This is a genomic window from Flavobacterium sp. LK-23 (genome assembly GCF_058135255.1).
Map to the genome: position 1 here is coordinate 173015 of NZ_JBYUVT010000006.1, position 57671 is coordinate 230685.

Here is a 57671-nt window from a genome sequence, read left to right on the forward strand (position 1 = left end):
GACTTTTTACAGCCGGGAATCAATCAAGTTGCAGCAGGCTATGTAATTTATGGAACTTCTACAATGCTGGTTTATACGACTGGACATGGGGTGAATGGTTTTACACTAAATCCTGCGATAGGTACATTTTACCTTTCGCACCCAAACATGAAATTTCCAGAAAATGGAAATATTTATTCGGTAAACGAGGGGAATTATGTTCATTTTCCGCAGGGTGTAAAAAATTACATTAAATATTGCCAGCGTGAAGAAGAAGACAGGCCGTACACTTCAAGATACATCGGAAGTTTGGTAGCCGATTTTCACCGAAATATGATTAAAGGTGGAGTTTATATTTATCCAACAAGTTCAAAAGCTCCAAAAGGAAAATTACGTTTATTGTACGAATGTAATCCGATGGCGTTTTTAGCAGAACAGGCAGGAGGAAAAGCAACAGATGGTTTTGGAAGAATTCTAGAAATCCAGCCAACTGAACTGCACCAAAGAGTTCCTTTTTTCTGCGGAAGCTATAATATGGTAGAAAAAGCAGAGGAATTTATGGCGGCTGAGTGAGTGATCAGTTTTTAGTTTTCAGTCACAGTCGCAGTTTTCAGTCTGGACTATAAATAGCAAACCCGACAGGTTTTTTAAAACCTGTCGGGTTTTTGTTTTTTAATTTTCATTATCAGTCAAGTTTCAGCATAAAAACTGAACACTGAATTTTATTTATGCATGTGCTGCATTTCATAGATAAAAGTATCTGCATCCACTTTTTTGTCAACCAATGACAATGCTTTTGCAATAATGTAATCTACGTTGCTTGGTGTGAATCCTAGCGCAACACTTATTTTTTTCAATAATACTTCTTGTTTATCTTCAAGATGATGATCAACATGAACCATTCTTGTTAAATCATATAAACGCTCTAAACGTTGAACATATGAATAAGGTGGATTGATAGGATATTTTAATGGATCGCTAAGAATTTCTTCGTATTCCGATTCTGTAATTTCTAAACGAGAAGCAAGTTTGTCCAAAAAGGCTTTTTCCTCTGGATATACAACTCCATCTGCTAATGCTACACGTACGATAGCAGAAAAGTGTCCTTTGTTTCTTTGCTTGAATTCGCTATCAAATAATTCTGAAAATGACATAATTATTAAGTTTTTATATCACAAATATAAATTTTATTTTACATTAACGATTTTAAATTTCTCATAAAATTTAACTTATTTTTATTGCAGGAATTGGAAACTTGAATCTTTAATTTTGAAAATTAATCGTAAGTTTACAACCCCTAATTATTTAATTACAATATACCTATGTCACAATTTTGGATTTATTTTCAAATAGGATTAAAACACGTTTTAGATATCAATGCTTACGATCACGTTCTTTTTTTAATCGCCTTAACCGTTCCGTATCTTTTTAAAGACTGGAAAAAGATTTTTCTTCTGGTTTCTATTTTTACAATTGGTCATACTTTGGCTCTAGTGCTTTCTGTTTACGGTATCATTGCCATAAAAGTAGATGTTGTAGAATTCTTGATTCCGATTACAATTCTCGTAACCGCTCTTTATCATTTGTTTACGGCCGGAAAGACCTCAAAAAATGATGGCGTAAATTTGGTATTTTTCATAACTTTATTCTTTGGAATTATTCACGGACTAGGTTTTTCTAATTATTTCAAAACAATTTTAGGCGGTTCTGCAACCTCAAAATTGTTACCTTTGGGAGAGTTTGCCTTAGGGATAGAAGCTGCTCAATTAGTAGTGGTTTTTGTTGTTCTGGTAATTTCATATATAGTGCAGACGGTTTTTCGTTTTTCAAAACGCGACTGGGCGCTTGTAATGTCGGCTTTCATTATTGGAGTTGTAATTCCGATGATTATTGAAAGTCCAATTTGGAACAGATAAATTAAATGGAAGTAAAAAAGCTGAATAAATACGATAAAGCATATCTGCGAATTGCAAAAGAGTGGAGCCTGCTTTCTTACTGTAAACGTAAACAAGTTGGTGCAATTATCGTAAAAGACAGAATGATCATTTCTGATGGCTACAACGGAACGCCGTCTGGATTTGAAAATTGTTGTGAAGACGAAGACGGATTAACACGCTGGGATGTTTTACACGCCGAAGCAAATGCAATCCTGAAAGTAGCCAGATCAACGCAGTCTTGCGAAGGCGCAACATTGTATATTACGCTTTCGCCTTGCAAAGAATGCAGCAAATTAATACATCAATCTGGAATAAAAAGAGTGGTGTATAAAGATGGATATCGTGATGATTCTGGAATTCAATTTTTAATAAAAGCAGGCATAGAAGTAGAGCATATTCCTGTTTTAGAAGAGTAATGAAATTTAACTCAAAATATTTACCCATAGTAATAGGAGCTACTTTTGCTCTTGGAACAATTGCCGGAAGCGTCATGAATGCTCCCGCAAGCGACCAGCTTTTGGCTAAAAATTACTCAAAAACGAAACTTAACAAACTTATTGATTTTATTAATACAGAATATGTTGATAGCGTCAATACCGATTCGATTGTAAATCTTACGGTCGATAATATTCTTTCTAAATTAGATCCGCATTCGGTTTATATTCCGCCAAGCGAACAAGCTGAGGTTGCCGAAAGCATGAAAGGAGATTTTGTCGGAATCGGAATCAATTTTTATATGTATAAAGATTCGGTTGCGATTATAAAACCAGTTGAAAACGGGCCTTCAGCAAAAGCGGGAATAAAATCTGGCGATCGTATTTTATTTGCTGGAAAAACAAAATTATACGGTAGAAAACTGCCTTCGGATAGTTTGTTTTCTAAACTAAAAGGTCTTCAGGGTTCAGAAATAGAATTGACAGTTTTTAGGAAATCTGAACAAAAGAAACTTAAATTTAAAGTTAAACGCGATATTATTCCAATTAAAAGCGTTGATGCTTCTTTACTGTTAGGAAATAATGTTGGTTATATCAAAATTAACCGTTTTGCGGAAACTACTTTTAACGAATTCAAAACAGGTTTAACGAGATTAAAACAAAAAGGAATCCAGTCGCTTGTAATTGATCTTCGTGATAATGGCGGTGGTTATATGGAAGAAGCAATTGCTATTGCCGATGAATTTTTAAAAGATAAACAGCTGATCGTTTTCACAAAAAGCAAAAATGGCTCTACAGAGAAAACATACGCTACAAAAGCAGGAAGTTTTGAAACTGGAAAGGTTTATGTTCTAATTAATGAGAATAGTGCTTCTGCGAGCGAAATTTTAGCAGGTTCTATTCAAGATAATGATCGCGGTACTATCGTTGGTCGCCGTTCTTTCGGAAAAGGGTTAGTTCAAAGGGAAATGGATTTTAATGACGGATCAGCCGTGAGATTGACCGTAGCGCGTTATTATACGCCAACAGGAAGATCAATTCAGAAACCATATAAAAAAGGAAACGAAGAATATTTTAAAGAATCTGAATCTAGAATTGCTACTGGAGAATTTTATGCAAAAGACAGCATAAAAGTGGCAGATTCTTTAAAATTCAAAACTCCAAAGGGTAAAATAGTTTACGGTGGTGGCGGAATTGTTCCAGATGTTTTTGTGCCCTTAGAAGCAGAGCATGGGAATGAAAATGTTGCTTATTTGCTACAAACAGGAATTGTGGGGCATTTTGTTTTTGAAGAATTAGATAAAAATAGAAATGCTTTTGCAGGGGATAGTTTTGCTGAATTTTTAGCTAAAATGAAAAGCTCAGACCTATATTTCAAAAAATTCAAGAATTATATCTTGATGACGGGTCTGGATTTAAAAATGGATAAAACAAAAGCACTTGTCAATCGTTATATTACGGCTGAATTTGCCCGACAGCTTTATGGAGAATTGTACTATTATGATGTAATCTTAAAAGAAGACGCCATGATAAAAACAATTCTGACTCCGAAGAAATAACTTCAATCTTTATATCATGAAAATAGAAACCGTTGTTAATGCAGAAATCGAACTTCTAACTGCCATTAAAAAATCGGATGTTTTGGCTTTGGATACCATCCTTCATGATGATTTATTATTCAATATGCCAGACGGACAAACCATCACTAAAGATTTTGATTTGCAGACATACCGTTCTGGGAAGATTAAAATTGATTCTTTGGAGGGTTCTGATCAAATCGTTAATATAATTGGCGATTCGGCGGTAGTTACTGTTACAGTCGCTTTAAATGGAACTTACGATAACACTCCGATCAATGGCGTTTTCAAATACATAAGAGTTTGGAAGAAAATAGGGAAAAATCTAAAAGTTATTGCAGGAAGTTGCGTTCAGCTGGCATAAAGTTTGAAGCTGGAGAAATATTAACTTAAAACATAATTAGGCAATCTGAGTATAAATAAGAGCTTAATTTGCGGTAAAATTAAATTATATGAAAAATCTAAAAAGAATAAGTTTATTAGTGATTTTAATGACTTTTGTAATCTCATGTAAAACAATGAAAAACGATCCCAATACTGCAGTTTCTGGAAAAGTAGATTCTATTGAGGCAGGAAAAGACGGGTACACAGCGAAAATTACTACAGACGCCAAAGAAGTTTATTTTGCAACAATTAGTATCGTAAACGTTGGCGGTCCGCAAAACTACAAACAATTAAAAATTGGAGATGTTGTGTCTGTAAAAGGAGAAAAATGGAAAAGCGAAGACGAAAACCATATTAAAGTAACCCAAATCGTTTCGGTTAAATAAAACTAGAAAAAAATTAACCATATAAGTGATATAAGTTCGTTTAGTCTATACGCAAGATATAATATGAACTTATATCACTTATATGGTTTAATAATTTTATCGAATACTATCGTGTGCGTGAGTTTGCACGCCATTATTCCATAAAGTAAGAATATCTGTTGCTACTGCAGCGCCGCTTCCGGCAGCAATTGCCAATTGACTTCTCCAGCCCGCTAAAGTTCCGATTACATAAATGCCGTCAGCAACTTTATGGTCTTCATTTTTAAGCTGAATACGCTGTTTTTCTGGTAGTGCTTTTTTATGTGGTTCAATGTATTGCATTAAACCTTCAATGTCGAAAGTATTGGCAGAACCAATTCCGACTACGATATTTTTTGTTTGGTATGAATTCTTGTTGGTTACAACAGTAAATTCAGGATAACTGCCCTCAATTTTCATTACTTTTTCATTTGGAATCTGAGTAATGTGTGGGTAAGTTGTAGCTAGATCCTGTGTGCTTTCAGTTAAAAGTTCAGAACCTAATTTTCCTGGTGTAATTCCGTAAGCGTTATAAAATATTGCTTCTTGTAAAGAAGAATTTTTCTGGTGGGTAAAAATTCCGATTTTTTTATCAGTAACAAAAGTTTTGTTTTTTGCGGACCCTAAGACAAGAGCACATGACATTCCAGATACTCCTCCTCCGATAATTAAAACATCAAACATATTATCTGTTGTCATTCATTTTTTCTTCAATTCTTTTTGAAATTCTAAAAATCAAAAGAATCAAAACAGCGCAAAATGAAGCGGCGATTCCAATAAAAGCTACCATACTATCTCCTTGAAAAGGGTTCTGAAAGTCTAATAGCGTAATATTAAAAACAATTAAAGCTAGTGCCAAAAGCACTAAGATTGAAGTGAAAATTTTCATAAGGTTGTTTTGTTTTTGCCTAAAATAATAAAGTAGAACTTTAATGGGGAAAATGTCTTAAAGTTGTATTTTAGAAATTTTACGGGGTAAATTTATAAAAATAAAATTTAGACAAACAAACCTTTAACATTAGCAGCGAATAATTTAACAGCAATCGCCAAAAGTATTACTCCAAATGTCTTGCGAACTACTCCAAGTCCGTTTTCTCCCAATAGATTTTCGATTTTTTTAGAAGATTTCAAAACGATGTAAACTAAGATAATATTTAGAACAATCGCGATGATGATATTAATGGTATGAAATTGAGATCGAAGCGATAATAAAGTTGTCATTGTTCCTGCTCCAGCAATTAGCGGGAAAGCCAAAGGAACGATAGAGGCAGATCCTGGTTCTTCGTCACGGTAGATTCTGATTCCTAAAATCATTTCTAGCGCCAAAAAGAATAAAACGAAAGATCCTGCAACGGCAAATGAGTGAACGTCAATGCCAATTAAGTTTAGTAAACCTTCTCCAACAAAAAGAAAAACAATCATAATAGCTCCTGCAACAATAGAAGCTTTTTCAGATTCGATGTGTCCGACTTTAGCTCTTAAATTCACAATAATCGGAATTGAACCAACAATATCAATTACGGCAAAAAGCACCATACTAACGGTAATGATTTCTTTAAAATCGATTTCTAACATATCGCTTTGATTTTTAGGGTTTAAAAAACTGCTGCAAAAGTAGTTAATAAAGTTAGGTGTTTTTTCGTTACTATGTATTTTTGTTATAAAAACATGTTTTACAGGTTAAAAAAGTGATATTTGTAACAATTGTGATTTTTGCCACAGAGTATCGCAAAGATTTTCCGCAAAGATTCACGAAGTAATATTTCAAATAGTATATAAAGAAAGAAAATCTTTGTGAATCTTTGCGAGAAACCTTTGCGAATCTTTGCGGTACATTTTTTATGTGCTTTCTTTGACTATCTTTGCACTTTATAAATAACAGTATTTTATATCATGTTTCAGTTAGGTAAAACTATTATTTCAGAAGACATTCTGGAAAAAGAATTTGTGTGCAACTTGTCTGCTTGTAAAGGAGCTTGTTGTGTTGATGGAGATGCGGGCGCGCCTTTAAATGAGGCTGAAACTAAAATCTTAGAAGAAATTTATCCAAAAGTAAAGCCTTTTTTGAGAAAAGAAGGAATCGAAGCAATCGAAGCTCAGGGTACCTGGGTAAAAGGAACCGATGGAGATCTCGAAACTCCGCTTATCGATAATAAAGATTGTGCTTACGTAATTTTTGACGGAAAAACGGCTCTTTGCGGAATCGAGCAAGCTTATAATCAAGGACTCGTTGATTGGAAAAAACCAGTTTCTTGTCATTTATATCCAATTCGTGTGAAAGACTTCACGGAATTTGCGGCTGTAAATTATGATAAATGGGATATTTGCGATGATGCTTGTTCATTAGGTGCAGCATTGGAAGTTCCAGTTTACAAATTTGTTAAAGAAGCACTGATAAGACGCTTTGGTGAAGATTGGTATTTAGAGCTTGAAAAAGTAGCCGAAGAACTTAAAAATTCGTAAAAATCTACTGTCGAAATTATAGTCTTTTTGACTACATCTTTTGACTCAAAAAAATAAAGTTTTGACTCAAAAAAAACTTTTTAAAACTATTTAAAATTTCTTGCTTTTTATTCTAAAAAGTCTATATTTTACGGGGCTTTTGAAGTATAAAATAGCTTTTAAATCATTCATTTGCAGTAAATTAATTATTGTCTGAAAAGTTTTTCAAATTTTAGGCTTTGTTAAAAACTACGTCCGATTGTGAATAAGTTTGGCTTTTATTTTTGCCGTTAATTGACAATCTTTGTAGTGCACTGAATGTGTAAAAATTCAATAAAAAAATTAACAGAATCTGTCATGTCACAAATCGAACCAATATTACAAGAAAATAAAAATCGTTTCGTTATTTTTCCGATTAAACATCATGATATTTGGGAGTGGTATAAAAAGATGGAAGCAAGTTTTTGGACTGCAGAAGAAATCGATTTGCACCAAGATTTGACAGACTGGAATAACAAATTGAATGACGACGAAAGATATTTCATTAAACATATCTTAGCATTCTTTGCTGCTTCTGATGGAATCGTAAACGAAAATTTGGCTGAGAACTTTGTAAACGAAGTTCAATATGCTGAAGCGAAGTTTTTCTATGGTTTCCAAATTATGATGGAAAACATTCATAGTGAAACGTATTCTTTATTGATTGACACTTATGTGAAAGACGAAGCAGAAAAAGCAGAATTATTTAATGCTTTGGAAGTATTCCCAGCAATTGGTAAAAAAGCAGAATGGGCTTTAAAATGGATCGAGTCAGATTCATTTGCAGAAAGACTTATTGCTTTTGCTGCTGTTGAAGGAATCTTTTTCTCAGGAGCCTTCTGTTCTATTTATTGGTTGAAAAAACGTGGTTTAATGCCAGGTTTAACTTTCTCTAATGAGTTGATTTCTCGTGACGAAGGCGTACATTGTGATTTTGCAGTTCACCTGCACAATCATCACTTAGTAAACAAAGTGCCAAAAGAAAGAATTAAAGAAATTATTGTCGATGCCTTAGATATCGAAAGACAGTTTGTTACAGAATCTCTTCCGGTAAGTTTAATTGGTATGAATGCTGGTTTAATGACACAGTATTTAGAGTTTGTTGCCGATAGACTTTTGGTTGAATTAGGATGCGAGCGTGTTTACGGATCAGCGAATCCATTTGATTTCATGGACATGATTTCTCTTCAAGGAAAAACTAATTTCTTTGAAAAACGTGTTGCAGAGTATCAAAAGTCAGGTGTTATGAACAATGACAGTGATGCTCAAAAAATTTCATTCGATGCAGATTTTTAGACAACAAAAAATACTTTTAGCGTCTATCCTTCTAGAGATGCTAAAAAAAAGATTACAGGAATATTTTAAAGGTTGAATCTCTTTCCCCAAGTCGCAGATTCAATAGCAATTTTTGACGCATTTAAATTCGAAATTCGAATTTGAAATGAGTAACTATTGAGAATTTGGTAATTCTCCAAAATTAATTTAAAAACACGCAATGTTTAAGTACTGGAGCTCGTTCTCTAGGTACTTTCATTTTTTCAATAACTAAAAAGGTAAGCTTATGTATGTAGTAAAAAGAGATGGCCACAGAGAGCCCGTAATGTTTGATAAGATTACAGAAAGAATCAAAAAATTGTGTTACGGCTTAAATGAGCTTGTAGATCCAGTTAAGGTAGCGATGAGAGTTATCGAAGGATTGTATGATGGGGTTTCGACTTCTGAGTTGGATAATCTTGCAGCAGAAACGGCAGCTTCTATGACAATTGCGCATCCAGATTATGCTCAATTGGCAGCTCGTATAGCTATTTCTAATCTACATTCAAATACTAAAAAATCTTTCTCTGAAACGATGAAAGATATGTACAACTATGTGAATCCAAGAAATGGACAAGACGCTCCATTAATTGCTGACGATGTGTACAAAGTAATTCAAGAAAATGCTGCTTTTTTAGATTCTCATATCATTTACACAAGAGATTTTAATTACGATTACTTTGGTTTTAAAACTTTAGAGCGTTCTTATTTGCTAAAAATAAACGGAAAAATCGTGGAGCGTCCGCAGCACATGTTAATGCGTGTTTCTGTTGGTATTCACTTAGACGATTTAAAATCGGTTATTGAAACGTACGATTTAATGTCGAAAAAGTTCTTTACGCATGCAACGCCAACGTTGTTTAATGCAGGAACTCCAAAACCTCAAATGTCTTCTTGTTTCCTTTTGGCAATGCAGGATGATAGTATTGATGGTATTTACGATACATTAAAACAAACAGCAAAAATCTCACAATCTGCGGGAGGAATTGGTTTGTCTATTCATAACGTTCGTGCAACCGGATCTTACATTCGCGGTACAAACGGAACTTCAAACGGAATTGTTCCGATGTTGAGAGTTTTCAACGATACTGCTCGTTATGTAGATCAAGGTGGTGGAAAACGTAAAGGAAGTTTTGCGATTTATATCGAAACTTGGCATGCTGATATTTTCGATTTCTTGGATTTGAAGAAAAATACAGGAAAAGAAGAAATGCGTGCAAGAGATTTATTCTTCGCGATGTGGACTTCAGATTTATTCATGAAACGTGTTCAAGAAGATTCAACTTGGACTTTAATGTGTCCTAACGAATGTCCAGGATTGTATGATGTTTACGGAGATGAATTCGAAGCATTATATACCGACTACGAATTTAGAGGAAAAGGAAGAAAAACAATCCGTGCTCGTGAGTTATGGGAGAAAATCCTAGAATCTCAAATCGAGACTGGAACACCTTATATGTTGTACAAAGATGCAGCAAACCGTAAATCGAACCACAAGAATTTAGGAACTATCCGTTCTTCTAACTTGTGTACAGAGATTATGGAGTTTACATCTAAAGACGAAATCGCAGTTTGTAACTTAGCTTCTATCTCATTACCAATGTTCATCGAAAATGGACAATTTGATCACCAAGCACTTTACAATGTTACAAAACGTGTAACTCGTAACTTGAACAAAGTAATCGACAGAAACTATTACCCAGTTCAAGAAGCTGAAAACTCTAACATGCGTCACCGCCCTGTTGGTCTAGGTGTTCAAGGGTTAGCAGATGCTTTCATTATGTTACGTATGCCGTTTACAAGTGATGAAGCTAAAAAATTAAACCAAGAGATTTTCGAAACTTTATACTTCGCTGCTGTAACTGCTTCTATGGAAATGGCAAAAGAAGAAGGACCATATTCAACTTTTGAAGGTTCTCCAATGTCACAAGGAGAATTCCAATACAATATGTGGGGAATGAAAGATGAAGAATTATCAGGCCGTTGGGACTGGGCTTCATTAAGAAAAGAAGTGGTTGAACACGGAGTTCGTAACTCATTGTTAGTGGCGCCAATGCCAACTGCATCAACTTCACAAATTCTAGGAAACAACGAAGCTTTTGAACCTTACACATCAAACATTTACACACGTCGTGTATTGTCTGGAGAGTTCATCGTGGTTAACAAACATTTACTAGAAGATTTGGTAAAACTTGGTTTGTGGAACGAAGATTTGAAACAAGAAATTATGCGTCATAACGGATCTGTTCAAAACATTGATAGAATTCCGCAAGACTTAAAAGATCTTTATAAAACAGTTTGGGAAATGTCGATGAAAGATATTATCGATATGTCACGCCAAAGAGGATATTTTATTGACCAGTCTCAATCTTTGAACTTGTTCATGCAGGATGCAAACTATTCTAAATTGACGTCAATGCACTTCTACGCTTGGCAGTCAGGTTTAAAAACAGGAATGTATTACTTAAGAACAAAAGCGGCTGTAGATGCGATTAAATTCACATTAAACAACGATAAAAAAGAAGAAACGGCTCCATCTTTAGTTGCAGAAACGGAAGCAATCAGTGTTGAGGATTATAAAGCAATGCTTTTAAAAGCACAAGCAGCAGATCCTGAGGATTGTGAAATGTGTGGGTCTTAATGATTTTAGATTTTTAAAATATGAAAAGCAGTTATTGTAATGATAGCTGCTTTTTTTCAATACTTATTTTTTATTGTATTTAGTTAAAAGTAATTTCATAATGTTAAAGATGCTAAATTTGATTATTAAATTTATTGGTATAATATTAATGTTTAATTTAAATAATATTTGGAGATGACGAGTAAGGTGCAAAAAATTATTGTTGATAATATTCCTGTTTCAGTATACACAAAAGAGAATGAGGATTATATATGTCTTACAGATATGGTAAGTGCAAAAGAAGGTGATGCAAGAGCAGCTGATGTTATAAAAAATTGGCTTCGGAGTGTTTCTACTATAGAATATTTGGGGACATGGGAAACACTTTATAATCCTAATTTTAAAGTGGTCGAATATGACCACTTTAGAAGAAATGCAGGTGTGCCTTCTTTTACCTTGAGCGTAAATGGTTGGGTTGAAGCGACTAATGCAATAGGGATATTTTCAAAAGCTGGAAAAAATGGAGGAACATATGCGCATAGAGATATTGCCATGGAATTTGGATCCGCTATAAGTCCTATTTTTAAAATTTATCTTTATAAAGAATATCAGAGATTAAAAGAAGTTGAAAGTAATCAATATAATTTAGAATGGGATGTTAGACGTTTGATGACAAAAGTTAATTATGTACTGCATACTGATGCTGTACAGAAGCATATAATCCCAAACAGTATTTTGCCAATTGAGAAACAGGGCATAGAATATGCAAATGAAGCTGATTTGTTAAACTTAGCTCTATATGGCTATACAGCTAAACAGTGGAAAGAAGCTAATCCTGAATATTCGAAAGAAGGTAAGAACATGAGAGATTTTTCAAGTATAAATGATTTATTAGTTATGTCAAATTTAGAATCTCTTAGTTCGCAACTTATAAAACTAGGAACTCCTAAAAAAACAAGATTCGAGTTTTTGAGAAAAATGGCGCTGGAACAACAAGCTCAATTTGCAAAAGTTGATATGGTTAAATCGATTAAAAAATCAAATCCAATGACATATATTGATGCTGAAAATTTTACTCCAGATGAAATTGAAATGGAATCAAAAAAGGATATTTTGCAAGCTAGTAAAAATAATTTGTTAGAGTTTAATAAAAGGAAGAAGATAAATAACAGTAATTATACGGAAGGTGATGAAGTTTAAAATTTGATTGTTAGAAGACTATCAACAAAAAGCAACTATCAAAAATGGTTGCTTTTTGTTGATAATATCTCTAGAAATTCCCCGTTCTAATTATTACCAAAGACTTTTTCAAAACTTAGCACCTCAGAATCTTAGCGACTTAGCACCTTTTAAAATTAAAACTTTAAAAGAAACTCAAGTCTTATTGTAATAATTTCTGAACAATGAAAAAAAGCAGTCTTTGGTCCTTACGATTAGGTTTTTCAGGAAAACAAACTTCAAAAATTGAAAAACTCGGCTTAGAAAAATTTCTAAAGCAATCTTATAATTCAAAATTTGATACAACACTTCCAGATTTTCTGCAAGATCAGCCTAAAACCACTTTAGAGCTTAAAGAAGTTCGGGAAATAATCAAAATTTCAGGCCCCGAAACAAAAAAAGAAATTCAGAAAAAAGAAAATCAAGCCACTGCCGAATTCAAAAAATGGTGGATTGCGAAAATGCGTAATGACGAATTCCCGCTTCGCGAAAACATGGTTTGTTTCTGGCACAATCACTTTGTTTCGACTTCTCAAAAAGTAAAAATCAATTACTGGATTTATCAGCATAATATGATTTTGCGCGAAAATGCCTTTAGTAATTTTAAAGAATTAACCAAACAGGTTCTGAAATCAAATGCCATGGTTCGTTATCTCGACAATGGCGATAATAAAAAAGGAAAAGTAAACGAAAACCTAAGCCGTGAGTTATTGGAACTATTCACAATCGGAATTGGAAATTATACTGAAAATGATATTAAAAACGGTGCAAAAGCTTTGGCAGGTTTAAATGTCGGAGATGAAGGCGCGGTTTATAGAAAAAATATAGAAGATAACAGCGATAAAATCTATTTCGGAAAAACCGGAAATTGGAAAGCAGATGATTTAGTAGATATTATTTTTGAACAGAAAAACATTCCGTATTTGATAACACGTAAAATCCTGAAATGGTTTATTTATGATAATCCGCCCGAAGATTTGGTAGTTTATTATGGCGATTATTTTCGAAAGCAAAAGTTTGAAATAGAACCTTTATTGACTAAAATCTTTACCGAAGAATTTAAAAAGGAGAATTCAGGAAATAAAATCAAAAATCCGCTGGTTTATATTTTACAGCTTTGCGGCGAATTGCAAATTCAGAATGTGAATGATGCCTCGATTATGGCTTTTATAAAACAGCAGGGAATGGATTTGTACAATCAGGTAAATGTAAAAGGCTGGGATGGCGGGAATTCTTGGCTGACTTCGCAGATTTATCTTCAAAGAAATAATACAGCCGATTTATTATGCAGTGGAAAAAGCCTAAACCGAAGAGTTTTAAAAACAATGGTAAATGGAGTTGAAAAAGAAAAGTCAGAATACGAAAAAACTGCTGTAAAAGTCGCTTTTGATTCTGGTGGAAATAATAAAACGATTATTTCTGAATTGTCAGATCGATTATTATTTGCCGTTAATGATTCGGAACAAAAGGATATGGAGAATCTGCTGAAATACGATTTTGATCCCAAAGACCCGCACGCCGATTTTGCTGTGGTACGACTTTTTAATTACATCACAAAACTTCCAGAATATCAATTAATCTAAAAAGCAGTAATCATGAACAGAAGAAATTTTCTAACACTGACCGGAACTTTTACAGGTGGACTGCTTGTACTTCCTGATTTTTTACACGCTTTTGGTTCTCAAAACAATTTGATTGTGGGAGAACAATGCATTGTTTTTGTTCAGTTAAATGGTGGAAACGATGGTTTAAATACTTTCATTCCGTACGATGATCCGTTGTATTACGATTTACGAACTAAAATTGCTTTAAACAAAGATTTGGTTGTCGGAAAGAATAAAGGAATGGCATTTCATCCTTCATTAAAAGATTTTGCTCAAATGCAGCAAAATGGAGATTTGGCAGTAATTCAGAATGTGGGTTATCCAGAACCCATTCGTTCGCATTTTAGAAGTCAGGAAATTTGGCAGACGGCTACTGATTCTAATAAATATATAAATGAAGGTTGGCTCGGAAGGTTTTTAGATCTGCAATGCAACGGCCATCAGGCAACGGCGGGAATAAATTTAGATTCAATTGATAATCTGGCTTTAAAAGGAGTCGAGCCGAATTTTATAACGGTAAAAGATCCAGATCGATTTAAGGTAAAATCCAAAGAAGAGAATGTGACATTGTCTAAAAATCCTCATTTGGATTTTGTTCGAAAAATTGCCAATTCGGTTACGGAAGGTTCAGATGAAATCCAGAAAGCTTTAGTGAAGTCTAAAACGGAAATCAGTTATCCGAAAACAGAATTATCTAAAAATCTCGAATGGATTGCGAGATTGATAAAAGGAAATCTTAATTCAAAGGTATATTATACATCGTTGAACGGATTTGATACACACGATAATCAGCTCTCCATTCACGAAAGAAAATTGACAGATTTAAATGATTCCTTATATAGTTTTTATTCCGATTTAAAACAATCTCAATTATTGCAGAATGTCACAATAGTAGTTTTTTCCGAATTTGGAAGGAGAGTAAAAGACAACGGAAATGGAACCGATCACGGAACTGCAGCGCCAATGTTTATCATCGGAGGAAATAATAAAGGAACGATTTTAGGAAAAAATCCAAATTTAGCAGACTTAGATAATGGTGATTTAAAATATGAGATAGATTTCAGAAGTGTCTATGCCTCTTTATTAAAAGAAAAAATGAACTTCGATTATTCAAAAATTGGAATTTTGAATAAACCAGTTTCGGGGTTGTTTGGATAACCGCAATCTTGTCATTTCGAGGAACGAGAAATCTTCGCGAGTAACTCTACAATCAAAATCGCCAATCTTTGTCGAGCCGCTTGCGAAGATTTCTCGTTCCTCCTTTAGATTTGTTTTTTGAAATTTTAAGTAGATTTATGATTGAGAAAGGAAGCAAAAGTAAACTGTTCGTTCCTCCGAGCTTGTGACTCATATTTCGATTAAGACTTTAGCTTCCTTTTCATCAAAGACTCAGATAGAAATTTGGGCTAGTGACCCGTTATTAAGGAGTTGAGCTTATGATGAATTTCTCAAATCATTTGTTGAATCGTAAAAGCAAAGTTATGAAAAACATTATTATCGGCATTGATATCAGCAGCAAGACTTTAGATATTTGTGTTAAAGAGGAATCAGTAAATTATTTTTCTATTGAGAATAAGATTCAGGCAATAAAGCATTTTTTCAAAAAATATTCAGGTGAAAATGTAATGATCGCTATGGAAAATACTGGCAGATACAATTGGAATCTGTTTGAAGCACTTGAAAAATTCAACTTTAAGGTTTATGTAATATCTGCTTTGCATATCAAGAAAAGCATAGGTCTTGTCAGAGGCAAAAATGATAAAATTGATGCGTTGCGAATTTGTAGTTTTATTGAAAAAAAATTATCAGGAAAATAGGGAATGGAAACCAAGTTCCTGCTCCATTAAAAAGATAAAAATATTATTAACCGAAAGAGCTTTAAGAATAAAAATCAAAAAACAGCTTATGGTTCAGCAGCATGACTACAAATTAATGAAAGGCATTGCAATGGATGAAGAATTGAAAAGCTTAAACATCAAACTTATTAAAAGCATTGATGCACAGATTAAGATTATTGAAAATGATATTGAAAAAGTAATACATAATGACCAAAGTTTAAGCCAGCAACAGAAACTGATAAGATCTGTTCCTGGAGTGGGCCAAGTTCTATCATGGACATTATTATCAAAAACAGAAGGTTTTACAGTTATAACTGATCCAAGAAAAATGGCATGCTACAGCGGAGTCGTGCCTTTTGATTTTCAATCTGGAACATCATTAAAAAGAAGACCCGGAGTATCAATGCTTGCAGATAAAAACCTAAAAACCATTCTGCATTTGGCAGCAATGAGTGCAATTAGATTCGATAATGATCTGAGAAGATATTACATTAGAAAAGTTGATGAAGGAAAAAACAAAATGAGTGTTTTAAATGCTGTGAGAAACAAAATAATCCATAGAGTTTTTGCAGTAATAAAAAACCAAACCTTTTATGAAAAAGATTTGGTTTTATCATAGAAATCGAAATGACAAAACTGACGGATAAATATTGACTATTGAATTAAATAACCACAAAGATTTGTACTAATTCGTGAATTCGTGGCGAAAAAAACTAAGGATCTTAGCATCTCAGAATCTTAAAACCTTCAAAAAAGCTATTGTATATATCTCATTTTAAGCCCATATTTTTATATTATCATACAAAACCTGCTAAATTTGTTAAGAAATCCTTTTTTGTTTCATAAAATGCAATCTTTTTTTTGGTGCACTAAAAATAATTTATACATTCGCAGAGAATTTAAAACAAAACACAAACAAAATGGCAAGTAACCGTTTTTATTTTAGCAACTCTTTTTATTTCTTCTTTAGTAGAAGTGAGGATTGTGCTATGGTTATTTGAGATCAAATTTTAAGACAAATAAAACTAATATACAATCCTGATGCAAATCAGGATTTTTTTTTGACTATATGACAACGAAAATTGCAATACAAGGTATTAAAGGATCATTTCATCATCAGGTTGTAAAAGAGTATTTCTCTGAAAATGTGGATATTGATGAATGTCTGTCTTTTGAAGAATTGATCGATAGCCTTATTGCCGGAAAATCTGATCAGGCTGTAATGGCGATCGAAAATTCAATTGCGGGGCCAATTATCCCGAATTATGCATTGATTGACAAGAATAATTTACACATCATTGGAGAGCATTATTTGAATATTCAGCAAAATTTAATGGCTTTAAAAGGTCAGAAAATTGACGACATAAGAGAAGTTCATTCACACCCAATGGCACTTTTGCAGTGTATGGATTTCTTGAAACAATATCCAAATATCAAATTGGTCGAGGATAAAGATACAGCTGAAACAGCTAGAAGAATTCAAGAAAAACAGTTAACAGGAATTGCAGCAATTGCCAGTGTGACCGCTTCTGAAATGTACGATCTGGATATTATTGCATCATCGATTCAAACGATCAAAAACAATATGACTCGTTTCGTAATCATCAAAAAGCAAAATTCATTTTTGCCAGAAAGCGAAATCAACAGAGCATCTGTAAAATTTGAATTAGATCATAAAAGAGGAAGTTTAGCAGCAGTTTTGAATGTAATGAGCGATTGCAAATTGAATTTGACAAAAATCCAGTCGCTTCCAAAAATTGAAACACCTTGGAAATATTCATTCTTCGTAGACGTGACATTTGAGAAATACGAAGATTTTGCAAAAGCCAAAGCCTTATTAAATATTATGGCAGAATATTTTAAAGTGTTGGGAGAATATAAAAATACCAGACCGTAAGTCTTAAAGGTGGAAAGTTGATTTTAGATTTAAGATTAACAAATTAAGATTTTAGATTGTCAGGCTGAGCGAAGTCGAAGCTCACTGCAATTGAAAAGCCCTTCGACTTCGCTCAGGAGGACAAAAAAGAAAAAGCATATAGCTTACGGCCTAAAGCCTAAAGCATTTTTTAATAAAAAATAGAAATGATTACAACAGCAAAACGATTAGACACAGTTGAAGAATACTACTTCTCATCAAAATTAAGAGAAGTTCGTCAGTTGATGTCTGAAGGAAAATCGATCATCAATATGGGAATTGGAAGCCCTGATTTGAGTCCGTCAAAAGCAGTAATTGAAGCAGTCGCTGCAGCAATTCAAGACGAAAACGGGCATGGCTATCAAAGCTATCAGGGATTACCAGAAATGAGACAGGCAATGGCAGATTTTTATCGTGATCAGTTTGGTGTTGAAGTGAATCCGAATAATGAGATTTTACCTCTTATGGGTTCGAAAGAAGGAATTATGCACATTTCGTTAGCATTTTTAAATGAAGGCGATCACGTTTTAATTCCGAATCCAGGTTATCCAACTTATACCTCGGTAACCAATTTGGTAGAAGCAGTTCCAGTTTATTATGATTTGAAAGAAGAAAATGCTTGGGAACCAGATTTTGAAGCTCTTGAAAAATTAGATCTTTCGAAAGTAAAAATTATGTGGCTAGGTTATCCGCATATGCCAACAGGGGCGAGAGGAAGTTTAGCGTTATTTGAAAAATTGGTTGCTTTTGCTAAAAAACACAATATATTATTGATCAATGACAATCCGTATAGTTTTGTTTTGAATGATAATCCGATGAGTTTATTGCAGGTTGAAGGAGCTAAAGAGGTGGCTTTAGAATTGAATTCACTTAGTAAAACATTCAACATGGCAGGCTGGAGAGTCGGGATGGTTTTAGGAAACCCTGAAATTATTGATGCGGTCCTAAAAGTAAAAAGCAACATGGACAGCGGAATGTTCTACGGAATTCAAAAAGGAGCAATCGCCGCTTTAAAATGTGATAAATCTTGGTTTGAAGATCAAAACAAAATTTACAGACGCCGTAGAGAATTGACGGAGAAACTAGCAGAAAAATTAAACTGCAAAGTGTATAAAGAAGGAGTTGGGCTTTTTGTTTGGGCAAAACTTCCTGAAGGAATCGAATCAGCAGAGAAGTTCATTGACGAAATATTATATGAGAAGCATATTTTCATTACACCGGGAACGATTTTCGGAAGCAACGGCGAAGGATATATCAGATTCTCACTTTGTGTAAAAGAAGAAAAAGTACAAGAGGCGATTGATCGATTTTAGAGTTTTTACCATAAGTAAAAAGACTACTATCTCTCAACTAGAAAATCTAAAAGATTAATATATAACAATCAAAAACAAAATCTACAAAATGAAAAAACTGCAATTGTTTTATTTACTTATACCAATTTTATTTATAGCATGTGAGGGAGATGAAGGGCCCATTGGAGAAAAAGGATCAAGCGGAATAAATACTTTGGTAAATATGTCCGTTGTAAATCCAGGAATAGATTGTGAGAATGGAGGAATAAAAATTGAGACGGGATTGGATAGTAATTTTAACGGGATACTTGATAGTAATGAAGTTCAAAACACAAAATATGTTTGTAATGGATTAAATGGAAAAAATAGTCTTACAACAGTTGTAAAAGAACCTGCAGGAGTAAGTTGTGAAAATGGTGGAATAAAAATAAATTCTGGTTTAGATTTAAATAGAAATGGGATTTTAGAAGAAAATGAAATAACTTCTACAGCATATGTTTGTAATGGAGTTGACGGGAATACAAATTTAATAAGGACAACTAATGAGAATTCAGGAGGTAATTGTGAAAATGGAGGATTGAAAGTTGAATATGGATTAGATGTAAACAAAGACGGAATATTAAATGACAATGAAGTAAAATATACAACTTATGTATGTAACGGAATTAATGGGAATGTAAGTCTTGTGAATATAACAGATGAAGCTAAAGGTGGAATTTGCGGAAACGGAGGAATAAAAATTGAATCAGGGATTGATGTAAATAATAATAAAATATTAGATAATTCAGAAGTTCAAGTTACAAAATATGTTTGTAACGAAGATAAAGGAATCGTAAGCGAGGAGATTAGATTGAGAATTGCGGATGGTATTGGTTCTAATGCTAGTACATCTAGTTCAATTCCTGTAGTTGTGTCAGGTATTACTTTTGATCTTAGTAATTATAAGAATGTAAATTCAATAATTTTTGAATCGGATCCGTATGTTTATTATACTGGACCAAATGTTGTAAATAACAATTATGCTTTATTAGAATTATATAATGTTACTGATAATACTCCGATTTTAAATTCTTTGATTAAAACTAATAATTTAAGTAACGAAAAAGTCTCTCTTAAATCAAGTGAACTTATAAATGAAATTCCTAAAAAAGAGATAAAATTAGGAATAAAATTGAGCTCAGAAATTAACGGGCAATATGCTGTAAGTGGAATTGGATATCTCATTTTAAAAAAGTGAATTTTTTAATAATTTATTGATAATTCAAGTGAAATTTATAAAATATGAAACTTGCCAGATTTTAACATGTTCATCTAAATTTCATTGAAGTTAATGAAAAAGAAATATGAAAGTATACGTAATAGGAATAGGGTTAATAGGCGGTTCGATGGTGCTAGACATTAAGGGGCGTTATCCTGATGCGACTATTTTAGGAATCGATAGTAACGAACAGCATTTGCAGCAGGCAATAGATTTGGGAGTTATTGACGAAGCAGGAAGTTTTGAAGATTTGCAAAAAGCAGATTTTGTAATTGTTTCGGTTCCAGTAGATGTGGCGCTAACGGTTTTGCCTAAAGTTTTGGACGCTGTAGGAGATAAAACGATTGTTTTTGAAGTAGGATCGACTAAAAAGCCAATTTGTGAAGCAGTAGCCAATCATCCGAAAAGAAGAAATTTTATTGCAACGCACCCAATTGCAGGAACAGAGTTTTCAGGACCATCAGCAGCAATAAGAGGCTTGTTTCAAGGAAAAACAAACATTATTTGCGAAGTAGAAAAGACAGCTTTTAAATTACAAGAGAAAGCATTAAATCTTTTTACTTCAATCGGAATGAGAATTCGATATATGGATCCCATTTCACATGATAAACACATTGCCTATGTTTCGCATTTATCGCACATTAGTTCGTTTATGCTTGGAAAAACGGTAATGAATAAAGAAAAAGACGAACAGGATATTTTTGATATGGCGGGGAGTGGATTTGAAAGCACTGTTCGTTTGGCAAAAAGTTCGCCCGCAATGTGGACACCAATATTTAAACAAAATAAAGAATACGTTCTGGAAACTTTAGAAGCTTATATATCAAACCTGAGTCGGTTTAGAGATTTGCTAAAAGAAGAAGATTACAACGCCATTTTTGAAGAAATGGAAAGCACAAATAAAATAAAAGAAATACTAAACGGATTAACAACAACTAAAAAGTAAATTAGAATTAAGATGGAAAATAAGAAAGAAATGAGAAAGTGGTTAGAAGATTTCAATTTAAATCACCCACTTGTGATAGCTGGACCTTGTAGTGCAGAAACTGAAGATCAGGTTTTGAAAATCGCTCACGAATTAAAAGATTCAAAAGTTAGCGTTTTCAGAGCCGGAATCTGGAAACCAAGAACTCGTCCAGGAGGATTTGAAGGTGTTGGTGAAATCGGATTAAAATGGTTGCAAAAAGCAAAAGCTGAAACGGGTTTATTAATGGGAACTGAAGTAGCAACTGCAGCTCACTGTAAACTAGCTTTAGAACACGATATCGACGTTTTATGGGTTGGTGCACGTACAACTGCAAACCCATTCGCAGTTCAAGAAATTGCTGATACTTTAAAAGGAACAGATAAAATTGTTTTGGTTAAAAACCCAGTAAACCCAGATTTAGCTTTATGGTTAGGTGGTGTTGAGCGTTTACACATGGCTGGAATCGAGAAATTAGGTGTTATTCACAGAGGTTTCTCTACTTACGAAAAAACAAAATACAGAAATATTCCAGAATGGCAGATTGCGATCGAATTGCAAAATAAATTCCCTGATTTGCCATTAATCATCGACCCATCTCACATTACTGGAGATCGTAAAATGATTTTCGAAGTAACGCAAGAGGCTTTAGATTTGAACTACGATGGTATGATTATCGAAACGCACTACGATCCAGACAACGCTTGGTCTGATGCTGCACAACAAGTAACTCCAGATGCTTTGAAACAAATCATTAAAGATTTGACGATTAGAAAAACAGATGATACTACAGACGAGTACAGCCAAAAAATGACTAAGTTAAGAGCTAACATAGACGTTTTGGATGCTAACTTATTAGAATTGTTAGGAAAACGTATGAAAGTGGCTGACGAAATTGGTCAGGTGAAAAAAGATGCAAACGTTGCGATTCTTCAAAACAACCGTTGGAACGAAATCTTAGGAAAAATGATTTTGGAAGGCGAGAAAAAAGGTCTTACTGAAGAATTTGTTTTGAGAATGTTCAAAGCAATTCACCAAGAAAGTATCGGTCACCAAGAGAAAATTTTCAACGCATAATTTTCTTTCAAATCATATAAGTGATATAAGTTAATTTAAGTTTTGAAAAAAGCTTGTTATTGGGTTCAATTATATCACACATTTAAAATTAGATTGTTTTTTATATTAAATCTCCATTGCTTTCGGGTTTTGGAGATTTTTTTTTGAAAATAAGTAATATCTTCCCAACCTTTTATCGTTTTTTGTTCTCTATAACAATATGAACCTTAATTTTTGTATCATGAAATTAAAATTGTTTTCATCTATGCCACGCATTTTTCAAATAAATTTGAATGTATTGTTTTTCTTTCTCGTTTTTACGGGTACAAAAACTTTTGCACAAAGCCCTGAGCTTACCGTTAAAGGAGAAGAAGCTGAGAAAGTACGAATGAGTCAATTGAAAGTCAATGTGAAAATCGTTGGCAATATTGCTTACACTACAGCCGAAATGCATTTTTTTAATTCGGGAAATCGTCAAATGGAAGCAGAACTTATTTTTCCGTTGCCTGAAAATGTTTCGGTTTCTAGATATGCGATTGATATTAATGGAAAATTGCGAGAAGCTGTTCCGGTAAATAAAAATAAAGGGAAGCAAGTTTTTGAAGCCATCGAACATCGTCGTGTCGATCCAGGATTGTTGGAAAAAGTCGATGGGAACAATTTTAAAACTAGAATTTATCCGTTAATGCCAAATGGCGAACGAATTGTTGTTATTGGTTACGAAGAAGAACTTGCGGCTTCAGACAAAGATAATTTGGCGTATCAGCTTTTGAGCCGTTATCCTAAAAAGTTAGATAAATTTGAAATTAATGTTTCGGTTTTAGGTTCCGCTGCAAAACCTGTTGTGACGGGAGATTCTGAAAAAGAAATTGTTTTCTCAAAATGGAATCAATCTTTTGAAGCTTCTGAAAAGAAAGAAAACTATCAGCCTGCTGAAAAATTACTTTTTAAAATTCCAATTCAGCAAGATATTCCGAGTGTTGTAATGCAGAATGCTGGTGGGCAATATTATTTTTATGGAAATAATTTTGTTGAAGGAAATAAAACTGCTAAAAAAACTCCAGCTTTAATTGGTTTGATTTGGGATAATTCTTTAAGTTGTCAGAATCGTGATCTAAAGAAAGAATTGGATTTGCTGGAAGCTTATTTTCAGAAAATAAAAAATACAAAAGTGACTTTGTATTTTCTGAATTATACTTTCGAAAAACAAAAAGAGTTCGTGATTTCGAACGGTAATTGGTCCGAATTAAAAGCGATTTTAGAAAAAACAAAATACGATGGCGGAACTCGTTTCTCTCAAATTAACTTTGAAAATCAAGATGAATATTTATTTTTCTCTGACGGATTATCTTCTTTGAGTGAAAATCTTCTTCCAAAAACTAAAAAACCTGTTTATACTATTACCTCTTCTGTTTCTGCAGATTTTGCCTTTTTGAATTTTTCTTCGATGAAAACGGGAGGTAATTTTATCAATTTAAATCAGATAAATGCTGAAACTGCTTTGGATAAATTGACAAATACAAATTTGAAGTTTCTAGGCATAAAAGAGAATTTAACTGTAACCGATTTATTTCCTATGGAGGGAACTTCGGTTTCAGGGAATTTTAGTTTTTCAGGTATTTCTTTGAATCCAAAAAATGAAATTAGCTTGTTATTTGGCTATGATAATGAAGTTACTTTAGAAAAGAAAATTATGCTTGATGTAGCGGTTCAAAATTCTAATGACGTAAATGTTGAAAAACTTTGGGCGCAGAAAAAAATTGCCAATCTTGAATTGCAATACACTAAAAACGCAGATGAAATTGAGCTTCTTGGGAAGAAATTCGGAATTGTAACCAAAAACACATCATTGATTGTTCTCGAAAATGTTCGGGATTATATTATGTACGATATTTTGCCGCCAGCAGAATTACGTGCTGAATTTGATTTAATCAAAAAACAGGAACATGATGCTACATTGGCACAGCAAAAAAATAATTGGGAGAGTATTGAAAGTTATTTTGCCAGTATAAACGCTTGGTGGAAAAAAGACGTCAAATACGCAGGGCAGAAAATCGCATCTAAATATAAGTACAATAGACAAGTTCCACCGCCACCGCCACCTCCAAATGGTAGAAATAGAGCTAGAAATATGGAAAGAAGAGTAGCCTCTGAAACTATAAAAGGAGATCCTGATGCAGTACTGACAGTTGATGAGCCTGTTGGAAAAGGACCAGTTGCAACAGTAATTGAAGGAGATAATGCTGTATATAATACGCCTCCTCCGTCATCTGCGGCAAAAGTGGATCAGGTAAAATTTGTTTCGCCAGTTGTTGCAAAAGCAGAAGAGGTTACTGATGATGTACCAAAAATTGTTGAATTAAAAGATAAAAAAGTTGGTAGTGAAGTAATTAAGGAAGATTCAGATTTTACTAAATTAGATGAAACAGTTGTTGTAGGATACGCAACACAAAAAAAATCTGATGTTGTTGGTGCTCTCGAGGAAGACACTTCAAAAAATAAAGATCTTTTGCAAGATTCAAATTTCAATAGAGGTTATTTAGCTGGAGATTCAAAAAAGCCTTTAATTATAGTTGATGGTCAGTTTTATGAAGGTGAATTGACCGATTTAAAGTCAGAAGATATTGAAGCGGTGGATGTGTTGAAAGATGCCGCGAGAATTGCTGCTTATGGCAGCAAAGGAGCAAATGGAGTTATTATTATAACAACAAAAAAGAAGTCTACCAATAATGGAGTCGTTCAAACAAAAAGTTGGAATCCAGATCGATTATATTTAAAAGCGTTGGCATCGGCGCCAAAAGAGAAACAATACGATTTGTATTTCGAATTGAGAAAAGCTCAGGAAAGAAATCCAAGCTTTTATTTTGATGTGGCGCACTTTTTCTACAATCAAGGAGATGTTAAGAAAGCATTGCAAATCATCAGCAATATTGCCGATTTAGGTTTAGAAAATCATCAGCTTTATAAAACATTGACTTATACTTTGAGACAATGGAAAGATTATCAGGATGCCGTTTTTACTGCAAAACAAGTTGTAAAATGGAGATCTCACGAACCTCAGAGCTTAAGAGATTATGCTTTGGCGCTTGAAGATGCCGGAAAATATCAAGAAGCATTTGATGAATTGGTAAAATCGCTTGAAGTGAATTATTATGGAGAAATGAGCGGACAATACGAAGGTATTGAAGATATTGTTTTGATGGATGTTAATCGTTTAATGTCTGAGCATTCTGGTTTAAAAACGGGAAAACTAGACAAAAAATACCTTGCTAAAATGCCGGTTGATATCAGAATTATTATGAACTGGAACCAAATGGATATTGATTTAGATTTACATGTAATTGAGCCAACAAATGAAGAATGTTATTACAGCCATACTTCAACACAAATTGGAGGAAGATTTTCAAAAGATTTCACAGAAGGTTACGGCCCAGAGCAATATATCATCAGAAATGCGGTAAAAGGAAAATATCAAATCAAAACTGATTATTTTGGCGAAAGCGAATTAACCGAAAATGGTCCAGCAACAATTATGGTTGAAATTTATACCACAAAAGCGGGCAAAGTATCGCGAACTTTAAAAACAATTCAGCTAGGAAAAGTAAAAGAGAATGAAACTTTAGCCGAAATAGTTTGGTAAAGTCTGCAAATTAAGGATATGTCTTTCAAATTTAAAAGGCGAAATTGCGTTGTTCCATTCTAAAAACGTAATTTTGCCTTTTATTTTTTAGGTTTTAAAGCGTAATCTAAAATCTAAAATTTACAATCTAAAATTAAAGAATGACAGGAACCGTTTATAAATCTACAGGAAGCTGGTACACCGTAAAATCTCAAAATGGAGATTTTGTGGAATGCCGTATGAAAGGGAAATTCAGAATAAAAGGTATTAAAAGTACCAATCCTATTGCTGTAGGCGATATTGTTGATTATGAATTGGATGAAACTTCAGATGCCATTACAGGAACAATTCATACTATTCACGAAAGAAAAAACTATATCGTTCGTAAATCGGTTAACTTATCAAAACAGATTCATATTATTGCTTCTAATATCGATCAGGTTTTTTTATTGATTACGATTGATAATCCGCCAACAACGACAAGTTTTATTGATCGTTTTTTGGTTACTGCAGAAGCATACGGAATTGAAGCCATTTTGGTTTTTAATAAAATTGATACTTTAACAGATCAGACTTTAGACGATCAGCTTTATTTGCAGCATATTTATTCTGAAATTGGATATAAATGTCTTCGTATTTCTTCAACAGAAAACAAAGGCGTTGACAAGCTAAAAGAAATGATGATTGGTAAAGTAAGTATGTTTTCTGGACATTCTGGTGTTGGAAAATCAACTTTGGTTAACGCACTAGAACCAAGTCTTCATTTAAAAACTTCGGTAATTTCAGAACAAAGCAAGCAAGGACAGCACACTACAACTTTTGCCGAAATGTATGATTTGTCTTTTGATGCTCGAATTATCGATACACCTGGAATTAAAGGTTTCGGGATTGTTGATATGGAGCCTTCAGAAATAAGCGGTTATTTTCCTGAATTCTTCAAACTGAAAGACCAATGTAAGTTTAACAACTGTTTACACAAAGAAGAACCTCATTGTGCCATAAAAGCAGCATTAGAAAAAGACGAAATTGCTTGGTCACGATATAATAGTTACCTTAAAATTCTTGAAGGCGACGAAGAGCATTACCGCACCGATACGTATGGTGAAGACCGTGCTGCGAGTGATGAAACACGTAAGTAATTAAAATTCCAATTTTAAAATTCCAAATTCCAAAACAGAATACGAAAGTGATTTTATTGTAGAGATGCACTGCAGTGCATCTAACGTATTGATTTTAAAATCTTTTTAATCCGTGTAATCTGTGGCTAAAAATAAAAATAAAGAATGAGAGTAGTTATCCAAAGAGTTTCCCAAGCATCAGTAGCAGTTGATTCTAAAATTGTTGCCGACATTCAAAAAGGTTTATTGGTTTTAGTCGGAATTGAAGATGCCGATACACAAGAAGACATTGATTGGTTGGCTGGGAAAATCATTAAAATGAGAATTTTTGGAGACGAAAATGATGTTATGAATTGTTCGGTGCAGGATATTGACGGCGATATTATTGTTGTAAGTCAGTTTACACTTCATGCATCCACTAAGAAAGGAAACCGTCCTTCTTATATAAAAGCCTCAAAACCAGATTTTGCAATTCCGACGTATGAGAATTTTGTTCAAGCAATAGAAAAAGAGTTGGGCAAGAAAGTGCAAACAGGAATTTTTGGCGCCGATATGAAAGTCAGTCTTCTCAATGACGGGCCCGTTACCATTGTAATGGATAGCAAAAACAGAGAGTAAAAATATTATTAAACATTTGTTAAGGATTTCTGAAAATAATATATATTTGACGAAAATCCCTACTAATGAAAAACCTTTTTTTTGCGTTATTTTTATTCTTAACAACACTTAATTCATTCGCCCAAAAGAGCAATTATCCTATTCTTTCTATTCCAGATAGTTTAAAACAGAACGCCAATGCTGTTCTCCGTTTAGACCAAATGGATATTGTTATTGCTTCGCAAAGAAGTATGAATATTAAGACCCAAAGAGTGGTTTCTGTTTTAAATGAAAAAGGTCTAAATAATATTGATGCATTCTGTCATTACGATAAAACAACTTCAATAAAAAATATTGAAGCTGTAGTTTATGATGCATTGGGGAATGAAATTAAAAAAATCAAAAGAAAAGATTTTAAAGATCAGAGCGCTGTAGGCGGAAGTACTCTTTTTTCTGATAATCGAGTGCTTTATTTAAATTATACACCCATTTCCTATCCTTTTACAATTGCTTACACCAGCGAAGTCGAAACTTCGAATACTGCATTTATACCAAAATGGTATTTTATTGGAGGTTATTATTTGAGCGTAGAAAAATGCGTTTTGAATGTAACTTTCCCAAAGGGGTTGGGCTTTAAGAAAAAAGAGTTCCAATTTGATAACTTCAACATAACCAAAACAGCCGATACAGATACAAATCTGAGTTATACAGCAACAAATATCACGGCTCAGAAACAAGAAGATCTTAGCCCTTCTCCTTCAGATCTTTTTCCTAAAGTCATGATGGGATTAGAAAACTTTCACTTAGAAGGAGTGGACGGAAATGCTACTACTTGGGAAGCATTTGGAAAATGGTATGAAGATAAAATCTTAACCGGTACGACTGTTTTGACAGAAGAGACCAAAGCAAAAATTAAAGCATTGGTTGGAGATGAAAAAGATCCTATCAAGAAAGCTAAAATCATTTACGATTATGTACAAAAAAAATCGCGATATGTAAACATTGCAATTGGCATTGGCGGTTGGAAACCCATGTTAGCCAACGATGTTGATCGTTTAGGATATGGAGATTGCAAAGCATTGTCAAACTATACAAAAGCACTTTTACAGGTTGTAGATGTCCCATCTTATAATACTATTTTATATGGCGATCGTTACAAAGAAAATATTCAATCTGATTTTGTTTCGATGCAAGGGAATCATATGATTTTGGCGATTCCTAATAAAGATAATTATATCTGGTTAGAATGTACGAGTCAAGACGATCCGTTTGGATATCAAGGAACTTTTACTGACGATCGCGATGTTTTGGTTGTAAAACCTGAAGGAGGCCAAATTGTAAGAACTAAAATCTATGATGATAAAGGAAACACGCAAGTAGGTAAAGGAGTTTACACAATTGATCCAACTGGGAATTTTTCTGGCACTTTAAAAATAGCCTCTCAAGGAAGTGTGTATGCTTCTAAATCTCGAGTAGAAACCATGCAACCAAATGAAAAAGAGGAACATTACAAAGAGTATTGGGATAATATCAACAACTTGAAACTAGGTAAAATTACTTTTACGAATGATAAAGAAAATATTCGTTTTACCGAAGATGTTCAGATAAGCGCTGTAAATTATGGAGCTATTACGGGTAACAAAATGATTTTTGTGGTCGATGCTTTCAATCAATATACAGGAAGTGTAAAACGAATTAGAAACCGAAAAAATCCTTTTCAAATTCAACGTGGTTTTTTAGATACCGATGAAATTGAAATCAATCTTCCAGAAGGTTTCAGTATCGAATTCCTGCCTTCCAATTATGAACTAAAAGGCAAATTTGGTGAATACAAAACCGAAATCATTAAAAAAGACAATAATAAACTGACTTATAAAAGATCGATGTTTTTAAATAAAGGAAAATATTCGAACAAAGAATATGACGAGTATCGCCTATTTATGGAACAAGTCTCGAGAAACGATAACGCCAAAATAATATTAACCAAAAACTAACAAGTGTAACCAAAGTAAACCAAAAATTACCAATGAAAATTATTAAATTATTTAGTCTCACTGTGCTTTTATTGATCGCTTCAAAAGCGATGTCGCAGGAATTTAAATTAGGAAAAGTATCCATTGCAGAATTAGAACAAAAGTCGCATCCGACAGATTCGGCAGCGATAGCCGCTATTTTGTATAAAAAAGGAACAGCAAGAATTGAATATGATGCTAATGATGGTTTTGTTACAGTGACAGATGTAGAAACCAGAATTAAAATTTACAAGAAAGAAGGCCTAGATTGGGCTAATCAGGATGTGTGGTACTATAATTATCCTAGTCTGAGAGAGAAAGTGTCTTTTTCAGATGCTGTAACTTACAACATAGTTGGAGGTAAAATTGAAAAAACGAAGCTTAAAAGTGATGGCGTTTTTGAAGAAGTATTAAATAAATATAAAAGCTTAAAAAAAATAACAATGCCTAATGTAAAAGAAGGTTCTGTTATTGAATTTAAATATAGTATTAAATGTCCACAGGAAATAATAAGAGATTGGGATTTTCAAACGTGTATTCCAGTGAACTATTCTGAATTTTCAACATTCATTCCCGAATATTACACTTTCAGTCCAAGACAAAAAGGTTATTTTTTTCCAAAGGCAACAACAGCAAGGGTTGCCAAAAGTATCACTTTTAATAGCAAGGAAAGATCGGGTGGACGTGTGACATCGACTAATTTCTCTACTGATTACTTAACTTATATGGAAGATCAGGTTACGTACAAAGCGGTAGATTTTCCAGCAATGAAAGATGAGGCATATGTTAACAATATTGATAATTACACATCGTCTGTTGCTCACGAATTGTCAATGACTAAATTTCCAAATCAGGTGCTTAAAGAATATTCTGCAGATTGGGCTTCGGTTGTAAGAACAATTTATGATTATGATGATTTTGGTCCTGAACTTAATAAAACAGGCTATTTTGAAGATGATTTGAAAAAAATACTTTCAGGAATTAATACGCCTGAAGAGAAAATCTTAGTGATTTTAAATCACGTAAAATCAAACGTAAAATGGAATAAATATTACGGTTATGGCTGTGATAATGGAGTTAAAAAAGCGTACAAAGAAAAAACAGGAAATATTGCCGATATAAATTTAATGCTTACAGCGATGCTTCGTTATTCAGGATTAACAGCAAATCCAGTTTTGGTAAGTACACGTTCAAACGGAATAGCATTGTTTCCTAATAGAACGGCATTCAATTATGTAATTGCTGCGGTAGAAACTCCAAACGGATATGTTTTACTAGATGCGTCAGAAAAATTTACGGTTCCGAATGTTTTGCCATTAAGAGTTTTAAATTGGTCAGGAAGATTGATTAGAAAAGACGGTTCATCAGAAGAAATTAATTTAATGCCAGAAAAAACTTCTGTTGATAATGTTTTTATGAATTACAGTATCGATAGCGCTGGAAAAGTTACAGGAAAAACAAGAAGACAATACATGGATTATAACGCCATGATTACGCGTGGCAATATTGAAGGTTTAAAAGAAGAAGAATATTTAGAAAAGCTCGAAAACAAGAATAAAAAAATAGAAATTAGCGATTATTCAAAAACAAACGAAAAGGATATCCTTCTTCCAATTATAGAAACTTATTCTTTTACTGGAAACGATTTGTGCGAAGTTATTGGAGGTAAAATTTATTTGAATCCAATGTTGTTTTTTGCAACAAATAATAATCCGTTTAAGCAGGAAACAAGAGAATATCCAGTAGATTTTAGTTTTCCATTTACAGATAAGTACAGTATTAATATTGAAATTCCAGAAGGCTTTGTGGTTGAAACATTGCCAGCCCCAGCTGCTGTAACAATGGAAGATAATTTGGGCGTTTTTAAATTTAACATTTCGGCAAACGACAATAAACTTCAGTTGTCTATTTTGCATCAAATAAATGAAGCTATCGTATCTGCTGAAAAATATGAGATGCTGAAAGAGTATTATAAAACAATGGTAGAAAAAGAAACGGAAAAAATCGTTCTGAAACGTATTTAATTATGCTGAGATTCCTTCTAATTTGTATTGCCCTTTTGGGAAGTACAATAACTATTCAAGCTCAAAATTATGACTTGGGAAAAGTAACTATTGCAGAGTTAAATGAAAAAGTTCATCCTAAAGATAGCAGCGCACCCGCTGCTATCTTGTTTAAAAAAGGAAGAACTTATTTTGGCTATAATAAAGATGTTGGATTTTACGCCAACCATGTTTGCGAAGTGAAAATCAAAATTTATAAAAAAGAAGGTTTAAGCTGGGCCGACCAGAAAGTGCGTTTTTATATCGGTTATGACAAGTTAAATGAAGACCGTTTAGAATTTTCAGATGCAGTTACCTACAATTTAGAAAATGGCAACGTCGTAAAAACTAAATTAAATAATCAAGGCGAGTTTAAAAACAAAATCAATCAATATTGGAAAGAAAAGACGATTACTTTGCCCAATGTAAAAGTAGGTTCTATTATTGAATACAAATATGTTTTAAGATCTGAAAATCTGGTAAAGTTTCCCGACTTTGATGTTCAGTTCAGTATTCCTGTTGACTATTTTTATTACAAAACACAGATTCCAGAATTTTATATTTATAAGCCCATTTTAATAGGAGGAATTCCGTTAGAAACAGAATCTAAATTTACAAGCGCTAGTCAGAGTTTTGATAATGCTTACAGTCAGACAAGCTCATTTAATTATAAACAGATTGAAACCTTTTATAAAGGAAAAGATGTTCCCGCATTAAAGGAGGAACCTTACATTAATAATCTTGAAAATTATCGCGGAAGCATTCAGCAAGAATTAGAAAGAGTCCGTCTTCCGGATCAGCCTGTAAAAGATTACAGTTTAACTTGGGAAGGTGTTGCAAAAACTATTTTTAAAGATGACGGCTTTGGGAAGCAATTAAATCAAGGCAGTTTGTTTACAGATGATCTGAATAAATTATTGTCTAATGTAGAAGACAAAAAGGAAAGATTAAATCTGATTTTTACCTATGTTAAAAATCGAATGAATTGGAATGAGATTAATAGCTGTTATACAGAAAAAGGAGTCGAAAAAGCCTATAAAGATCAAACAGGTAATGTGGCCGAGATCAATTTTATTCTGATAAATATGCTTCGTGCGGCTGGTATAGAAGCCAATCCTGTTTTGGTAAGTACTATACAAAATGGACTTCCAGTGTATCCCACAAGAACAGGATTCAATTATGTCATAGTTGCGGCCGAAATTGATGGCAAAGAAACTCTTTTGGATGCAAGCCATAAACTTACAGCACCAAATATTTTACCATTAAATGTTTTAAATTGGAACGGAAGATTAATCAAAAAAGATGGCAGTTCTGAAGAAATTCAATTAGATCCAACACAGCAGTCTAAAGAAATTTACAGTCTTATAGTTAAAATAAATCCTGACGGAAAAATGAATGGTCAGGCTCGAGTTCAACGAACAGATTATGATGCGTACAGTTTTAGAGAAGAAAATAATACTAAAACGGAAGATGCTTATCTTGAAAAATTAGAGAATAGATTGGGAGGTTTAGAGATTTCGAATTATGCGATAGAAAATCAGAAATCAAACTTAGATCAGTCGGTCATAGAAACTTTTTCTTTTGCTTCAAGCAACCGTTCGGATATTATTGATGGGAAGATTTTTATAAATCCTCTATTGTTTTTTACCCAAAGTAAAAATCCGTTCAATCAAGAAAAAAGGCAAATGCCTGTTTATTTTGGATATAAAAACATAGAAAAGTTTAATTTGAATATTGAAATTCCGCAGGGATATACTGTAGAATCACTTCCTAAACCATTTAGAATATCTTCAGAGGACAAGCTGATGTCCTTTATTTTAAATTTTTCGGTTTCTGAAAACAAAATTCAAATTGTGAGTCAAAAAGAAATCAACAGTAGTATTTTTGCAGCGGAGGATTACGGAATGATAAAAGAGTTTTTTCAGAAGATGATCGTAAGCCAAAATGAAAAAATAATTCTTAAAAAGATATAAAAAGATGGATTTAAAAAATGCACAATTAGCTGTTGATACTTGGATAAAAGAACATGGTGTTCGCTACTTTAACGAATTGACCAATATGGCACAGCTGACAGAAGAAGTTGGCGAAGTTGCAAGAATCATTGCGCGCCGTTATGGAGAACAATCTGAAAAAGAAAGCGATAAAAACAAAGATTTAGGAGAAGAATTGGCAGATGTTGTTTTTGTCGTGCTGTGTTTAGCCAACCAAACAGGAATTGATTTACAAGCATCTTTCGATAAAAAAATGGATCTAAAATCGGTTAGAGATAAAGATCGTCACAAAAACAATGATAAATTGAAATAATTGTGAAATATCACTCATAAGCTTTGAATTATGAGTTTTGAATTTTGAATTATGAATGTGGAGTGGTAAATTGCGGGGCTGAATTATGTTTCTAAATCATTCCTAATTCATAATGCACAACTTACAATTAAAAAAATGAATTTAAAATTAAGCACGAATTCAATATTCACTATTGATGATTCGCAACTAAATATCACTGGTTCTAAAAGTGAAACGAACCGCTTATTGTTATTAAAAGCATTATTTCCAAATATTACTTTAGCCAATACTTCCAACTCAGACGACAGCGAAGTAATGCAGAAGGCATTAGCGGGAAATGATGAAATTGTAGATATTCATCACGCAGGAACAGCAATGCGTTTTCTTACTGCTTATTTTTCGGTTAACGAAGGTCGAGAAGTGGTTTTGACAGGTTCAAGCAGAATGCAAGAACGTCCGATTAAAATTTTAGTGGAAGCTTTGGCACAATTGGGTGTTGAGATTTCATATGAGAAAGAAGTAGGATATCCGCCAATTCGAATTAAAGGAAAAAAAGTTACCGCTTCAAAAGTAACTTTGGCAGCCAATGTAAGCAGTCAATATATTTCTGCACTTTTATTAGTAGCTTCAAAATTAGACAATGGTTTAGAGTTGACTTTAGAAGGAGAAATTACTTCGATTCCGTATATCAAAATGACTTTGGCTTTGTTAGCTGATTTAGATATTAAAACGAGTTTTGAAGGAAATGTGATTAAGGTATTCCCTAAAGAATCAGTTGAAACTAAAGAAATGGTGGTAGAGTCAGACTGGAGTTCGGCTTCTTATTTCTTTAGCCTTGTGGCTTTGGCCGATGCAGCAAAAATTACTTTAAGCAGTTATAAAGAAAACAGTCTTCAAGGAGATTCTGAATTGGTTTCTCTTTATGAAAAAATGGGGGTGAAAACAACTTTCCAAAACAACAAAATGACTTTGGAAAAAGTTTCTGGATTCAATTATGAAGATGTAAATTTTGAATTGAACAATACGCCAGATATCGCGCAAACTATCGTAGTTACTTGTTTAGGTTTAGGAATTGGATGTCATCTAACAGGACTTCATACTTTAAAAATTAAAGAAACAGACCGACTAGAAGCTTTAAGAATTGAGCTTACAAAATTAGGAGCTAATATTTCTGTTACCAATGATAGCTTGACTCTATTGCGTTCTGGTGATATTAATCATGATGTGCATATTGCAACATACAACGATCACCGTATGGCAATGGCATTTGCACCATTAGCAATAAAAGTTCCAATTATTATTGACGATGCCGAAGTAGTTTCCAAATCTTACCCAGATTTCTGGAACGATTTAAAAGCTTTAAACTTTCAAATCTCAGAATTATAAATTTTTTTGAACCATATAAGTGATATAAGTTCAATTAAAATTAAAGTTCAATAAAATAGAGCCTCTGGTTTTAACCAGAGGTTTTTTTATGCGTATTTAAATAGCTAACCCGACAGGTTTTAAAAATCTGTCGGGTTTATAATGTTGATTTGGCGCTATTTAAAATTTTAGCTAGAATGAACTTATATTTCTTATATGGTTCGAAAAAGTTAAAATTGACTTAAAGAATAGCTTTTTAAGTCAATCTGAAAGCTCAGTAAATCAAGGACTTTTGAAAATAAACGTCAAAAGACTTGACAACGCCTATCTCACAATCGTATATTTGCAACCGATTTAAATTTTTAGATAAACAAATCTAAAAGCTACACTCTAAAATCAACAATTCAAATATGAAATTATCACACTTCAATTTCAATTTACCGAAAGAACTTTTGGCTGAATTCCCAGCAGAAAATAGAGATGAATCTCGTTTAATGGTAATTGACCGTAAAAAAAACACTATCGAACATAAAATGTTTAAAGACGTGATCAACTATTTTGATGACGGAGACGTTTTAATTCTTAATAATACAAAAGTTTTCCCTGCACGTTTGTATGGAAACAAAGAAAAAACTGGAGCTAGAATTGAAGTTTTCTTATTAAGAGAATTAAATTCTGAGCAACGCCTTTGGGATGTTTTGGTTGATCCAGCTAGAAAAATCCGTATTGGTAACAAACTTTATTTTGGTGATGACGATTCGTTAGTTGCTGAGGTAATCGACAATACAACTTCTCGTGGTAGAACATTGCGTTTCTTATACGATGGGTCTTACGAAGAATTCAGAAACAAATTGACAGAACTTGGAGAAACTCCAATTCCTAAATACATTAACAGAGAAGTTACTGCTGAAGATGCTGAAAGATACCAAACGATCTACGCAAAAGAAGAAGGGGCTGTAGCGGCACCAACTGCTGGTTTACACTTTTCAAAACATCTTTTGAAAAAATTAGAAATCAAAGGAGTGAACTTTGCTGAGGTAACTTTACACGTTGGTTTAGGTACTTTTAACCCAGTTGAGGTAGAAGATTTATCTAAACACAAAATGGATTCTGAGGAATTGATCATCACTCAAAAAGCGTGTGATATTGTAAACGAAGGAAAAGCAAAGAAAAAACGTATTTGCGCAGTCGGAACAACTTCTATGCGTGCAATTGAAAGTTCTGTTTCTTCTGCTAATACTTTAAATCCTTACGAAGGATGGACAAATAAATTTATTTTCCCTCCTCACGATTTCAGTATTGCAAACTGTATGATTACAAACTTCCACACACCAAAATCGACATTATTAATGATGATTTCTGCTTTCTGTGGACACGATTTAATGAAAAAAGCATACGATGAAGCGATCAAAGAAGGATACAAATTCTATTCTTACGGAGACGCGATGTTAATTCTTTAATTAGAATTTATATTATAAAGAATACCCGACAGTTTTTTAGAAGCTGTCGGGTTTTTGTTTTTTAATGGTCTCAAGTTTCAGGTTTCAGGCAACTTTGAGTTTCGTTGTAAAATTTAAACGCAAAGTTCGCAAGGATTTTTATCTAAGCTAACGTTTACAAACGCTAAGTTCGCAAAGCTTTGCGTTCTTTTTTGCATTAGACAAACACAAACTGAGTAAAAAACCTTGCGAACTTTGCGGTTAAAAGACACAAAGCATATCAACTTGAAACCTTAAACCTGAAACAAAACAAACAATTTTTGTTATTTTAGCAGACAAAACAAAAACACAATGACTTTTCAAAATACACGCGAATTTGCACGAGAGTTAGATTCGAAAGACACATTAAACCACTATCAGGAACAATTTATTTTTCCAAAAGTAAACGACAAACGAGTAATTTATTTTACAGGAAATTCACTAGGATTACAGCCAAAACGCACCAAAGCTTATGTTGATGAAATAATGGATGATTGGGCAAATTTGGCAGTTGAAGGTCATTTTTATGCTGAAAAACCTTGGTGGGATTATCAAGAAAGATTTGCAGAACCTTTGAGTAAAATTGTGGGTGCGCTTCCATCTGAAGTTACGGTGATGAATACTTTGACGGTAAATCTTCACTTACTGATGGTTTCTTTTTATCAGCCAAAAGGCAAACGTTATAAAATTATCTGCGAAGAAAAAGCTTTTCCGTCAGATCAATATATGTTTCAAAGTCAGGTGAATTTTCATGGATATAAACCTGAAGATGCGATTGTAGAAATTAAACGAAGAGAAGGAGAACACAATATTCGTTTGGAAGATGTATTAGCAAAAATTGAAGAAGTAGGTGAGGAACTGGCTTTGGTTTTAATTGGCGGAGTAAATTATTATACGGGACAAGTTTTTGATATTAAAACCATTACTGCTGCAGGACAAAAAGCTGGAGCCAAAGTAGGATGGGATTTGGCGCACGCTGCAGGAAATATCAAATTAGAACTTCATGATTGGAATGTAGATTTTGCTGCTTGGTGCAGTTATAAATATATGAATTCAGGCCCAGGAAATGCTTCGGGTTGTTTTGTTCACGAAAAACATCATAATTCAGACTTGCCAAGATTTGCAGGATGGTGGGGACACAACAAAGAGCGCCGTTTTAAAATGGAACCTAATTTTGATCCGGTTCACGGTGCAGATGGATGGCAGATTAGTAATCTTCCGGTTTTATCTTTAGCGCCATATTTGGCTTCAGTAGAAATGTTTGCTGAGGTTGGAATGGATTCACTCATTGCAAAACGCGATCATATTACTTCGTATCTAGAATTTATTCTTCATGAAATTGATAAAGAAGTAGAAAGTACCTTCGAAATTATCACACCTTTTAACCCAAAAGAAAGAGCCTCGCAATTATCTGTTTTTCTTCACGGAGAAGGAAGAGCCTTGTTTGATTATTTAATGAAAAATGGTGTCATTACAGATTGGCGCGAACCAAACGTTATTCGTTTAGCACCAGTTCCGTTATATTGCTCTTATGAAGATATGTATGATTTCGGACAAATTCTGAAAAAAGGAATTTTAGGGAAGTAAAGTCTCGCAAAGTCGCAAAGTCGCAAAGTTTTTTTTAAGCCACAGATTAAAAGGATTAAAAAGATTTTTTTAAATAGCCTCCGGCTTTAGCTGGAGGTGTTAAAGATGAAATTAAGAGGGCTTTAGCCAAACAAGTATATTTTGATTAAAGCCTTTTTCTTTTGATGACTTTTTCATCCAAGTTTTAGCTGAATGCTATTAAACTTAAAAATAAAAACTTTGCGCCTTCGCGACTTTGCGAGCATCAATCATTCAGCTTGAAAAATAAAAAACAGCGAGAAACAAACATCAAATCTTCAAATCTTATAAACTTTTCAAAAAATTCTGTAATAATTATTATAGCAGATATTAAGTACTTTGTGATGTATAATTTTTTTAAAACTTATAATCATGAAAGGCTTATATATTTTATTGACCGTATTATTTTTAACTTCTTGTCAACAACAAAACAAAGAAGATATAAATAAAGCTAAACAAGCCAGCATTGATTCAATGAAAGTTGAGATTAACAAACAGCGTGTTATCGATTCGATGAAGACTGAAATGGCAAAATTAAACGAGGAAAAGATCGAAGCTCAAAAGGAGAAAGTTGTCGTAGTGCATCAACAAGCCGCTGCTACAACAACAGCTGCTGCACCAGCAAAAAAGAAAGGTTGGAGTGCAACTGCTAAGGGTGCTGTAATTGGTGCTGGAGTAGGTGCTGCAACTGGCGCAATTGTCAGTAAGAAAAAAGGCGAAGGAGCTGTTATTGGTGGTTTAGCGGGAGCGGCATTAGGAACTGGAACAGGAGCTGTTATTGACAGTAAAAACAAAAAGAAAGAATAGTTATTCTATAAATAAAAAACAAACCCCAAATTAGATACTAATTTGGGGTTTTCAATTTTAAACCAACTCTGAAACGGGAATTTTAATACCAACTAATTCTGATTTACAAGAATCGAGTTGATCAAGATGACCCTTAAAGACTGACGTCGATTCAAATAAATTTTTATAATACTCAATTCCATCTAACAGATTAGATTTAAAAGAATTCCATTTTTTAAGCTGAGCTGCTGTAAGTTCTCCAGAAATAGATTGAATTTCATTTCTAAAATAGGTAATATACATTTTAAGCTCTTTTATAAACAAGTTTGGTCGTTCAGTTCTAATGATCGATTTTCCTTGATAAATATGCTGAATCATATCTTTTAAAGAAACTTCCTGATCAAAGTAAGCTAAGTTTGGTCCAGGACAAATCACGACGCCTTGTGCCTGACCTTTTATTTTAATGTCATTTTCTAGATAAGAAGCATTAGCCAGACCAACACAAAGACACGATTTTTCAGTAATTTTGATTTTGTTTTTCTCAAATTCATCAGCAGAAAGCGAATCCTTTTTTGCTTCTAATTCTTCCAGTTTTATATCCTGATATTTTTTTGAAGCCGTGCAGATTCCGTGTGGATCATATTCTTTGCTTAATGCCAAAAATTTCTTCGGACAAGAACTTCCTGCTTTGTTTTCATGAATTCGCTTTTGCTTTAAAAATTCATTTGTAGTTCCTTTCAAAGTATTAAAAGGAACTCCCAAGGGCGAAATATTACTTAAATAAAAATCATCTTCTTTGGCATTCATCAATAAATTACGAGTCTCTTTATCGACAGATGTCGCTTCGGGAACCAATAAAAATGGCGAACCCCAACCAACAGAATCAACCTTATATTCGTCTAATAAAAACTCATGTTCATCCGCAGTTCCAACACCGCCTTGAACTGTAATTTTTAATTCTAACGGATTTTCAGGAATAGGCTGATTTTTTGCCTGTAAAGCCTTAATCATTAAATCGTGGGCCGACTGTACCAATTGCTCTTTTTTCTGCTTGAATTCTTCTAAAATCGTACCCAATAAGAGTCCGTCGGTTGCAAAGGCATGTCCGCCGCAGTTTAATCCTGATTCAATTCGGTATTCTGAAACCCAAAGCCCTTTTTTAGCCAAGAAATTTCCTTGAATCATAGCCGATCTAAAATCACTTACTTTTAAGATAATTTTCTTTTTAAGTTCGTTATTCTCATTTGGAAAAAAATCTTTGAAGTTTTCGAAGTAACCAAACAATCTCGGATTCATTCCAGCAGAAAGCACTACAGAAGATTCCAGATTACTTTTGGCAAAACCTCTTAAAGCGGCATGAGCATCGTTAAACTCAATTGGAAGCTGTTCGTTTTTAACAAAATTATCTTTGTCCAATTTGGTCATAATGTTAACATCGATTTCTCCTGGAAAAAGATTGGTTTCAATATAATTTTGGATGTTCTCTTTAAAAGCAATTCCGTCATCCAATAAATTCTGAAATCCTTTTTTAATATCAGAAGTATTCGGGAGCATCGACATAAAGTTTTCTAAAGCTGTTTTGCTTTCTGCCAATTCTGTTTTGAAATTTTCGAATTTCTCTTTTACAATTTTATCGACTAAATTTAAATAAGAGGTAATTCTTTCAGCGCGGTAGTCGTGAAATTTTTGAGTGATTTCTTCGTAGGGAATATTGAATTTTGTGCTGTAAAAATTACGCATCTTCTCAATCAGATCATCGTCTGCTAAAGCAACAACAGATGAAATTCCGTACTGCGCTACTCGAATCGGACTGTCTATGGTATAAGCCAATCCCATTACTGGAATATGAAAAGTATGCAGATTATTTTTTGTCATTTGTATTCGGATTAAAATAGGAACAAATGAAGAAAAATAAATTTTCCTAAAACCTGATAATTGTCAGGTTTGAAAGTAAAGTTTTTGCGCCACGACTCTAGCGACAGCTAACAGGCGAAGCAATTCACGGTTTTTATTTAAAATGATTAGATTAAAAATATTTCTACGAATTGTAAAAAAATATAGCCCGCGGTTTCAACCGCGGGGAATGTATTGTGAGAATGTGTTATAGAAATGCGTTGAGGAAAATTTTTGTAGAAATTCGTTGCGTTCCTGCGGTTGAAACCGCAGGCTATGTTGCCAGAAAGATTGAAAAAATAATTAGTGAATTGCTTCGCCTATTCGCTGTCGCTCGAGTCGTGGCATAAAAAACTAAATCAAAATCTTCTTCAAGGATTCTGCAATGCTTCTCCACAAAAGATTGTAGAACGATCTATCTTGAAGACGTTCTACCTCGACTTCCGCGGATTTGGGGTTTTCTTTCGAATCGTTTTTAACTAATAAATTAGCAACTGCCGTTTTGAGTTTGGCTTCTTTTTCAGGATTTTTCTTTTGGTATAATTTTACTTTCAGATCTTCATAATCCAATGAAGCATTTCCTTTCGATCCGTTGTCGTTTCCGTAAAAATTAAAACGGTATTTATTGAAAGTTCCAGTAAAAGTACTGTTGATATAGGGCTTAGTGAATCTTGTCATAGCTCCAACATCAAAATTTGAAATCACGCCTTGAATATGAAATCCGTCACTTTTGTCCAGAACATTAAAACGCCAATCGACATCAAGCGGAGAATTCTTCATGAAAATACATTTGACTTTAATTTTTACATCATCCGTTTTTTTCAGACCAAAACCGCTTCGCAGATTCGTGGCTTGTAAATTGAATTTGTCAAAAGTTAGCATTCCTGGCCCTTTGGCAAAATCAAGTTCTTCTTCATAAACCAATTTCGATTTAAGAACTTGCAAAGTATCAATTTGAAGAGGGAATTTTAGATTTCGCAATAAATGATTGTAAAGATATTTTTTGCTTGGATCGTCTTTTACCATTTTTCCGCGGTAAATATTAGCATCAAAATGATTAATCACCAGAGAATTGGCTTTGAAATAAAAACGATCGTTTTTAAAACCCCAATCCATTTTTTCAACCTGCGCCGAGTCAAATTTTAAATTGTAAATATCCTTTTCTTTTTCAAGACGTTTTGTAAATTCTCTTCGGCTAAACTGAGGAAGATTAGAGAAATTATTAATCTTTAAGAAATTCTTTTCGGTACTTATTTTTCCGATGTTGATGTGATAGAAACCATTTGGTCTGTAAAACAAACTGTCACAAACCAAAGCATAGCTTTTATATTGAAGCGGAATTTTTTCTTTTAATGTAGCATCAGTAATTAAAATGCCTTCCAGTTTTAAAAGGATTTTTTTAATGCTGAAAATCGGCCTTTCCGTATCGAGAGAAACCATATCGACCGTTCCATCGTTCAGATAAATATTGGAAACGGCTATAATTTTACGAAAAGGATCTACAATTTCGGTTTTAATGCTTTTGCTGTTGTTGATCAGTTTCTCGCCTTTTTTGTATAAAATAACACGAGGTTTATTGATAATGATACTTTCTGCTTGAATAATATCGCGAAACGCTAAGTCCCAAATATTAAAATGTTTAATCGTAATAGACTCAATTTTGGCGAAAAGCCCATTTTTACTGTCTTTTGGCTCATTTTTAGGGCTTACCAATAAAGTCTGTGCATTAATATTTCTGGAAAAAAGAGAAACTTCAATTTTTTCATAATTAATATTATATGCGGTTTTATTTTTTTCGTGAATTATGATCGGAAGCTGTTTTTTGATCCAGTAATTCAGCCCGATGTTGGCAAGAATTACAAGTGCAAGAAGAGAAATTACAACAATCGCTATTTTTTTATATACAGACATTTATAGGATTAATTTTAAATACATAAATTTAGACTTTTAAAGACTGTTGTCTCTTATAAGATTTTGAAGAAAAGTTACATTATTACGAATTTCATCCTTTTTTAGAATATGAGAATAATTAAAAAAATCCTGCTGACATTATTGGTGGTTATTGTAATTCTTGCGATTGGTTTGTGCGCTTATATTTTTCATCTAAAACCAAAATATGAAGGTTCTGTACAATTAAATAATCTGGAAAAGGAAACCACAGTCTATTTTGATGATTTTGGAGTACCTCATATTTATGCAGATTCTGAAAAAGATGCCATGACTGCACTTGGTTATGTACACGCGCAGGAAAGATTATGGCAGATGGAATTGTTACGCCGAATTGCGCCTGGACGTTTGTCTGAAATCTTTGGAGGTGTTGCGCTTAAAAATGATAAATTTTTTGCTGGAATTGGAATCGAAGAAGCTTCGGCGAAAGCCATTGCCAAATTGGATAAAAACAGCGAAAGTTATAAACTAACTCAAGCTTATCTGGATGGAATTAATCAATATCTGGAGGAGGGCGCTACGCCGATAGAATTTACTTTGGTTGGTGTAAAAAAACAAAAGTTCACCATAAAAGACGTTTATAATATTTTTGGCTACATGTCTTTCAGTTTTGCCATGGCGCAGAAAACAGATCCTTTAGTAACTGATATTAAAAATAAATATGGAGCCACTTATTTGAAAGATTTAGGTATTGAAGGAGAATTCAATAATACGAAAATCAAAATTTCAAAAGAGAAGACTGAAGAATATACTGAGATTTCAAAATCTATAACTGCAATGCTGGATCAGTCTCCGATTCCTCCATTTATTGGAAGTAACAGTTGGGTTGTTGGGCCACATAAATCGAAAACAGGAAAAGTTATTTTTGCAAATGATCCGCATATCGGATTTTCGCAACCGGCAACTTGGTACGAAGCACATATTGTAACGCCACAACAGGAATTGTATGGGTGTTATTTGGCTGGAACTCCGTTTCCGCTTTTGGCACATAACAGAGATTATGCTTATGGTTTAACGATGTTTGAAAATGATGATATCGATTTTTACCAAGAAAAAAATAAAGCAGACGATGCTTCTCAATACCAGACTCCAGCAGGTTTCAGTAAATACGAAATCAGAAAAAAGACAATAAAAGTAAAAGATTCTTCAGATGTTGTCTTGACAGTTAAGATTACACGTCATGGTCCAGTTATGAATGATTTTATAGATCGTTTAGAAAAGAAAAATCCAATTGCAATGTCTTGGACTTATACCAGAGAGCCAATCCAGATTTTAGACGCGGCTTATGGACTTTCCCATGCCAAAAATACTGACGATTTTAAAAAGGCAGTCAGTTTAATTGCCGCACCGGGATTAAATGTAATGTATGGCGATGCAAAAGGAAATGTGGCTTGGTGGGCGAGCGGGAAATTGTACCGACATAATGAAGGTGTTAACACGCATTTAATTTTAGACGGTTCAAGCGGAAAAGATGATATCACCAAATTTCTAGATTTCGAGCAAAACCCGTCGGCTGAAAATCCAGAATGGGGATATGTTTATTCTGCCAATAATCAGCCGGAAGCTATAGATAATGGTTATTTATATCCAGGATATTATTTGCCAGAAGATCGCGCCAAAAGAATTTCTGGGATTTTAGATGCAAAATCAGATTGGGATAAAGAAGCTATCAGTAAAATGATTTATGATAATACTTCGGATGTTTCAGTTGAAGTTTCCAAAAATTTAATAGCAAGTTTAGATAATAAGCCACTTTCTAATAATGAGAAGCAAGTTTTAAAAGTTTTAAAATCTTGGAAAGGAACAACAAATATTGAAGATGTTGCGCCAACGATATACAACAAATGGATTTATTTGTACCTGAAAAATACATTTGAAGACGAAATGGGCAAGGATAACTTCAATTTGTTTTTGGGAATTTCTTTAGGAAAACAAGTTATTGCCAATCAGATAAAAAATGAAAATTCGGTTTGGTGGGATAATATCAAAACAAAAAATGTAAAAGAAACCAGAACAGACGTTGTTTCAAAATCTTTTCATGATGCTGTTGTTGCCTTGCAGAATCAGTTAGGAGAAAATGTTTCAGAATGGAATTGGGGAAAAGTACATACGGTAGAACACGAGCATCCGCTAGGAAAAGTCAAAGCGCTTCGCGGATTGTTTAATGTTGGGCCTTTTAATTCTCCAGGTTCAAATGAAGTAATCAATAATTTATTCTTCGGATTTAATGATGAAGGAAAGTATTACACGAAAGGCGGACCTTCAACAAGAAGAATTGTCGATTTTGCAGATATAGAAAACAGCTGGAGTATTTTGCCAACAGGACAATCTGGAAATCCTTTCAGTAAACATTACGACGATCAAGCCGAAATGTACAACGCAGGAAAGTTCAGAAAAATGAAATTGAACAAAGAAGAGATTATAAAGACTTCGACCAAACTGATTTTGAAACCTAAGAAGTAGGTTTTTTGTTTCAGGTTTCAAGTTTCATGTTTGAAGTTTCAGGTTACAACCTTTGCCAAATTTTAAATTTTGCCAAAGGTTAAAAATCTCAGCATCTTAGTATCTTAGTATCTCAGCACCTTAGCACCTTACTTAGAAATATACTTCCCAAGTACAATATCATTAGCAAAAATGTTCAAATTATTAATTAGAACTTTATTGTTGGTCATCACATTTTGGGTTTGATAAGCTGGGTCTTTTTCATAGGCTTTTAATAAAGTTTCTAGTTCAACTTCGTCAAATACAACAAAACTGTTATAAATCGCATCTCTAAAATTTTTGTAATTAATGGTTTGAGTAATTTCCATTGCCTTTTGGTCATTCCAACCTTCTTTTGCAGAAGCCTCATTTATTTTTGAAAGGCAAAAATCGATAACATAATTTTTATAACGTGTTGCTTCAACAATTTTATCGATTATGATTTTGTTCTGCTGACTTGGCATCAACGGCTGATTGCTTTGAGATAAAGATTTAGAAGAAATAAAAAGACACAGGAACGCAACCAGAAAATGGTGTTGGTTTAAATTTTTCATAGGTTATTCAATTTTTGGGTGAGGCTAAAATACTATTTTTAAAAAATAATTTCCCAATTTTGAATGTCCCAAGTTGTAACAAAAAACTCCGATACAACAACTGCTAGAGCTATTGTATCGGAGCCATTTTAAGAATTTAATCTAGAATATGCTGACTTTATTTTTTAGAAAGTTCTTCTAAAACTTTTTTTCCACCTTCATTTGTAGGATCCAATTCCACCGATTTCTTGTAGTTCGCAATGGCCAGTTTTTTATCTCCATCAGCCAAATAGGCTTCACCTAAACTATCATAAACATTTCCAGATTTTGGAAAAGTATCAACATTGATTTTAAAAACTTCGATAGCTTCTTTCTTTTTTCCAGTTTGAAGCAATTGATATCCAACTCTGTTCATATCACCTTCTTTAATGGCATAAGTTGGATCGTTTTTTAGCTTTTTGTAAGTTTCTGTTCCTGCTACTGCACCTTTTTCGTTATAAACATCTAATAGATCAAGAGCCAGTGATTTCTTTGGCTGATTAAAAGGCTGATTGTATAATATTGAACGTATTGCAGTATTCATTTCTCCCAAAACAGTTCCTCCAGTATTATTCAATAAAACCACAAGATTTTTATCTTTCGGAATGCGAGAAATAATAGTATTAAATCCGTTGATACCGCCACCGTGTTCAATAACAGTTAATTTATCATTTCCGTTTGGCACTTCGTAAGTTGACCATCCGTATCCGTAAAAACCATTCCATGCTTTAATGTAAGGTTTGAATAAAGATTCCATAGATTTTTCAGAAAGCAATTTATTGGTGTAAAGCGCTTGATCCCATAAATACAAATCTTCTACAGTAGAATATAAAGATCCTGCAGCGTACGGAATACTCATATCAATATAGGCCGCATTTACAATTTTCTTTCCTTCTTTTTCATAACCAGCAGCTCTGTTTTTTAAAATAACCTCGCTATGATCGTAACCAGAATTAACCATTTTTAAAGGCGTGAAAATAGTTTCTTGTAAATTCTGCTCGTACGTTTTGCCTGTAATTTTTTCGATAATGTACCCCAATAAAAAATAACCCGAATTGCTGTAATTGAATTTTTCGCCTGGAGTAAATTCAAGTGGCAAACTAGAAAATGTCTTTACAAAAGCTTCTGGAGCATAAGGATTTCTTGCTTTATCTTTAAAGAAGTTTGGCGCGCTGGTATAATTTGGAATTCCAGAAGTATGAGTCAATAAATGATGAATGGTGATTTTATCACCGTTTTCTTTTGGATAGTCAGGAAGATAAGTGGTAATAGGCACATCTAGTTTTATTTTTCCGTCTTCTGTCAATTTTACGATCAAAAGAGCAGTAAACTGTTTGCTGATAGAACCCAATCTGAATTTGGTATCAGGTTGATTCTGAATATTCCATTCCATGTTGGCAGAACCAAAACCTTTTTTGAAAATTACTTTTCCGTTTTCTGCCACCAAAGCCGAACCGTTAAATTGTCCGTATTCGGTGTATTTGTTTAAAAGCTGTTCGATTTGCTGTGCTTTATCTTGAGCAAAAGTGCTAAATGAGGAAAGCTGAAAAGCGACAAAAAGCACAATAAGTTTGATTGATTTTTTCATAGTGGATTGATTATGGTTTTAGATTAATGAAATTTGTTTTTGATTGATGATTGAAACTTCTTGAATGAAATAAACAGATGTTCTAAAAGGTTAGACGATTGTTTTGCGATTTGGTTTCAAGATTAATCCGAAATTTTTATTTTTTTTCGATTATAAAAAATTAGAGCACAGACCATTTACTTAAAAAAGTAGGCCTATGCTCATAACTAACAAATATTTTTAGTGCTATTAAGCAGTTAAAATTTTACTTATGTATACTAATAAAAGGATAAATAATTTGAACATGTTACTCAGATTAAAGTTAATATCTGATGGCGATAGCAATTATTTGGTTTCGATATCGACTATTTTTCTGCCGTTTTCTCCTAAATAATGAACAACTATATTTTCATAAACTTTGTAGCCATCGTCAACATTGGTAAAAATGATTAAACCTTGTTTCGTTTTCGGAAGCAGAATAAAAATAGTCTGAACACCTTTATCCGCTCCGCCGTGAGAAAGCGCATAATTTTCGTTTCCTAAATCATAGATTTCAAAACCCAAACCAAAATATTTGTTTTTTTTCGTCTGGACTTGATGCGAAATCATATCGTCAAAAACCTTTTTGCTTAATCCTTCGCTGTTCATTATACTAGATAAAAATTTGCCGTAATCTTCGACTGTAGTCAAAAGATCGTCTGCAGCGCTTGCGGTTTTATTTTTAGTCGGCTCGTAAGCATTACCGTCTTTGTCATAATTAACGGCATATCTCGAAAGATCAATTTTATCATTCCAAATGAATTGAGAATCGTTCATCTTTAAAGGATCAAAAACTAATTCTGAAGCCAATTGATCTAATGTTTTGTGAAATTTTTTCTCTAGTGCTTTTCGTAGATATTCAAAACCTTCTCCAGAATATTGGTATTGCGTTCCAGGTTTAAATTTGAAATCCAATTTTTTAGATTCATTAAAATCCCTCCAATTTGGAAAACCAGTTTGATGGCTTAAAATAATTCTTGTCGTCAATAATTTATGATTCGGATCTTTAGCAATATCTGGATCAATCCAATATCGATCAAGCGGTTCGTCTAAATTCCATTTTCCTTGCGAAACCAATTTCAAAGCAACAATTGCAGTTACTGGTTTGGTTAGCGAAGCAACATTCCAAATCGTGTTGTAAGGCGCGGTAACATCGCGTTTCAGATTGCCAAAAGTTTTTATTTGCTTCAGTTTTCCATCCGAAATAATTCCAATTCCTAAAGCAGGAACATTATTTTCTTTTAGCCATTTTTCCGTTACCTGATCATTGTCAAAAAGACCAGATAAGCCCGCCGTAGAACTAGTCATTTGATGATTGTAGCTTAGCGATCTTGCCAATTTCCACTCTTTATTTTTTAAAAGCCAAAGATGCGTGAATTTGGCAAAGCTTCCTGCTTGTTCTGGATTACCACCAGAAGTTTCATAAAAGCGATGCGTTCCCATTTGAATCGCGCCGTATAAAATGCCATTTTTAAATAATGGATAAATTTCGGTACTCCCAGAAATTAATTCTCTGCGGTAATTGTATTTTCTAGTTGGAGAACAAATGCCACTTTTAAAAGTCTTCAGAAATCTCGCTTTATCCGAAACACTGTCTTTGTCATGATAAAACTCAAAATCTTCAGTATATAAATTTTCGAATTGTTTCACATCGCAAGTATTAAAACCTATATCAAATAAAAGACTGTCTTTTGACATAATAGTTTTATACAAAGTAGAGGTTTTTTCTTCTTGAGAAAAACCCATTTGTATTTGAAAGAGTAAAATTCCAACTAAAATAGTTTTTAATTGAAACAAAAGGGGATTGATGATTTTCATTTTGATGATTGATTGATGATTATTGATTCTGCAAGAATACTTCAATCAAAAGTACCAAAATTGTATAAAAGCGAAATTTTATCTTTTTTGCGAAAGAAAATACAAATCAGGATTGAACATTTTTGGAGTTGTTTTGGTCACATCTTTAAACTTTCTGATAAAATGCGATTGATCGAAATATTTATTATAAAGTGCAATTTCGGTTAAACTCATTTTCTCTAAATCGGCGTTCAGCATTTGATCGACCGATTTTCTGAATTTTAAAATCTGAATGTATTTTTTAATCGTAAGTCCAGTCGCGGTTTTAAATTTTATTTGAAGTAAACGCTGCGAAGAATGCAACAACTTTCCTATTTCAGAAACCGAAATTTCATCTTCGCGAAGTCTTATAATCTCGCAGATTTTTTCAATTATATTTTGATGCGAATCTGCTAATGCTTCAAAATAAGCATTAATGGTTTTTAATAGTATTTCAATATCAGATTGAATCTCCACTTTAAAAGGCAATTCGGCTGAATTAATTTTAATAATCGAATCTGTAAAATTGCTCAAATCGTATTTAGGAAATAGAGAAAGCGTCCAAGTATGCAACTGGATTATGGTAACTTTTGCTTTTGGCTGAATATTAACGAGCACTTTATTAGTCATTTGAGAGCAAAAATAAATGCCTTCGTTCATTTCATATTTGTTTTTATTCGTATGAACTTCAATCGAATTGCCGTTAACAATAGCAAGATTAAAACAGCCATTTGGCAAAACCAGTTTATTTTCAATCAGGCTTTCGCCGATGCTGTTATCGAGACACCAAATTTTATTGACAAATCGTTCTGCTTTAGGACTGACGTAATGTTCTGAATATAATTGCATTTTTAAGTTTGATTTGCCAATTTGATTTCAAATTTAGGCTAAAAATAGGATGAAGTAAAAATGAATGCCCATAAAAAATAGGTTTCATTTTATAACTTGAAACCTATTTGAAGAAGGTAAGTAGCTAATATTATATTGACTAGATTTAAATTTGATTGGAGTTTTGTCCCTAATTTAAGTTTAAATCTAATTATTATGAAAAAAATCATTCCTTGTTTGTTTTCGTTACTGCTCTTTTCAACAGCTTGTAAAAAGGAAAATACATCCGAAACCAACGCGGATAAAAATACTGGTATGCCTCAGAAAACTGAATTTCATGCTGATAATATTAAAGATAAAATACTATATCAGAGAGCTGTTGACGCTGCAATTTGGGGAATACCTGCAGTTAATTTCCAGTTAATGTACAAAGAGCTGGAAAAGATTAATGGTTCTTATAATCAAATTGTATATTGGCCTGCTTTGCTTAACTGGAAAAACCAAACATTGACTCCAAATCCTGATGTTATTTATTTAATGCCATTTTTTAATACCGAAAAAGGACCTGTTGTACTTGAAATTCCTCCTGCTGATAATGGGGTATTTAACGGAAGTGTTATGAATTGCTGGCAGGCGGCAATTGAAGATGTTGGTCCTGGAGGAATGGATAAAGGAAAAGGAGGGAAATATATTATTCTTCCTCCGGGTTATGATAAAACAAAAATTCCTTCTGGTTACTTTGTAATGCAGTCTGATACATATCGCGGTTATGCGCTTTTACGATCTGTACTTAAGAGCGGAAGTCCAACAGATGTAAAAGCGGCTGTTGAATATAGTAAAAGAGTAAAATTATATCCTTATTCGGAAGCTTCAAATAATTCAGAAACAATATTTGTAGATGCTACAAAAACAATTTATGATTCTTCTATTAAGTACGATGAGAGTTTTTATGCATCACTAAATGAAATTGTGCAGGAAGAACCTTTTTTGGAGCGTGACAGAACCATGATTGATCCTCTAAAAACTATAGGAATTAGTAGAGGGAAAAGTTTTGCTCCGGATGCAAAAACCAAAGAAATATTTAAAGCAGCTGTAAATGAAGCTAGAGATTGGCTCATTTCTAATTACGAAAGCAATAAGCCCTTTTATGAAGGCACTAATTGGTTTTTTCCTGCAGATGAAGAAAACATAAAGAGTGTAAAAAGTTCTTATCAAATAAAAGAAATTTATCCGATTGATAACCGAGCCGTTTGTTATATGATTGCATTTTTTAGTGCAAAACATATAGGAGAATCTCAATATTATCTTATGGCTATTAAAGATAAAGACGGCAATATACTGAATGGTAATACTTCATATCGTGTGACAGTGCCAGCAAATGTTCCCGTAAAACAATATTGGTCAATGACTGTTTATAATAGAGAGACCCATACATTTATTAGAGAGGCTAAATGGGCAGGGCGCTCGTCTCAAACACCTGGCATTAAAAAGAATAGTGATGGGACCGTAACGCTGTATTTTGGGCCAAAACCACCTGCGGAAGGTGAAAGCAATTGGATTCCGACAGATCCGAAAGGAGATTTTGAAATACTTGCAAGATTCTATGGTCCAACCAAAGAATTGTATGATCAATCTTGGAAATTAAATGATGTAGAAAAGGTTAATTAATTCAAAACAGAGCCGGTTTTTAAGAATCGGCTCTGTTTTTTGTCTAAGTTTTAAATAAATTGTAAAAAATACTCTTCTTTAGTATTTTCCCATTCTTCAGAAATAATACTAAAATAAACGTCATCTTTACTTTTTCCCTCAGAATCCACATAATTATTTCTAAAAACGCCTTCTTTTACAGCGCCTAGTTTTTCAATTGCTTTTTGCGATCTGATATTTTCAAGATCGGCGCTGAATTGTATTCTTCTAAATTGAATTTGTTCGAAACCAAAATTTAGCAATTCAAATTTACAAGCTTGATTTAATCCTGTTCCTTGAAATGCTTTTCCGTACCAAGTCCAGCCAATCTCACATTTTTGACTAGCGTGATTTAAGTAACCGTAACGTGTACTTCCTGCAACTTTGTTAGTCGCTTTGTCAATTATTAAAAAAGGATAACAAATGCCATCTGCTTTCTGTTTTAATGTACTTTTTATATAGTTTTCGAAATCTTGATCGTTTCTAACATACATTCCCATATATTTCCAGATTTCATCGTCAAATATGATTTCTTTGAGTTCTATATTTCTTTCGTTTTCAAAAGGAATCAAAAGCACTTTCTCGTTTTCTAAAATAATCTCCGATTGGATAATTTCGCTGTTCATGAATTTTGTTTTTTATGGAATGAATAAAACCGAAAGCGAAATCAGTTGTTTAATTTCTGTGAATGAATCAAATAAAATAACAATTTGTTATATTTTTAAAACATCAAAAAACAAGATAATCTTTGTGAATCACTATTTACAAACAATTTGTTCATTTATTTTAAGGCTCATGTACAATTATTAGTTATTTTTACGACCCAATATTAGATTTTCCCTCGATGCAAACATCTTTAAAAATTGCTGTTGTTGGTTCTGGACTTGTAGGATCGTTACTGGCAATTTATCTTAAAAAAGCTGGTCACTCTGTTCATGTCTATGACCGTAGTCCAGATATCCGAAAAATAAATTTTTCTGGACGTTCTATTAATTTAGCAATGTCCAACCGTGGCTGGAAAGCTTTGGATGCAGTTGGTGTTGGCGATTCGGTTCGAGAAATTGCAATTCCGATGGATAAACGTGCCATTCACTTGGTAGACAAACTAAATTTTCAGAATTACGGTCAAGAAGGAGAATCGATATATTCTATTTCAAGAGGAAAACTAAACAGAAAAATGATCGATCTTGCCGAAGAAGCTGGAGCTGAATTTCATTTTGAACAGAAAGTTTGGGACGTTACGTTGAACGATGCTACACTTCATATTGGCGAAAGCGAAAGAGGCGAGTGGGAAGAAAGAAAGTTCGATATGGTTTTTGGTGCCGATGGTGCCTTTTCTAGAATCCGTCACAGAATGCAGCGCCAGAGCATGTTCAATTATTCTCAGGAATTTTTGAATATGGGATATAAAGAACTAAATATTCCAGCAAATCCAGACGGAACACATAAATTAGATAAAAACTCATTTCATATTTGGCCAAGAGGCGAGTACATGTTAATTGCACTTCCAAATCTTGATGGAAGTTTTACTTGTACTTTGTTTATGCCTTTTGAGGGCGAAAACTCATTTGAATCATTGATAGACCGTAAAATGGTAGAAGATTTCTTTGAGAAAAATTTCCCAGACTCGATTGAAGTAATTCCAGAATTGGCAAATGATTTCTTTAAAAATCCAACCAGTACTTTGGTTACCATGAAATGTTTTCCGTGGACTTACGAAAATAAAATTGCCTTAATTGGTGACGCTTGCCATGCCATAGTTCCATTTTACGGACAAGGAATGAATGCTGGGTTTGAAGATATCACCGTTTTGAGCGAAATGATTGAAAAGTACCAAGACGATTGGAAAAAAATATTTTCAGAATATCAGATCTCAAGAAAACCAAATGCAGATGCCATTGCAGAACTTTCATATCGAAATTTCTTAGAAATGAGTACCAAAACAGCAGATGAAAAGTTCCTACTGCAAAAGAAAATAGAAAAAGTCTTTTCAGACAAACATCCAGACAAATGGATTCCGCTTTATAGCCGCGTTACTTTTAGTGATCGCCCGTATGCTGAAGCTTTGGCAATCGGAGATTATCAAAATGGAATTATGGAAGAGGTTCTTCGAATGGAAAATATAGAAAACATCTGGAACAGCCCAGAAGTTGAAAACAAGATTTTAGCATTATTAGAGCAGGCTTAAGTTTTTATACCTATTTATATAAGTAAATATAATCTTTACGCATAATAATAAACCCGACAGATTTTCAAGAATTTGTCGGGTTTTATATTTTAGGTTGGTTAAGTCCTTTTATTTTTTAAAGATTTTAGTCAAAACTCCAAACACACCTCTTATAAAAGTAGCGCTAGTTACGACTTTCAAAACAGACTTTGTAACAACTTCTGTAGTGCTTGGTCCTGTTTTTGAAGATTTGGTAGGAGCTTGCGCTTCTTGTTGTGCTGCAGCTTCTGTCGCTTCTGCCAGTTTTTTGTTTAAAATTTCAAAAGCACTTTCGCGATCAATTTCTTCGGCGTATTTCTTAACTAGTTTCGATTTGCCGTTTATTTCATCAATTTCAGATTGCGATAAAACATCCATTCGGCTCATTGGTGCGCGCATCATGGTCGCAACAAGCGGAGTTGGAATACCTTTTTCGTTAAGCGCCGTAACTAAAGCTTCTCCAATTCCTAAACTCGTTAACAATTCATCAGTCTTATAATAAGGAGAAGTAGGGTAGTTGTCGGCTGTTTTTTTAATCGCCTGGCGATCGTTTGCTGTAAAAGCTCTCAGGGCATGTTGAATCTTTAAACCTAACTGAGCTAAAACACCGCTCGGAACATCCATTGGGTTTTGGGTTACAAAATAAATTCCAACACCTTTAGAACGAATTAATTTTACGATTGTTTCGATTTGCTCTAATAGCGCTTTACTCGCCTCATTAAAAATTAAATGCGCTTCGTCAATAAAGATCACTAATTCTGGTTGGTCTGCATCTCCTTTTTCGGGCATTTTCTGATAAATTTCAGCCAAAAGACTTAACATGAAAGTCGAGAATAATTTAGGCTTATCTTGAATATCCGTCAAGCGGATGATATTAACGTAGCCTTTTCCGTTTTCATCAATTCGCATTAAATCATCGGTTTCAAAAGACAATTCTCCAAAAAACAAATCACCGCCTTGCTGCTCTAGTTCTATAATTTTTCGAAGAATGGTTCCTGTTGTGGCAGTTGAGATCTTACCATAACTAGCAGCAATTTCATCTTTACCTTCCTCAGTAATATAATTAATTACTTTTTTGATGTCCTTTAAATCCAATAAAGGCATTTGATTATCATCGCAATATTTGAAGATAACCGCTACAACTCCAGCCTGTGTATCATTTAGGTCTAAAATTCGAGAAAACAGTACAGGGCCAAATTCAGAAACTGTAGCACGAAGACGAACTCCATTCTGTTTCGACAAAGACATTAATTCAACAGGAAATGCAGCTACATTATAAGGTACATTTATTTTAGCATGGCGTTCTGTAATAAAACCCTCTTCTTTACCTTCTTTGGCTATACCGCTAAAATCTCCTTTAATGTCCATCATTAATACAGGAATTCCAGCATTAGAAAGTTGCTCCGAAAAAACCTGTATTGTTTTGGTTTTTCCAGTTCCAGTTGCACCAGCAATTAATCCGTGGCGATTTAAAGTTTTCAGCGGAATTTTGACATGTGCTTCCGCAATTGGCTCACCATCAAGCATTGCGCCTCCAAGTATGATGCTGTCTCCCTTTGAAGAATACCCCGTATTTATATCTGCAATAAAATTCTCTTTTTTATTCATGTTTTTATTTGTAATTTAGATTGTTATATGAGTATTGCTTTGTTTTTGGATACTTTTTATATGGTTTTTTTTAGTAAGAAAAAGCTTTTTTTGATTGAAAAATTAATAAAAAAAAAATTCGCAGCTTTTTAAGAAGATATCAAAGGAATCTTTGAATATTTACTAAAACGTTGTAATTTTTCTAATTATCGTCCTTTTTTTTGTTTTATTTAAAAAATGACGCCGCCAATTTAATGAGATATTTTTTAAATCGAAGTTAAATTTCGGTCAATTAAATTAAAAAAAGTTTTTTTATTTAAACTAAACGTATAAATTTGCTCCTCTACAAGTTAAATATAACTAAAAAATAAAAATTATTTAAAACTATTAAAATTAAAAAAAATGGCAAACGTTAAAGTTAAAAAAGAAAGCACTTCAAATGGCGGAGGAATGATCACAGGAATCATTATTGTAGCGTGTATCTTAGTAGGGGTGTTTATTTGGAAAGTAATCATGGGGGATTCTGCTAACTTCGAAGGAGGTAATCCAGAAACAGGACATCCAATCAATACATTAGGACAAGTATATAAAGGAGGTTTCATCGTACCAGTATTATTAGGTATGTTTTTAATGGTTGTTGTTTTTTCTATCGAAAGATTTATTGTTATTGGTAAAGCTGCTGGAAAAACTAACCTTGACAAATTCATGAAAAGTGTTCAAGGAAGTATTAAAGAAGGAAACATCGAAGCTGCTATCGCTTCTTGCGATAAACAACAAGGTTCAGTTGCAAACGCAATTAAATCTGCTTTGGTAAAATACCAAGATGTTAAAAAAGAAGGATTCAACAGTGAGGAAGCTTCTGAAGTAATCCACAAAGAAATTGAAGAGGCAACTTCATTAGAAATGCCAATGTTAGAGAAAAACATGACTATTATCTCTACTTTAGTATCTTTAGGTACATTAGGAGGATTATTAGGAACTGTATCTGGTATGATTAAAGCGTTTGGTGCGTTAGCTTCTGCTGGTACTCCTGACCAAGCTGCTCTTGCAACAGGTATCTCTGAAGCACTTATCAACACTGCTACAGGTATCTCTACTTCTATCTTAGCAATTGTTTCTTACAACTTCTTTACTGCTAAAATTGACGATTTAACTTACTCTATCGATGAGGCTGGTACTACAATCGTGAATACTTACAGAAAATTCAGAGGAAGTTTAAGACAATAATTAATTTTTGATTTTATATCAAAAAAATAAAATAAAAGATAATGGCTAAAATAAAAATGAAAAAAAAGTCTACATCGACAGATATGACTGCGATGTGTGATGTAGCGTTCCTTTTGCTAACGTTCTTTATTTTGACCGCTACTGCTAAAGTGCCTGAGGCATTGCCTGTGGATATGCCTGCTTCTGTTGCAATAAGTAAACTGCCAGATACTGATTTGGCTATTATTACAATAGGAAAAGGGAAAGTATTTTTTGACATCAAAGGAAGAGAAGTTCGTAAAAGAACTCTTGAAGGAATGGGTGCAAAATATGGTATTGAATTTTCAGAAGAAGATAAAACCAAATTTGCTCTTATGGATGATTTTGGTGTGCCAATTACAGGTTTGAAGCAAATCATTGATATGAAAGCGGCTGACAGAACCAAAGCAAACCAGCCTGGAATTCCTTTGGACTCATTAGATAATCAATTAAAAGAATGGCTTCTAATTTCTAGAAGAGCTACAATTGATTTGGATGACAAAGAATTGCAGATTGCGATTAAAGGAGATGCTAAAGAAGAATATCCAAGAATTAGAAAAATTATGGATATTTTGCAAGATCAGAAAATCAATTCCTTTAACTT

At 33.4% G+C, this 57671-nt stretch carries 47 protein-coding genes (2 of these 47 running past the window's edge); 35 read left to right on the forward strand and 12 right to left on the reverse strand.

Features of this window, described 5'->3' with window-relative positions; genetic code table 11:
• A protein-coding gene (gene fbp / locus AC3Y25_RS11935) for a class 1 fructose-bisphosphatase (protein WP_320494131.1) crosses the window boundary here: on the forward strand, nt 1-552 show its 3' portion. It extends 453 nt beyond the left edge of the window; 552 of the gene's 1005 nt are visible here — the last part of the coding sequence; its start codon lies beyond the left edge, outside the window; its stop codon occupies nt 550-552.
• Nucleotides 553-701: 149 nt separating this feature from the next.
• On the opposite strand, the gene AC3Y25_RS11940 is transcribed toward fbp, so the two are convergent.
• Nucleotides 702-1133: a TerB family tellurite resistance protein gene (locus tag AC3Y25_RS11940; RefSeq protein ID WP_095928262.1), complete on the reverse strand. Its 432-nt coding sequence runs from the start codon at nt 1131-1133 to the stop codon at nt 702-704.
• Between the two features lie 168 nt (nt 1134-1301).
• On the opposite strand from AC3Y25_RS11940, the gene AC3Y25_RS11945 reads away from it, so the two are divergent.
• The 5 genes from AC3Y25_RS11945 to AC3Y25_RS11965 all read left to right on the forward strand — a co-directional run bounded on the left by AC3Y25_RS11945 (nt 1302) and on the right by AC3Y25_RS11965 (nt 4697).
• Complete coding sequence (locus AC3Y25_RS11945) at nt 1302-1895, forward strand: HupE/UreJ family protein (protein WP_095928261.1); 594 nt, start codon at nt 1302-1304, stop codon at nt 1893-1895.
• Between the two features lie 5 nt (nt 1896-1900).
• A complete protein-coding gene (locus tag AC3Y25_RS11950; RefSeq protein ID WP_095928260.1) occupies nt 1901-2332 on the forward strand; it encodes a deoxycytidylate deaminase in 432 nt (143 codons plus the stop codon).
• Nucleotides 2332-3909 (forward strand): S41 family peptidase, encoded by a 1578-nt coding sequence (locus AC3Y25_RS11955; protein ID WP_489902897.1) that lies wholly within the window; start codon nt 2332-2334, stop codon nt 3907-3909. The genes AC3Y25_RS11950 and AC3Y25_RS11955 overlap by 1 nt, the downstream gene beginning before the upstream one ends.
• A 16-nt stretch (nt 3910-3925) precedes the next feature.
• The gene (locus tag AC3Y25_RS11960) at nt 3926-4291 is read left to right on the forward strand and encodes a nuclear transport factor 2 family protein (protein ID WP_095928258.1); all 366 of its coding nucleotides are present in this window, start codon (nt 3926-3928) and stop codon (nt 4289-4291) included.
• A gap of 88 nt (nt 4292-4379) precedes the next feature.
• Nucleotides 4380-4697: a hypothetical protein gene (locus tag AC3Y25_RS11965; RefSeq protein ID WP_095928257.1), complete on the forward strand. Its 318-nt coding sequence runs from the start codon at nt 4380-4382 to the stop codon at nt 4695-4697.
• A gap of 96 nt (nt 4698-4793) precedes the next feature.
• On the opposite strand, the gene AC3Y25_RS11970 is transcribed toward AC3Y25_RS11965, so the two are convergent.
• From AC3Y25_RS11970 to AC3Y25_RS11980, 3 genes are all read right to left on the reverse strand, one after another.
• Nucleotides 4794-5399, reverse strand: coding sequence for an FAD-dependent oxidoreductase (locus tag AC3Y25_RS11970; protein ID WP_095928505.1), 606 nt, complete (start codon nt 5397-5399; stop codon nt 4794-4796).
• Nucleotide 5400: 1 nt separating this feature from the next.
• Nucleotides 5401-5604, reverse strand: a complete 204-nt coding sequence (locus tag AC3Y25_RS11975) for a hypothetical protein (RefSeq protein ID WP_095928256.1) — start codon at nt 5602-5604, stop codon at nt 5401-5403.
• 107 nt (nt 5605-5711) lie between these two features.
• Nucleotides 5712-6290 carry a MarC family protein gene (locus AC3Y25_RS11980; RefSeq protein WP_008465051.1) on the reverse strand — a complete coding sequence of 193 codons (579 nt, stop codon included), beginning with the start codon at nt 6288-6290 and terminating at the stop codon, nt 5712-5714.
• Between the two features lie 318 nt (nt 6291-6608).
• On the opposite strand from AC3Y25_RS11980, the gene AC3Y25_RS11985 reads away from it, so the two are divergent.
• From AC3Y25_RS11985 to AC3Y25_RS12100, 24 genes are all read left to right on the forward strand, one after another.
• Nucleotides 6609-7178 carry a DUF3109 family protein gene (locus tag AC3Y25_RS11985; RefSeq protein WP_379801291.1) on the forward strand — a complete coding sequence of 190 codons (570 nt, stop codon included), beginning with the start codon at nt 6609-6611 and terminating at the stop codon, nt 7176-7178.
• A gap of 336 nt (nt 7179-7514) precedes the next feature.
• A complete protein-coding gene (locus AC3Y25_RS11990) occupies nt 7515-8492 on the forward strand; it encodes a ribonucleotide-diphosphate reductase subunit beta (RefSeq protein ID WP_248728436.1) in 978 nt (325 codons plus the stop codon).
• 265 nt (nt 8493-8757) lie between these two features.
• Nucleotides 8758-11151 (forward strand): ribonucleoside-diphosphate reductase subunit alpha, encoded by a 2394-nt coding sequence (locus AC3Y25_RS11995; protein WP_489902898.1) that lies wholly within the window; start codon nt 8758-8760, stop codon nt 11149-11151.
• 174 nt (nt 11152-11325) lie between these two features.
• Entirely contained in the window at nt 11326-12330 is a 1005-nt protein-coding gene (locus AC3Y25_RS12000; RefSeq protein ID WP_489902899.1) for a KilA-N domain-containing protein, read from the forward strand.
• A 203-nt stretch (nt 12331-12533) separates the two neighbouring features.
• Nucleotides 12534-13931, forward strand: a complete 1398-nt coding sequence (locus tag AC3Y25_RS12005) for a DUF1800 domain-containing protein (RefSeq protein WP_489902900.1) — start codon at nt 12534-12536, stop codon at nt 13929-13931.
• 12 nt (nt 13932-13943) lie between these two features.
• Nucleotides 13944-15110, forward strand: a complete 1167-nt coding sequence (locus AC3Y25_RS12010; protein WP_427875349.1) for a DUF1501 domain-containing protein — start codon at nt 13944-13946, stop codon at nt 15108-15110.
• A 323-nt stretch (nt 15111-15433) separates the two neighbouring features.
• Entirely contained in the window at nt 15434-15769 is a 336-nt protein-coding gene (locus AC3Y25_RS12015; RefSeq protein ID WP_427875348.1) for an IS110 family transposase, read from the forward strand.
• Nucleotides 15720-16409 carry a transposase gene (locus AC3Y25_RS12020; protein WP_489902901.1) on the forward strand — a complete coding sequence of 230 codons (690 nt, stop codon included), beginning with the start codon at nt 15720-15722 and terminating at the stop codon, nt 16407-16409. Before AC3Y25_RS12015 ends, AC3Y25_RS12020 begins: the two co-directional genes overlap by 50 nt.
• A gap of 450 nt (nt 16410-16859) precedes the next feature.
• Complete coding sequence (locus AC3Y25_RS12025; protein WP_489902902.1) at nt 16860-17687, forward strand: prephenate dehydratase; 828 nt, start codon at nt 16860-16862, stop codon at nt 17685-17687.
• A gap of 185 nt (nt 17688-17872) precedes the next feature.
• Nucleotides 17873-19018: a pyridoxal phosphate-dependent aminotransferase gene (locus AC3Y25_RS12030; protein WP_427875346.1), complete on the forward strand. Its 1146-nt coding sequence runs from the start codon at nt 17873-17875 to the stop codon at nt 19016-19018.
• An 88-nt stretch (nt 19019-19106) separates the two neighbouring features.
• Nucleotides 19107-20234: a DUF7151 family protein gene (locus tag AC3Y25_RS12035; RefSeq protein WP_489902903.1), complete on the forward strand. Its 1128-nt coding sequence runs from the start codon at nt 19107-19109 to the stop codon at nt 20232-20234.
• A gap of 106 nt (nt 20235-20340) precedes the next feature.
• Nucleotides 20341-21201, forward strand: a complete 861-nt coding sequence (locus AC3Y25_RS12040; RefSeq protein ID WP_489902904.1) for a prephenate dehydrogenase — start codon at nt 20341-20343, stop codon at nt 21199-21201.
• 12 nt (nt 21202-21213) lie between these two features.
• Complete coding sequence (locus AC3Y25_RS12045) at nt 21214-22296, forward strand: bifunctional 3-deoxy-7-phosphoheptulonate synthase/chorismate mutase type II (protein WP_068842266.1); 1083 nt, start codon at nt 21214-21216, stop codon at nt 22294-22296.
• Nucleotides 22297-22516: 220 nt separating this feature from the next.
• Nucleotides 22517-25915, forward strand: coding sequence for a DUF2135 domain-containing protein (locus AC3Y25_RS12050; RefSeq protein ID WP_489902905.1), 3399 nt, complete (start codon nt 22517-22519; stop codon nt 25913-25915).
• Between the two features lie 140 nt (nt 25916-26055).
• Complete coding sequence (gene rsgA / locus AC3Y25_RS12055) at nt 26056-27033, forward strand: ribosome small subunit-dependent GTPase A (RefSeq protein ID WP_095928245.1); 978 nt, start codon at nt 26056-26058, stop codon at nt 27031-27033.
• A 144-nt stretch (nt 27034-27177) separates the two neighbouring features.
• Nucleotides 27178-27630 (forward strand): D-aminoacyl-tRNA deacylase, encoded by a 453-nt coding sequence (gene dtd, locus AC3Y25_RS12060; RefSeq protein WP_489902906.1) that lies wholly within the window; start codon nt 27178-27180, stop codon nt 27628-27630.
• 65 nt (nt 27631-27695) lie between these two features.
• Entirely contained in the window at nt 27696-29603 is a 1908-nt protein-coding gene (locus AC3Y25_RS12065) for a DUF3858 domain-containing protein (protein ID WP_489902907.1), read from the forward strand.
• Between the two features lie 32 nt (nt 29604-29635).
• Complete coding sequence (locus tag AC3Y25_RS12070; RefSeq protein ID WP_489902908.1) at nt 29636-31645, forward strand: DUF3858 domain-containing protein; 2010 nt, start codon at nt 29636-29638, stop codon at nt 31643-31645.
• Between the two features lie 2 nt (nt 31646-31647).
• A complete protein-coding gene (locus AC3Y25_RS12075; RefSeq protein ID WP_489902909.1) occupies nt 31648-33636 on the forward strand; it encodes a DUF3858 domain-containing protein in 1989 nt (662 codons plus the stop codon).
• A 4-nt stretch (nt 33637-33640) separates the two neighbouring features.
• Nucleotides 33641-33967, forward strand: a complete 327-nt coding sequence (locus AC3Y25_RS12080; RefSeq protein WP_095928239.1) for a nucleotide pyrophosphohydrolase — start codon at nt 33641-33643, stop codon at nt 33965-33967.
• A 135-nt stretch (nt 33968-34102) separates the two neighbouring features.
• A complete protein-coding gene (locus AC3Y25_RS12085) occupies nt 34103-35332 on the forward strand; it encodes a 3-phosphoshikimate 1-carboxyvinyltransferase (protein ID WP_489902910.1) in 1230 nt (409 codons plus the stop codon).
• A 389-nt stretch (nt 35333-35721) separates the two neighbouring features.
• Entirely contained in the window at nt 35722-36771 is a 1050-nt protein-coding gene (gene queA, locus AC3Y25_RS12090) for a tRNA preQ1(34) S-adenosylmethionine ribosyltransferase-isomerase QueA (RefSeq protein WP_095928237.1), read from the forward strand.
• A gap of 330 nt (nt 36772-37101) precedes the next feature.
• A complete protein-coding gene (kynU, locus tag AC3Y25_RS12095; protein ID WP_489902911.1) occupies nt 37102-38376 on the forward strand; it encodes a kynureninase in 1275 nt (424 codons plus the stop codon).
• A 390-nt stretch (nt 38377-38766) separates the two neighbouring features.
• Entirely contained in the window at nt 38767-39201 is a 435-nt protein-coding gene (locus AC3Y25_RS12100) for a YMGG-like glycine zipper-containing protein (RefSeq protein WP_379801309.1), read from the forward strand.
• Nucleotides 39202-39258: 57 nt separating this feature from the next.
• Here the strand turns inward: AC3Y25_RS12100 and AC3Y25_RS12105 are convergent, their stop codons facing one another.
• Complete coding sequence (locus AC3Y25_RS12105; protein ID WP_489902912.1) at nt 39259-41055, reverse strand: hypothetical protein; 1797 nt, start codon at nt 41053-41055, stop codon at nt 39259-39261.
• Nucleotides 41056-41427: 372 nt separating this feature from the next.
• Entirely contained in the window at nt 41428-42984 is a 1557-nt protein-coding gene (locus AC3Y25_RS12110) for a hypothetical protein (RefSeq protein WP_489902913.1), read from the reverse strand.
• A 108-nt stretch (nt 42985-43092) separates the two neighbouring features.
• On the opposite strand from AC3Y25_RS12110, the gene AC3Y25_RS12115 reads away from it, so the two are divergent.
• The gene (locus AC3Y25_RS12115) at nt 43093-45483 is read left to right on the forward strand and encodes a penicillin acylase family protein (protein WP_489902914.1); all 2391 of its coding nucleotides are present in this window, start codon (nt 43093-43095) and stop codon (nt 45481-45483) included.
• Nucleotides 45484-45611: 128 nt separating this feature from the next.
• Here AC3Y25_RS12115 and AC3Y25_RS12120 read toward each other — a convergent pair whose 3' ends face one another.
• The 4 genes from AC3Y25_RS12120 to AC3Y25_RS12135 form a co-directional block, all read right to left on the reverse strand.
• Complete coding sequence (locus AC3Y25_RS12120) at nt 45612-46055, reverse strand: hypothetical protein (RefSeq protein WP_250835036.1); 444 nt, start codon at nt 46053-46055, stop codon at nt 45612-45614.
• A 157-nt stretch (nt 46056-46212) separates the two neighbouring features.
• A complete protein-coding gene (locus AC3Y25_RS12125) occupies nt 46213-47661 on the reverse strand; it encodes a serine hydrolase (RefSeq protein WP_489902915.1) in 1449 nt (482 codons plus the stop codon).
• A 324-nt stretch (nt 47662-47985) separates the two neighbouring features.
• A complete protein-coding gene (locus AC3Y25_RS12130; RefSeq protein ID WP_489902916.1) occupies nt 47986-49497 on the reverse strand; it encodes a serine hydrolase domain-containing protein in 1512 nt (503 codons plus the stop codon).
• 78 nt (nt 49498-49575) lie between these two features.
• A complete protein-coding gene (locus AC3Y25_RS12135; RefSeq protein ID WP_489902917.1) occupies nt 49576-50364 on the reverse strand; it encodes a helix-turn-helix domain-containing protein in 789 nt (262 codons plus the stop codon).
• Between the two features lie 195 nt (nt 50365-50559).
• Between AC3Y25_RS12135 and AC3Y25_RS12140 the strand changes: the two genes are divergently transcribed.
• Complete coding sequence (locus AC3Y25_RS12140) at nt 50560-52011, forward strand: DUF1254 domain-containing protein (RefSeq protein WP_489902918.1); 1452 nt, start codon at nt 50560-50562, stop codon at nt 52009-52011.
• A gap of 50 nt (nt 52012-52061) precedes the next feature.
• Here the strand turns inward: AC3Y25_RS12140 and AC3Y25_RS12145 are convergent, their stop codons facing one another.
• Complete coding sequence (locus tag AC3Y25_RS12145; protein WP_489902919.1) at nt 52062-52655, reverse strand: GNAT family N-acetyltransferase; 594 nt, start codon at nt 52653-52655, stop codon at nt 52062-52064.
• A 218-nt stretch (nt 52656-52873) separates the two neighbouring features.
• Here AC3Y25_RS12145 and AC3Y25_RS12150 point away from each other — a divergent pair, with 218 nt between their 5' ends.
• Entirely contained in the window at nt 52874-54217 is a 1344-nt protein-coding gene (locus AC3Y25_RS12150) for an FAD-dependent oxidoreductase (RefSeq protein WP_095928224.1), read from the forward strand.
• Between the two features lie 108 nt (nt 54218-54325).
• Here AC3Y25_RS12150 and AC3Y25_RS12155 read toward each other — a convergent pair whose 3' ends face one another.
• On the reverse strand, nt 54326-55843 hold the full coding sequence (locus tag AC3Y25_RS12155; RefSeq protein WP_489902920.1) for a helicase HerA-like domain-containing protein: 1518 nt from the start codon (nt 55841-55843) through the stop codon (nt 54326-54328).
• 381 nt (nt 55844-56224) lie between these two features.
• On the opposite strand from AC3Y25_RS12155, the gene AC3Y25_RS12160 reads away from it, so the two are divergent.
• Both AC3Y25_RS12160 and AC3Y25_RS12165 read left to right on the forward strand, forming a co-directional pair.
• Complete coding sequence (locus AC3Y25_RS12160) at nt 56225-57049, forward strand: MotA/TolQ/ExbB proton channel family protein (RefSeq protein WP_008464979.1); 825 nt, start codon at nt 56225-56227, stop codon at nt 57047-57049.
• A gap of 41 nt (nt 57050-57090) precedes the next feature.
• Nucleotides 57091-57671 carry the 5' portion of an ExbD/TolR family protein gene (locus AC3Y25_RS12165; RefSeq protein ID WP_095928222.1) on the forward strand. It continues 31 nt past the right edge of the window, so only the first 581 of its 612 coding nucleotides appear in the window; the start codon lies at nt 57091-57093; its stop codon lies beyond the right edge, outside the window.

Coding starts and splice junctions, on each gene's coding strand:
- AC3Y25_RS12010 (WP_427875349.1), top strand. CDS start 13,944: ATGAACAGAAGAAATTTTCTAACACTGACCGGAACTTTTACAGGTGGA.
- AC3Y25_RS11960 (WP_095928258.1), top strand. CDS start 3,926: ATGAAAATAGAAACCGTTGTTAATGCAGAAATCGAACTTCTAACTGCC.
- AC3Y25_RS12155 (WP_489902920.1), bottom strand. CDS start 55,843: ATGAATAAAAAAGAGAATTTTATTGCAGATATAAATACGGGGTATTCT.
- AC3Y25_RS12130 (WP_489902916.1), bottom strand. CDS start 49,497: ATGAAAATCATCAATCCCCTTTTGTTTCAATTAAAAACTATTTTAGTT.
- AC3Y25_RS12005 (WP_489902900.1), top strand. CDS start 12,534: ATGAAAAAAAGCAGTCTTTGGTCCTTACGATTAGGTTTTTCAGGAAAA.
- AC3Y25_RS12000 (WP_489902899.1), top strand. CDS start 11,326: ATGACGAGTAAGGTGCAAAAAATTATTGTTGATAATATTCCTGTTTCA.
- dtd (WP_489902906.1), top strand. CDS start 27,178: ATGAGAGTAGTTATCCAAAGAGTTTCCCAAGCATCAGTAGCAGTTGAT.
- AC3Y25_RS12040 (WP_489902904.1), top strand. CDS start 20,341: ATGAAAGTATACGTAATAGGAATAGGGTTAATAGGCGGTTCGATGGTG.
- AC3Y25_RS12085 (WP_489902910.1), top strand. CDS start 34,103: ATGAATTTAAAATTAAGCACGAATTCAATATTCACTATTGATGATTCG.
- AC3Y25_RS11940 (WP_095928262.1), bottom strand. CDS start 1,133: ATGTCATTTTCAGAATTATTTGATAGCGAATTCAAGCAAAGAAACAAA.
- AC3Y25_RS11985 (WP_379801291.1), top strand. CDS start 6,609: ATGTTTCAGTTAGGTAAAACTATTATTTCAGAAGACATTCTGGAAAAA.
- AC3Y25_RS11975 (WP_095928256.1), bottom strand. CDS start 5,604: ATGAAAATTTTCACTTCAATCTTAGTGCTTTTGGCACTAGCTTTAATT.
- AC3Y25_RS12020 (WP_489902901.1), top strand. CDS start 15,720: ATGCGTTGCGAATTTGTAGTTTTATTGAAAAAAAATTATCAGGAAAAT.
- AC3Y25_RS12045 (WP_068842266.1), top strand. CDS start 21,214: ATGGAAAATAAGAAAGAAATGAGAAAGTGGTTAGAAGATTTCAATTTA.
- AC3Y25_RS12105 (WP_489902912.1), bottom strand. CDS start 41,055: ATGACAAAAAATAATCTGCATACTTTTCATATTCCAGTAATGGGATTG.
- AC3Y25_RS12140 (WP_489902918.1), top strand. CDS start 50,560: ATGAAAAAAATCATTCCTTGTTTGTTTTCGTTACTGCTCTTTTCAACA.
- AC3Y25_RS12150 (WP_095928224.1), top strand. CDS start 52,874: ATGCAAACATCTTTAAAAATTGCTGTTGTTGGTTCTGGACTTGTAGGA.
- AC3Y25_RS11990 (WP_248728436.1), top strand. CDS start 7,515: ATGTCACAAATCGAACCAATATTACAAGAAAATAAAAATCGTTTCGTT.
- AC3Y25_RS12100 (WP_379801309.1), top strand. CDS start 38,767: ATGAAAGGCTTATATATTTTATTGACCGTATTATTTTTAACTTCTTGT.
- AC3Y25_RS12025 (WP_489902902.1), top strand. CDS start 16,860: ATGACAACGAAAATTGCAATACAAGGTATTAAAGGATCATTTCATCAT.
- AC3Y25_RS11950 (WP_095928260.1), top strand. CDS start 1,901: ATGGAAGTAAAAAAGCTGAATAAATACGATAAAGCATATCTGCGAATT.
- AC3Y25_RS12115 (WP_489902914.1), top strand. CDS start 43,093: ATGAGAATAATTAAAAAAATCCTGCTGACATTATTGGTGGTTATTGTA.
- AC3Y25_RS12035 (WP_489902903.1), top strand. CDS start 19,107: ATGAAAAAACTGCAATTGTTTTATTTACTTATACCAATTTTATTTATA.
- AC3Y25_RS12135 (WP_489902917.1), bottom strand. CDS start 50,364: ATGCAATTATATTCAGAACATTACGTCAGTCCTAAAGCAGAACGATTT.
- AC3Y25_RS12125 (WP_489902915.1), bottom strand. CDS start 47,661: ATGAAAAAATCAATCAAACTTATTGTGCTTTTTGTCGCTTTTCAGCTT.
- rsgA (WP_095928245.1), top strand. CDS start 26,056: ATGACAGGAACCGTTTATAAATCTACAGGAAGCTGGTACACCGTAAAA.
- AC3Y25_RS11995 (WP_489902898.1), top strand. CDS start 8,758: ATGTATGTAGTAAAAAGAGATGGCCACAGAGAGCCCGTAATGTTTGAT.
- AC3Y25_RS12080 (WP_095928239.1), top strand. CDS start 33,641: ATGGATTTAAAAAATGCACAATTAGCTGTTGATACTTGGATAAAAGAA.
- AC3Y25_RS11970 (WP_095928505.1), bottom strand. CDS start 5,399: ATGTTTGATGTTTTAATTATCGGAGGAGGAGTATCTGGAATGTCATGT.
- AC3Y25_RS12145 (WP_489902919.1), bottom strand. CDS start 52,655: ATGAACAGCGAAATTATCCAATCGGAGATTATTTTAGAAAACGAGAAA.
- AC3Y25_RS11955 (WP_489902897.1), top strand. CDS start 2,332: ATGAAATTTAACTCAAAATATTTACCCATAGTAATAGGAGCTACTTTT.
- kynU (WP_489902911.1), top strand. CDS start 37,102: ATGACTTTTCAAAATACACGCGAATTTGCACGAGAGTTAGATTCGAAA.
- queA (WP_095928237.1), top strand. CDS start 35,722: ATGAAATTATCACACTTCAATTTCAATTTACCGAAAGAACTTTTGGCT.
- AC3Y25_RS12075 (WP_489902909.1), top strand. CDS start 31,648: ATGCTGAGATTCCTTCTAATTTGTATTGCCCTTTTGGGAAGTACAATA.
- AC3Y25_RS12070 (WP_489902908.1), top strand. CDS start 29,636: ATGAAAATTATTAAATTATTTAGTCTCACTGTGCTTTTATTGATCGCT.
- AC3Y25_RS12015 (WP_427875348.1), top strand. CDS start 15,434: ATGAAAAACATTATTATCGGCATTGATATCAGCAGCAAGACTTTAGAT.
- AC3Y25_RS11965 (WP_095928257.1), top strand. CDS start 4,380: ATGAAAAATCTAAAAAGAATAAGTTTATTAGTGATTTTAATGACTTTT.
- AC3Y25_RS12050 (WP_489902905.1), top strand. CDS start 22,517: ATGAAATTAAAATTGTTTTCATCTATGCCACGCATTTTTCAAATAAAT.
- AC3Y25_RS11980 (WP_008465051.1), bottom strand. CDS start 6,290: ATGTTAGAAATCGATTTTAAAGAAATCATTACCGTTAGTATGGTGCTT.
- AC3Y25_RS12030 (WP_427875346.1), top strand. CDS start 17,873: ATGATTACAACAGCAAAACGATTAGACACAGTTGAAGAATACTACTTC.
- AC3Y25_RS12160 (WP_008464979.1), top strand. CDS start 56,225: ATGGCAAACGTTAAAGTTAAAAAAGAAAGCACTTCAAATGGCGGAGGA.
- AC3Y25_RS12110 (WP_489902913.1), bottom strand. CDS start 42,984: ATGTCTGTATATAAAAAAATAGCGATTGTTGTAATTTCTCTTCTTGCA.
- AC3Y25_RS12065 (WP_489902907.1), top strand. CDS start 27,696: ATGAAAAACCTTTTTTTTGCGTTATTTTTATTCTTAACAACACTTAAT.
- AC3Y25_RS12120 (WP_250835036.1), bottom strand. CDS start 46,055: ATGAAAAATTTAAACCAACACCATTTTCTGGTTGCGTTCCTGTGTCTT.
- AC3Y25_RS11945 (WP_095928261.1), top strand. CDS start 1,302: ATGTCACAATTTTGGATTTATTTTCAAATAGGATTAAAACACGTTTTA.